The organism is Roseibium sp. MMSF_3412 (genome assembly GCF_030733265.1).
In the GTDB taxonomy this organism is placed as follows: domain Bacteria; phylum Pseudomonadota; class Alphaproteobacteria; order Rhizobiales; family Stappiaceae; genus Roseibium.
Genome location: NZ_JASHJI010000024.1, coordinates 56,099 through 100,480 on the forward strand (window position 1 = coordinate 56,099; position 44,382 = coordinate 100,480).

34 protein-coding genes (1 of these 34 running past the window's edge) are annotated in these 44,382 nt (G+C 58.3%); 14 read left to right on the forward strand and 20 right to left on the reverse strand.

Going from position 1 to position 44,382, the window contains the following annotated elements:
• The 6 genes from tssM to RBB49_RS27190 all read right to left on the reverse strand — a co-directional run.
• Positions 1 to 786, reverse strand: the beginning of a protein-coding gene (gene tssM / locus RBB49_RS27165; RefSeq protein WP_306146105.1) for a type VI secretion system membrane subunit TssM. It extends 2,868 nt beyond the left edge of the window; only the first 786 of its 3,654 coding nucleotides appear in the window; it begins with the start codon at positions 784 to 786; its stop codon lies off the left edge, out of view.
• A 40-nt stretch (positions 787 to 826) separates the two neighbouring features.
• Positions 827 to 2,458, reverse strand: coding sequence for a type IVB secretion system protein IcmH/DotU (gene icmH, locus RBB49_RS27170; RefSeq protein WP_306146106.1), 1,632 nt, complete (start codon positions 2,456 to 2,458; stop codon positions 827 to 829).
• A complete protein-coding gene (gene tssK / locus RBB49_RS27175) occupies positions 2,458 to 3,792 on the reverse strand; it encodes a type VI secretion system baseplate subunit TssK (RefSeq protein WP_306146107.1) in 1,335 nt (444 codons plus the stop codon). The genes icmH and tssK overlap by 1 nt, the downstream gene beginning before the upstream one ends.
• 74 nt (positions 3,793 to 3,866) lie before the next feature.
• Complete coding sequence (tagH, locus tag RBB49_RS27180; RefSeq protein WP_306146108.1) at positions 3,867 to 5,675, reverse strand: type VI secretion system-associated FHA domain protein TagH; 1,809 nt, start codon at positions 5,673 to 5,675, stop codon at positions 3,867 to 3,869.
• 22 nt (positions 5,676 to 5,697) lie between these two features.
• On the reverse strand, positions 5,698 to 6,219 hold the full coding sequence (locus RBB49_RS27185) for a hypothetical protein (protein WP_306146109.1): 522 nt from the start codon (positions 6,217 to 6,219) through the stop codon (positions 5,698 to 5,700).
• Between the two features lie 114 nt (positions 6,220 to 6,333).
• Positions 6,334 to 8,160 (reverse strand): type VI secretion system Vgr family protein, encoded by a 1,827-nt coding sequence (locus tag RBB49_RS27190; RefSeq protein ID WP_306146110.1) that lies wholly within the window; start codon positions 8,158 to 8,160, stop codon positions 6,334 to 6,336.
• A 388-nt stretch (positions 8,161 to 8,548) separates the two neighbouring features.
• Between RBB49_RS27190 and RBB49_RS27195 the strand changes: the two genes are divergently transcribed.
• The 9 genes from RBB49_RS27195 to tssH all read left to right on the forward strand — a co-directional run bounded on the left by RBB49_RS27195 (position 8,549) and on the right by tssH (position 21,103).
• Positions 8,549 to 9,268, forward strand: a complete 720-nt coding sequence (locus tag RBB49_RS27195; protein WP_306146111.1) for an OmpA family protein — start codon at positions 8,549 to 8,551, stop codon at positions 9,266 to 9,268.
• A gap of 68 nt (positions 9,269 to 9,336) precedes the next feature.
• Entirely contained in the window at positions 9,337 to 10,626 is a 1,290-nt protein-coding gene (locus tag RBB49_RS27200; protein ID WP_306146112.1) for an ImpA family type VI secretion system protein, read from the forward strand.
• Between the two features lie 275 nt (positions 10,627 to 10,901).
• Positions 10,902 to 11,456 (forward strand): type VI secretion system contractile sheath small subunit, encoded by a 555-nt coding sequence (gene tssB, locus RBB49_RS27205; protein WP_306146113.1) that lies wholly within the window; start codon positions 10,902 to 10,904, stop codon positions 11,454 to 11,456.
• Complete coding sequence (gene tssC / locus RBB49_RS27210; RefSeq protein WP_306146114.1) at positions 11,457 to 12,980, forward strand: type VI secretion system contractile sheath large subunit; 1,524 nt, start codon at positions 11,457 to 11,459, stop codon at positions 12,978 to 12,980. It abuts the gene before it with no gap.
• 201 nt (positions 12,981 to 13,181) lie between these two features.
• Positions 13,182 to 13,670: a type VI secretion system tube protein Hcp gene (locus tag RBB49_RS27215; protein ID WP_306146115.1), complete on the forward strand. Its 489-nt coding sequence runs from the start codon at positions 13,182 to 13,184 to the stop codon at positions 13,668 to 13,670.
• A 135-nt stretch (positions 13,671 to 13,805) separates the two neighbouring features.
• Positions 13,806 to 14,357 carry a type VI secretion system baseplate subunit TssE gene (gene tssE / locus RBB49_RS27220; RefSeq protein ID WP_306146116.1) on the forward strand — a complete coding sequence of 184 codons (552 nt, stop codon included), beginning with the start codon at positions 13,806 to 13,808 and terminating at the stop codon, positions 14,355 to 14,357.
• Complete coding sequence (tssF, locus tag RBB49_RS27225) at positions 14,354 to 16,351, forward strand: type VI secretion system baseplate subunit TssF (RefSeq protein ID WP_306146117.1); 1,998 nt, start codon at positions 14,354 to 14,356, stop codon at positions 16,349 to 16,351. The genes tssE and tssF overlap by 4 nt, the downstream gene beginning before the upstream one ends.
• Complete coding sequence (gene tssG, locus RBB49_RS27230) at positions 16,348 to 18,267, forward strand: type VI secretion system baseplate subunit TssG (RefSeq protein WP_306146118.1); 1,920 nt, start codon at positions 16,348 to 16,350, stop codon at positions 18,265 to 18,267. Before tssF ends, tssG begins: the two co-directional genes overlap by 4 nt.
• A gap of 25 nt (positions 18,268 to 18,292) precedes the next feature.
• Entirely contained in the window at positions 18,293 to 21,103 is a 2,811-nt protein-coding gene (tssH, locus tag RBB49_RS27235) for a type VI secretion system ATPase TssH (RefSeq protein WP_306146119.1), read from the forward strand.
• Between the two features lie 138 nt (positions 21,104 to 21,241).
• Here tssH and RBB49_RS27240 read toward each other — a convergent pair whose 3' ends face one another.
• The 6 genes from RBB49_RS27240 to RBB49_RS27265 form a co-directional block, all read right to left on the reverse strand.
• Positions 21,242 to 23,191: a M23 family metallopeptidase gene (locus tag RBB49_RS27240; protein WP_306146120.1), complete on the reverse strand. Its 1,950-nt coding sequence runs from the start codon at positions 23,189 to 23,191 to the stop codon at positions 21,242 to 21,244.
• Positions 23,192 to 23,388: 197 nt separating this feature from the next.
• Positions 23,389 to 25,242: an adenylate/guanylate cyclase domain-containing protein gene (locus tag RBB49_RS27245; RefSeq protein ID WP_306146121.1), complete on the reverse strand. Its 1,854-nt coding sequence runs from the start codon at positions 25,240 to 25,242 to the stop codon at positions 23,389 to 23,391.
• 74 nt (positions 25,243 to 25,316) lie between these two features.
• Positions 25,317 to 25,997 carry a hypothetical protein gene (locus tag RBB49_RS27250; RefSeq protein WP_306146122.1) on the reverse strand — a complete coding sequence of 227 codons (681 nt, stop codon included), beginning with the start codon at positions 25,995 to 25,997 and terminating at the stop codon, positions 25,317 to 25,319.
• A gap of 136 nt (positions 25,998 to 26,133) precedes the next feature.
• Positions 26,134 to 27,762, reverse strand: coding sequence for a caspase family protein (locus tag RBB49_RS27255; RefSeq protein WP_306146123.1), 1,629 nt, complete (start codon positions 27,760 to 27,762; stop codon positions 26,134 to 26,136).
• A 26-nt stretch (positions 27,763 to 27,788) separates the two neighbouring features.
• Positions 27,789 to 28,040: a hypothetical protein gene (locus tag RBB49_RS27260; RefSeq protein WP_306146124.1), complete on the reverse strand. Its 252-nt coding sequence runs from the start codon at positions 28,038 to 28,040 to the stop codon at positions 27,789 to 27,791.
• 18 nt (positions 28,041 to 28,058) lie between these two features.
• A complete protein-coding gene (locus RBB49_RS27265; protein WP_306146125.1) occupies positions 28,059 to 30,644 on the reverse strand; it encodes a caspase family protein in 2,586 nt (861 codons plus the stop codon).
• A 421-nt stretch (positions 30,645 to 31,065) separates the two neighbouring features.
• On the opposite strand from RBB49_RS27265, the gene RBB49_RS27270 reads away from it, so the two are divergent.
• Positions 31,066 to 31,917: a GNAT family N-acetyltransferase gene (locus RBB49_RS27270; protein WP_306146126.1), complete on the forward strand. Its 852-nt coding sequence runs from the start codon at positions 31,066 to 31,068 to the stop codon at positions 31,915 to 31,917.
• A gap of 9 nt (positions 31,918 to 31,926) precedes the next feature.
• On the opposite strand, the gene RBB49_RS27275 is transcribed toward RBB49_RS27270, so the two are convergent.
• The 7 genes from RBB49_RS27275 to RBB49_RS27305 all read right to left on the reverse strand — a co-directional run bounded on the left by RBB49_RS27275 (position 31,927) and on the right by RBB49_RS27305 (position 39,459).
• Complete coding sequence (locus RBB49_RS27275; RefSeq protein ID WP_306146127.1) at positions 31,927 to 32,871, reverse strand: ornithine cyclodeaminase family protein; 945 nt, start codon at positions 32,869 to 32,871, stop codon at positions 31,927 to 31,929.
• A 101-nt stretch (positions 32,872 to 32,972) separates the two neighbouring features.
• Entirely contained in the window at positions 32,973 to 34,073 is a 1,101-nt protein-coding gene (locus RBB49_RS27280; protein WP_306146128.1) for a calcium:proton antiporter, read from the reverse strand.
• Between the two features lie 139 nt (positions 34,074 to 34,212).
• On the reverse strand, positions 34,213 to 34,992 hold the full coding sequence (locus RBB49_RS27285; RefSeq protein ID WP_306146129.1) for an ABC transporter ATP-binding protein: 780 nt from the start codon (positions 34,990 to 34,992) through the stop codon (positions 34,213 to 34,215).
• A complete protein-coding gene (locus RBB49_RS27290; protein WP_306146130.1) occupies positions 34,989 to 35,744 on the reverse strand; it encodes an ABC transporter ATP-binding protein in 756 nt (251 codons plus the stop codon). The genes RBB49_RS27285 and RBB49_RS27290 overlap by 4 nt, the downstream gene beginning before the upstream one ends.
• 11 nt (positions 35,745 to 35,755) lie before the next feature.
• Complete coding sequence (locus RBB49_RS27295) at positions 35,756 to 36,961, reverse strand: branched-chain amino acid ABC transporter permease (protein ID WP_306146131.1); 1,206 nt, start codon at positions 36,959 to 36,961, stop codon at positions 35,756 to 35,758.
• A 3-nt stretch (positions 36,962 to 36,964) separates the two neighbouring features.
• Complete coding sequence (locus RBB49_RS27300; RefSeq protein WP_306146132.1) at positions 36,965 to 37,996, reverse strand: branched-chain amino acid ABC transporter permease; 1,032 nt, start codon at positions 37,994 to 37,996, stop codon at positions 36,965 to 36,967.
• A gap of 107 nt (positions 37,997 to 38,103) precedes the next feature.
• Entirely contained in the window at positions 38,104 to 39,459 is a 1,356-nt protein-coding gene (locus RBB49_RS27305; protein ID WP_306146133.1) for a substrate-binding protein, read from the reverse strand.
• Between the two features lie 484 nt (positions 39,460 to 39,943).
• On the opposite strand from RBB49_RS27305, the gene RBB49_RS27310 reads away from it, so the two are divergent.
• From RBB49_RS27310 to RBB49_RS27320, 3 genes are all read left to right on the forward strand, one after another.
• Positions 39,944 to 40,552: a pyridoxamine 5'-phosphate oxidase family protein gene (locus tag RBB49_RS27310; protein ID WP_306146134.1), complete on the forward strand. Its 609-nt coding sequence runs from the start codon at positions 39,944 to 39,946 to the stop codon at positions 40,550 to 40,552.
• Between the two features lie 166 nt (positions 40,553 to 40,718).
• Entirely contained in the window at positions 40,719 to 42,761 is a 2,043-nt protein-coding gene (locus RBB49_RS27315; protein ID WP_306146135.1) for a M3 family metallopeptidase, read from the forward strand.
• A 54-nt stretch (positions 42,762 to 42,815) separates the two neighbouring features.
• The gene (locus tag RBB49_RS27320) at positions 42,816 to 43,220 is read left to right on the forward strand and encodes a DUF423 domain-containing protein (RefSeq protein ID WP_306146136.1); all 405 of its coding nucleotides are present in this window, start codon (positions 42,816 to 42,818) and stop codon (positions 43,218 to 43,220) included.
• Between the two features lie 101 nt (positions 43,221 to 43,321).
• On the opposite strand, the gene fghA is transcribed toward RBB49_RS27320, so the two are convergent.
• Positions 43,322 to 44,149 carry an S-formylglutathione hydrolase gene (fghA, locus tag RBB49_RS27325; protein WP_306146137.1) on the reverse strand — a complete coding sequence of 276 codons (828 nt, stop codon included), beginning with the start codon at positions 44,147 to 44,149 and terminating at the stop codon, positions 43,322 to 43,324.
• Between the two features lie 53 nt (positions 44,150 to 44,202).
• Between fghA and RBB49_RS27330 the strand changes: the two genes are divergently transcribed.
• Positions 44,203 to 44,382: hypothetical protein (locus tag RBB49_RS27330; protein WP_306146138.1), on the forward strand; the 180-nt coding region annotated here is incomplete at its 3' end.

Below are 44,382 nucleotides of genomic sequence, written 5' to 3' on the forward strand. Positions count from 1 at the left end.
GAACCCTGCAACGGTGTCCGCCTTGGTGAATATCACGTAGACCGGAAAATCAATTTTCAGCGTCTTGTAAAGCTCGATCAGGCGCGCGCGGATCGCGTCGGTATGCTCTTTCAACTCCGTGTCGGAGAGGGTCATCAGATCCTCGAGGCTGATCGACACCATGACGCCATTGACGGGCTGACGCGGCCGTGCCTTGCGCAGGATCTTCAGGAACCCGAGCCAGGCTTCGCTGTCATGCTCCTCGTCGGAATCCTGGGTCGTGTAGCGACCCGCCGTATCGATCAGAACGGCATTTTCCGCAAACCACCAGTCGCAGTACCGGGTTCCACCCATACCCTCGATCTTCTGGGCTTCACCCTTGCCCCTTGAATTGGCGAATTTGAGCCCGGAATGCATCAAGGCCGTTGTTTTGCCGGCACCGGGTGGTCCGATCATCAGGTACCAGGGCAGATCGTAGAGGTAGGTGCGTGCGTTGCCGCTGGCCGTTTTCAGGGTCTTGAGCGCATCCTTCATGCGCTCAGACATGATTTGCAGATCTTCTTCGCTTGCCTTCGGCTGAAGAATTTCCTGTTCCAGGGCACGATTTGCCGCAATGCGTTTGTAGATCCGGTAACCGGTCCAGCCGCCAATCGTCAGCAATACGAGAAAGACAAGAAGCAGACGCACCCAAAGGGGTTCGAACGGACGCACGCCCGCAATTGCCAGGAACGGTCCACCGAACCAGATCAGAGCAATCAAGGCCAAAATGCCTATGACTATTGCCGTTATTCCGAGCCAGAATTTCATTGATAAAACCTTGTTTCTAACCTTGCCCCGGATTTGACGTCTAGTTGTCGATAACCAGTCCCTTGGACGGAGGTTTCAAAAACACCTCCACCCGGCGATTGAGCGCCTTCCCGTCCCGGCTGGTGTTGGGTGCGATCGGCTCTTCCGCGCCGCGGCCCTCAACCTCAACCCTTTCGGGTGTCTGCAACAGCGCCTGCATGACAGCCGCGACCGACTTCGCCCGTTCGACCGAAAGATGCCAGTTGGTCGGGAATCGCGGATTGTTGCGGATCGGATCGCTGTCCGTGTGCCCGACCACGAGAATCTCGCCTTCAACCTCGTTGAGGGTCTGCGCGACCTGTTCGACCAGCAACTGGAATTCCGGACGCAATGTCGCCGCCGCCACATCGAATTGCGCGCGCATGCGAAGCATGATTGCGGGGCCGGCCTGCTGGATTTCCAGGCCGTCGATGCCGGCAAGCTGTTCGGAAATCGCGTCGATCGGCGCATCTTCCGGAGGTGCGGGAGCTGGTGGCGGTTTCGGCTGATAGCCCTCGCGTGCAAGTTCGATCGGACCTGTCGGGTACAGCGCGCTTGAGCGGCTGGCGATCACCTCGCTGCCGCTGGCCAGAAGAAGCATCAAGGTGACATAGCCGCCAAGCAAAAGGGCGCCGGCAACGGCGGCAACGGACCAGATGGGCACGGAAAACCGGGTGCGCCTCTGCAGCAGTTCAAGGCCGCGCCAGTGCGGAGACAGATCGTCTCCCGGACGCGGCCGAACGCGCCTCAGGATCTCGTGCAGGTCTCTTCGTTCGCGTTCCAACCCCTGTTGGCCGCCTTGGATTGCCCTGTACTTGCCGTAGAAGCCGAGCGACAGACAGGCATGCATCACTTCCAGAACGCCAAAGTTCCGGCCCGGGTCCTGCTTTGCCTTTTCCAGAACCTGAAAGAATTCAACGCCGCCGGTCGCCTGACCGAAAAACTGGGTCAGCATGGAATACTGCGTCCACTGGTGTCTGCCCGATGATGGCAGGTTCTGGACGATATCGTCCGACGTGGCGCAGAGCGCGTAGGCGGCCGACTGGATCTGGTCATCGGTAATACCGGCGTTGCGCAAATCCTTCTCGAAGGTCTTGATCGCGTTGTAAACGTCGCGCATGAGCGCATCGAACTGCGCATCCGTCATGGTCAGGTGCAGCCGGCCGAGAAGCAGAAGCAATGGAGCGGCTGCACGTGAAATCGGGTTGCGGTTGGCAACGCGGATCTGGTTGATGTCCGGCGTTTGAGCCAGCTGTCCAGTTGCCTGTGCACCGGGTGCTGCCCCCGGCGCAGGCGCTTGTTGCGGCGGCGGAGGTGGCGGAGACTGCGGCTGTGCGGGCGGCGGCGTCCTTATGTCCGGTGCCTGCTGCTGGCCGTATTCGTAACCGGCCGGTGTCGGCGCATAAGGATCAGGTCCGGAGCCGCGCCCGCCTTGCCAGGGATCGGGTGCTCCCGGCTGCGCGCCTGCAGGTGGCGGTGGCGGCGGAGCCGCCTGTCCCGGCGCCGGGGCGCCTGGTGGCGGAGGCGCGGCCGGAGGCTGGCCTTGCGGAGCGCCGGGCTGTGATGTCTCGCTCCAGCGCCCTCCCGGGTTTGGCCGGACGATCGTTTTTCCCTTGCGCTTGGAAACGCCAAAGGGATCGTCGTTGTCCGACATCAGCGTCCCTCCCGAATTGCGTAGAACTCGAGCTGCAGATCAGGCCAGTTCCCTGAAAACTGCAACCCGATTGCCGAATCCTGACTGAACTCGCGCCAGAGCGGGGTCGATTTGTCGAGCCTGAAATAGACCCTGTCTGTCAGCGCGCGTATCTGCGCGGGTGGGACCGGCATGTGGATCAGCGGGATGCCCGGCAGGTTCGAATAGACGATCTGACGCATCTGGCCAAAGGGTCCGACCTTGAACAGGCGCGGGAATTCGTTCTGGATTTCGGTCAGCGGGCGACGGGCCGCAACTTCGATGACGAAGTTTGCCTGCGAGAACAGGTTGCGGTCGACAATCGTCGACTTGAAGGCATTCGGTGCAAGCTGCTCGAGCGGCAAACGGATCGCGCGGCGGTCATAACCGGCAGACAGGAAGGCCTGAATGTCCGCAAGAACCGGTTTGAAGATGTCGTGCAGCTTGTCATGGTCGTAAACGGGATAGTTTCGCGCACGGCGTTCTTCGGTGGCAAATGTCGCAAGCTCACCCGCGAGCTGCAGGAACTCCGAATAAAGACGTTCGGGATGGACATAGGCAGACTTGCGCAAATGCATCAGTTGCGGATGGAGCCGGTTGAGCATTTGCAGTGTCAGGTAGTCGAAATTCTGCAAACCTCCGCCTGCCGACGTGTCCGCTGCATAGCGGGCAAGCTCGCTCAACTTGCGCTCGACCCAGCCGATGACGGAATCGATCCAGCCGGTGATCACCGGGTGCACGTGGCAAGCAAGAACCGGCGGCGCAAAGGTTCCGTCGGTGATGACAATGCGATCCTTGATTTCCGTGATCCTGGCAACCGGCAAGCAGACATGACCGGGATGCGGCGTTGAGCGGATCGAATAGGTCAGCCGCGGGTGTGCAACATCGATTTCCTCTTCCTGGCGAACCGCCGACGTTGAATCGATGATCGTCTCGCGGCCCTGCAGGTAGCGCGTTGCCGCATCCTCGCGTCCGTCAGCAACCTCAACGGCATTGACGGTGGTTTCAGGAATGCCGAGCCATACGATCTGTCCGGCCGCATCTTCCGGAACGTCTATCGCGGGCGGCGGTGTGCCGTCGGCGGGAAAATTGAAAACCGTACCATCCGGGAAAATCCCGCGTCCGAACCGCAGGGCAAACCGGCACTGCTGTCCGACATCCTGATCAATTTCAATATCGGAGAAGCCCCATGGGTAGGGAGAGGCAAGCCTGACGCGTTCATCCAGCAGGTGTTCCGCATATCGGTCGCTCTGCTGTAGATGATGCGGCCTCAGAAACAGACCTTCGGTCCATGCAACCTTGCTATACCACGACATAGAGGCACTGCTCCCTTACCTTACGAACGCCAAAGCGTCCTTGACGCCCGAAGGCCTCAAAATATCTTCTTGTCCTAAAGCTCTGACTCATCGTTCGAAAATTCTTCGTAGCTTTCCGTAAAATACTGGGTGAACACGCCGACGACACCATCGTCATAAGCACCGGACAAGGATGTCCAGCGTTCCTGAAGCCGCTCCCACAACTTTGCCTTCTGGTTGCCGAAGGTGCTTTTGCCGACCTGTCCCTCTTCCTCGATTGCCTTTGGCGACAGTGTTTCATCGAAGCGGGCGGCTGCCTTCTGCATGGCGGCGTAGGTCCAGACGTGGTGTTTCTGAATGTCCTTGAACGCCTCCGACATCGCCTTGGGCAACGGCAGATAACCTGTTTCCTCAACATTCGGCGCAAGCATCGTCTGCAATGCCATTTGCGGGGTCGGCGAGAATTTCAATGCGTTGTTGCCGCTTCGGCTGATGAGCGTCCGATTCGCATTGCGGGTCATTGCCTTGACCTTGCTGCGCGCCTGGAGCAGACCCATGACATCGCTTGTTATGCCGTTGAGAATCGAACCGATTTCGCGCACGAACTCTTCCGGGTCACGGTCTGCAAGGAGGCTTTCCGGAATCCCCGCGCCTTCCGCGAACGCTTTGAGAATGTCCGTTCCATCCCCCGTAGCCTGCGTTGCCCCTTCGGAGACCGGCGCAGTCGCAACCGGTTCCGGAGCAGCCGTCTCGGAAGGGGCTTCAACTGCGGGGGCCTGGGAGGCCTGCTGCGGCTCGCCATTATCTGCGGCAGGTACCGGCGCGGGATCGGGTGCCGGTGGTTCCGGGGCTGTCTCGGCAACCGGCGCAGCCTCGGGAAATGGCGACGCTTCCGCACTGCCTGCTTCGGCCGGTGCCGGTGCTGTTTCGGCCTCGGGAAAGACATTGCCTGACGGTTCCTGGTCAGCGGGCGCGGAAGAACCGCCCGCCTCCGGAGAGGGTTCCAAATCCGGCATCTTGAACATGGGCTCAGATGTCCCCTGTTCAGCCGTGTCCGGACCAGTGGAGGCAAACGGAGATTCGGCGCCGGGCCCTGCAGGTGCCGCCGGTTGCGCCTGCACCGCAGCCTGGGGGGGCGGCGGTGCAGGTTGTACGGGTGCTTCCTGAGGCTGCACATGTGGCTGCGCCGCAAGGTGATCCAGCGGATCCGCCTGCGCCGGCCGCACCGGCTCGGCTTCCGGCTGCCTTGATTGCGGGTCGTAGAGCGCCGGGTCCGCGCTTCCCCAGCCATGGCCCTGCTGGCTCCAGACGTCGTCTGCGGGGGTTCCGATACCCGGCGCGTGCGACGGTGGTGCGTGACGGCCTTCCATGCCCGTCGGCGCGGGCGTGCCCCACGGGCTGCTCGCTTCCTGAACCGGATACGGAGGCGGCGCGGAAGGCTGTGCGGGCGTCCATTGAGGCTCTGAAGGTGGTGCAGGTGCCTGCGCGGGTGCCTGTGCGGGTGACTGCCACGGCGCTGCCTGGGACGGATAAGACGGGTCCGCGCCGACGGGCGACGCACCAGAAAATCCAGCACCTGCACTTTGTTCAGCGTCCAGCGTGACGGCAACGATGTAGTCGCCAATCATCAGCCTGTCACCGGAACGCAGGGCATGGGCCTTGTCCATGCGGTTTGGACTGCCGTTCAAGAACGTTCCATTGGTGGAAACGTCATAGAGGACAAATTGCCCACCTTCAAAACGGACCTCGCAGTGTTTGCCGGAAATAACACGCTGCGGGTCCGGCAGACTCCAGTCAAGATGCTCATGCCGACCGATATCGAAACCGCGGTCGGCACAGGAATACGACACCTGCCCCCCGGTTTCGAGCCGGTCAACGTTCTCGATCTGCAGCGTAATCCGCATGCCCACTGGTCCCCCGGTTCCTTCAAACTGCAGCTTGCTGCTTTGCAAGAACGACAGGCATTGCCCCACCTTCTGCAAAGGAAATACCTGCAGAAATGCAATCTTCCATCGCTTTCTCGCGCACGCCAGGCCCAAGTGCAGCAATTGCGAACTGCACGGCACCGTTGGCACAAACTGCCGTGAGATGTGGAAGCGTGTCTACCCGAAACTCAGGATTCGGGGACAGAGAGCCACCGGACAGGCTGGCCGCGCGGCCGATCCAGAACGACGCACTGTCACCTTTGAACTCATCAACGGCTGCCTGCACCGACAGACGCGCCTCCTCGTCGCCGTCTTGAACCCACGCGGTGACCAACTCAAGCATGTTCAGGTCCTCGGGAGTTTTGCTTTGATCGAGACCGGTGACACAGCGCAGGCCCCACCACACAGCCTCCCGTTTGGGCAGGACATGTGCGAAAAAGAGGAGTGCGGCGTACGGATCCTCCCCTTGCAGAAGGGTCAGCGTGAAATCCTGGGGAGAGACGTCACCTGAGGGCGGCGTCATCTCCTCTTCAAGGTCCGGAAAGGTCTGAAAGACCTGAATTGCGCTTGTAAACCGGATACGAGATCCCATTTCCGTCACTCCGTCTGCGTGCCTGCTCTGTTAACTCGTACTTCGTCAGTTAATGAGCACCATGCCGCCCTTGATGGTGTTGAAGGCTTGTCCCTCGACCGTCGTGAACAGTCCTTTTGCATCCAGTTGCATCTGACCCTGAATCTTAACCTGGAGGGCTTTTATTTCTATGCCCATCGGGGTCATGACGATCTTGCTTGAGCCGCATTTGAACTCGATCTTCATTCCCGCCTTGACTTTCCAGGTCTGCCCAATGTCTTCCGTCACATTCACGCCGACCTTTTCAGTTCGATTGCCGTCGATCTTGGTTGTACGATCGTTCTTCACATGAAGGTCGTCATTGTTTTCAACGACTGTTTCCATGTCTTTCTGGGCGTGAATGCCAATTTTCTCCTGACTTTTCGAATCGTCCATGACGAACTCGTTGTAGCCGCCGCCGCCAACCGTTGAATCGGTCTTGATGCCTGACTTGTTCTTTTCGCCCGGCAGAGGATAAGGCGGCATGTTGTCGGCATTATACACGGTCCCGATCACGATTGGCTGGTCAGGGTCGCCCTCAAGGAACTGGATGATGACTTCCTGGCCGACACGGGGAATGTACATGCCGCCCCAGTTCTTGCCGGAGACGACCTGGGCAACGCGCACGCGGCGCGATTGCGTCTTGTCACGGTCCCAATGGAATTCGACCATGATCTGACCGTACTCGTCGACATCAATCTCGCCATCGCCGACCACCTTGGCCGTTTGCGGTCCCGGGATCCGCGGCTTGGGCGTGTTGGCCGGTGTCTTGAACGGAATGTCGGACGCAAGGACATCATACGTGCCGGTATAGGCCTCACCCTGTGCGCCCGCTTCGCCCGAGCGGTAACTCTCGGTGATGATCTGATGGCTGGCGCGGACGATCAGGTACTCCTTGTTCTGTGGCTGATGCGGGTGCTCCGTCAGATTGAAAAGACCGCCGGCATAAAAGCGCGGTACTTCGCCTGCAGCCTCGACGCGATTGTCGCCGGCCTGTTCGGCCTGAAGACGGATGTTGCTGTATTTGGTGCCTTTGTCCTTCTCGGTATAGCGGCCTGGATAGTCATAGCTTTCCAGCGACCCTGCCCGGTACGAAGAGCCGGCATCCTTGTCTGCTTCCAAAGATGCGCTCGGCTTTTCGAAGTCATAGTCGTTGATGGCAAATTTTCCGGTCCGGAAAGCGCGGCCGCCGGCCCAGTGATACAGATGTTCCACGTCGCGCTGGCTGTCTCCCCCCAGGTCGATGAAGGGAATGTTCGGATCGCCTTCGATCGGGCTGTAGGAAGACTTGGCGTCGGCGAGAATCATCGTGTGCTTGCCGTCCTTGTGCTCGAAGCAGTAGGAAATGCCGAACTCCTCCATCAGGCGGCAGCAGAAATCATAGTCCGATTCCCTGTACTGGACGCAGTAGTGAATCGGGTCGTAACTCTCGGTGAGCTTGTTCTCGAAATCCGCGAAGTCATGCTCGCCGAGAACCTCTGCAATGATGTCCGGGGCCGACTTGTCCTTGAACATTCTGCAGTTTGAATTTTTGGTCAGCAGCCAGAACCAGGGACGCAGGTTCAGTTTGTAGCGGTAGTAACCGTCCTTGTGACCGAGCCAGCGGGCGTTGGTGAGCAGACCGTCGAAATAGCGGGTGTCACCGTTGTTGGTCCTGACCTTTACGGTCACGTGCGTTGCCAGCGCCTGATCGAAATCAAGATCTTCCTTTTGACTGACGACATCCAGGCGAATGTCGAATTCGTCGCTCAATCCCTCATCGCATTCAAGCGTGACCAAGGAGAGCTCATCAACGCCAAACACTGTCTTGAGTTCGGCCATCCGATCGGTTTGTCTGAGTTGTCCAGTGGCCACGGAAGTCTCCTTAAAAAAAACTGCGGTTCAATACGGCTGCCGCTTAAGGGCATCTGTACCTTTATTTATGACGAATCTGCCAAAACCGATGTGCTAGGGAACACAGTTATTGCAAAAATTTAAACACCGAATTCAAAAATTACCAAGAGTTGTTTGGCACTAAGCCGGGCAATCAAGAACACTCGAGAAAAATCACATTAGCTCGTTAACTATCTCACGAATATCTCACGCTGTACTCCTCTTGCTTATTCCCCACAATTCGACATACTGACATCAAAACGTACTTTAGTGACTTGCACCACATTAATATTTTCAGGTTATGGCACGATATATTTCAACATCCACTGCGAGTCCGCTCGCGCAAGCTCCGAAAGGGAGGATTGAGATCGTGACCCATCGCCAAATCGTCTCAGGCGTGTGCAATGTGAATTCACTAACCGCTGTGTCCAAACCACGCCGTTTGCTCGCCGCCACATTGCTTTCGCTGACGATTGCCGGAACGGCAATTGTGCCCGGGACCGCGTTTGCCCAGGACGCAACCTACTCGGCCGACGAAGTCAGCAAGCACTTCAAGCAACTCAAGACCCGGTCTCTCAAACCGACCGGTGCAACCCGCGCTCTTTGCATTGGCACCCGGGATGAATGCAATCCCAACGGTGCCAAGGCAGAAGGCGGTCAGGTGGCCGTCAAGCCTGAAAACGCGGAAGGCCAGACCAGCGAGACCGCGAGCACGGACACGCTTGCCGTCGATCCGGAAACAAAGGCCATCGACGCCGGCTTCAATCTGCTGGTGACCTTCGAGCGCGCATCCGCGCGCCTGAGCCCGTCCGCGAGAGCAAATCTCAAGGAATTCGCCAAAGGCATCGCCGATCCCGAGCTCGCAAGTGCGGTCTTTGTCATCGAAGGCCATACCGACGGCATCGGTTCGCTCAACTACAACCAGCGTCTTTCCGAAGACCGCGCCCAGGCGGTTACCGAATATCTGGTATCGCTCGGCGTTGGCAGAAACAGGCTGAAGACGGTTGGCTACGGCGAAACACGCCCGAAGGTGGCGGACGTCAACAATGAAGCGAACAGACGCGTCGAAAGCAAACTGGTCTTCGAATAACGTCGAATGCGGCGGCTGCCCTGCCGGGCTTTTTCCGGCAGGGTTTTTGTAGTGGGGCAAATTGATCAATGAATTTCGATCCGGAGAAATATGGCGTCGAAATCTCTCCCGGCGCCGGATGCGGACCCGACCTCTATGATACGGAACCGGCCTTTGCGGCGCTGATGGACTCCTGCGAGGAGATGTTGCCGGAACGGTTCTCCGACTTTGATCGTTCCGAAATAGAATTTTCAGACATCTACAAGCAGATGGATGGCTTTCTCAAGCAATCCCGGGATATCCGGCTGCTGGTCATGCTCGGTCAGTTTTCGCTGCTGAGCGGACAACTCCAGCAGTTTGCCGATGTTGTCAGGATATTGCGCAAGTTGCTTGAAACGCTCTGGGACGAAGTGCACCCGATGGATGCCGACTTCGGCTTCATGGAACGCATGGGTGCCCTTGAGGCATTCAACAGCCGGCCGACGGTCATTCTGCCGCTCGAGGCCGCTCCCCTTCTGAAAACACGACGCAGCGGGCCCATCAGTTACCGGGCCATCAAGATCGCGACGGGGGATCTGACGGCGCGCGAGGACGAACACACCATTTCACTGGGTGCAATCGAAGCGGCCCTGACGTCCGGCGAACTTGAACAGGAAGTCATCGAACAGGTTCTGAAGGATCTGTCGGAACTCCCCGACGAACTTCGTGGCATCTCGGAAACCTGCGCGGAAAAACTCAAGGCGGCGGACGCCAAGGCGACAGCACCGAACTACGACGCCCTGGTAACGCTCATCACCGATATCAATACGGAACTGAATGTTCGTCTTGGCCGCATGTCCGCCGAAGATGGCGATGCGTCCGCCCCGGGCGGCGATGAAGCCAGTCAGGCTTCGGAAGCCGGCAAAGGAACAGCGTCCAGCCTTGAAATCAGGAATGCGGCACAGGCGAAACTGATTCTGGACGCTGTCGAGGATTACTTCTCCTCACGCGAACCTTCTCACCCTGCCTTGTTCCTGGTGCGCGAGGCGAGAGGACTGGTCGGCAAATCCTATCTCGATGCGCTCAAGATCCTGATGCCCAAGAGATTCGACGAAGTTTCCCTGCTCCTCGGCGCGAGCGGACTTCAGCTTTCCAATGACCGATTGCTCGAGCTCAACGATGGTGACGAGCGGGAACTTGGCGACATCGACGACTTTTCTGTGATGGTCATAGAAAACCGGGCTGACGCGATATCGGGCATCAGCGCCGTCAAGGGTTACTATTCCGCAAATGAACCCACCAGTCCGATTCCCATGATGCTGGAAGAGGCTCAGAACATGAGTTCAGGATCGTTTACGGGTCTCCTGAATCTGTTTCTTCGTCCAGAAGAAGAAGAGTGAGGTCAAGGTGATTCTGATGCGCAAGACCCTTGTTTCCCTAGAGTTCCCACACTTGTCCTTGACTCAAAGCCGCAACGGGTTCTCAATATTTGGGGGAATTTTTCAAAGCGACAAACATGTGACTGCCGTCACTTCAATTTATCGGCAAGCGCAGTAAATATAAGTTCATCAGACACGATGAACAGCAAGCAACGTCTCTACAGACTCAAAGCTCTACAGGTACTTTACAATATTCGATTTTATTTCTGAGGTCAGAAAAGCGAAAGGCAAGTAAAATGGCATCAAATAGCGGGCAAGGCTTTATCAAGCGTAACAGACCTCCGAGGGTGCACATCTTCTACGAAGATCCGTTTGATGCGGAACAGAAGGTCGAGCTGCCTTTCGTGATGGGGGTCATGGCCGACCTTTCCGGCGACAGCCCGGGCGTTGAAAAAGACGATGTCGATGAGCGCAAGTTCCTGGATATCGACATGGACAACTTTTCCAAGCGTATGGAAGCGATCGAGCCGGGAACGTCCTTTACCGTTGAAGACAAGCTCTCCGGTGAAGAAAACACCAAGATGAGCGTCCAGCTGAAGTTCAAGAACATGGACGATTTCACGCCGGGCAAGGTTGCCGAACAGGTTCCGGCACTGAAAAAGCTTCTTGATGCGCGCAACAGTCTTGCCGCCCTGCGCACGATGATGGACGGCCGCGTTCAGGCGATCAGCCAGTTGGAGGAGCTGACCCGTGATCCGGCCCTGATGCAGGCACTTGCTCAGAAGATGGAAGCCGAAACCGCCGCTTCGAAAAGCGATGGTGCCGACGGTGGGGACAAAGAGGAGGCATAAATGAGCAACACCGACACAAGCGCACAACCGGGTGGTGCGGCTGCTGCGGAAGCTGCAGGTGAAAAAAGCCCTGAGGAATTTGCTTCCATTTTGAAGCAGAACTTCCGCATCAAGAGCGAAAACGAAACCGCCAATGAACTTGTCGATAATGCCATGTCGACGTTCCTTGCGGAGGCTCTGTCCGATCAGGCGCTCATCAAGGACGACGTCTACGACACGATCGACGAGATGATTGCGAAACTCGACGAGAAACTGACGTCGCAGGTCAACGAGATCATTCATGCGCCTTCCTTCCAGAAGCTGGAAAGCGCGTGGCGCGGCATCGACTACCTGGTTCACAACTCGGAAACCGACGCTTCCCTGAAGCTGCAGTTCTTGAACATCTCCAAGAAGGAACTTGCCGGGGTCTTCAAGAGTTACCGTGGTGCCAAGTGGGACCAGAGCCCGCTGTTCAAGCAGATCTACGAAGCTGAATTCGGTCAGCTCGGCGGTCAGCCCTACGGATGCCTGGTCGGTGACTATGAATTCGGCTACGACCCGCAGGACATCACGGTTTTGCGCGGCATGTCGAAGATCGCCTCGGCAGCGCATGCACCGTTCCTGGCAGCAGCCGACCCGCAGCTGATGCAGATGGAAAGCTGGACGGAACTTCCGACGAAACGCGACCTTTCCAAGGTGTTCGACACGGAAATTCACGCCCAGTGGCGCACGCTCCGCGAATCCGAAGACGCGCGTTACCTCGGACTGTCCCTGCCTCGCGTGCTGGCTCGCCAGCCCTACGGTGCAAAGTCCGATCCGGTAGAGGAATTCGCCTTCGAGGAAGAATTCGGCGAAGACAGCCACGACAACTACGCGTGGATGAACTCTGCCTACGCGATGGCAACCAACATCAACCGTGCCTACAAGGAGTACGGCTGGACGGTTCGCATTCGCGGCGTGGAAAGCGGCGGCCTGGTTGAAGACCTGCCGACCCATGTATTTGAAACCGACGACGGTGGCGTGGACCAGAAATGTCCGGCTGAAATCGCGATCTCCGATCGCCGCGAACATGAAATTTCGCGTCTTGGCCTGATCCCGCTGATCCACCGCAAGAATACCGACCAGGCGGCCTTCCTTGGTGCCCAGTCGGTCTTCAAGCCCCGTCAGTTCTCCGGTCCGGACGGCAAGGACGCAACGGCTTCGGACAACCTGTCCGCCCGCCTGCCCTACATGTTCGCGACGACACGTTTCGCTCATTACCTCAAGGTCATGGTGCGCAACAAGATCGGTTCGACCAAGGAAGCGCCGCAGCTGCAGCGCTGGCTGAACGACTGGATCATGGACTACGTGGATGGTGACCCGGACAACTCGACCGAGGAAACCAAGGCGCGCAAGCCGTTGCGCGAGGCAAAGGTCACGATCATCCCGGACGAAGAAAACCCCGGCTACTACAGAGCCCAGTTCTTCCTTCGTCCGCACTACCAGCTTGAAGGCATGGACATCGGCATGAGCCTTGCCTCACGCATTCCGCAAGACGGAAACTGATCGACAAGACAGCCATTCGGGCGATTGCCCGTCCGGATGGCCTGCACCCTCAAAGGGTGCAATCCGGGACAACCGGGTGGAGGTCTAAAAGAGACGCGAAAGCTCTCAGGGGTTCGGGCCAGAAGGTCTGAGTTAGATGCAAGTATTGGAAACCCAGTGCCGGGCGAATTACCGGCCTGAACACAAAGAGGATTTATCAAAATGGCTAAGGTTGATTGTTTTCTGAAACTTGATGGTATCAAAGGCGAATCTCAGGACAAGACGCACAAGGACGAGATCGACATCCTGTCCTGGTCCTGGGGCGCATCGCAGTCCGGTACGACCCACATGGGTTCCGGTTCCGGCGGCGGCAAGGCACACTTTCAGGACCTGAACCTGGTGATGTTTGTCGGTAAGGAAATGACTGCCCTTCTGCAGCACCTGTCGACAGGCAAGCACATTTCCAAGGGTACACTGGTTTGCCGCAAGGCGGCGGGCGACAATCCGCTCGAGTACCTGAAGATCGAGATGAAAGACCTTATCGTCTCCAGCTTCTCCACCGGTGGCAGCGGAGCCGAAGACCGGGTCACCTACAACTGCTCGCTCAACTTCGGTGAATACAAGGTGATGTACACCGAACAGAAGCCGGACGGCTCCAAAGGTGCAACACCGGAGTTCGCCTGGGACATCGCAGCGAACGAAAAGAAGTAAGGCATTTGCCGAAGCGGCTGCCACCCAAGCAGGTGGCAGCCGTTCTTTTTTGGGGCGAAATTCTGAAAATGAAGACGCACTGCGTTTTCCGCCTCCCGGAATTCCTTGACCGCAGCTACCTCCCGGGCATTGCCGATGGCAAAATCAACTGTGAAGATTCACGCGCCTTTGATGTGGGCCTTCCGCGCTATGGACGACCCGGACTACAAGGCTGCGCAAGAACGCCAGAAAGAAAACACCAAGAGCAAGAACCTCAAGTCCGGCCGGCGGCTTTCCAGAAGTTACGGTGTCACAGAACAAACGCTTTTGTCGGAGGTCCGGCGCGATCTTCAGGCCCTTTTGAACACCGTCAACCTGAATTCCACACAGGATCTTTCAGACTTCCCTGAAGTCGAAACCTCAATTTTGAACTATGGCCTTCCCGACCTTTCCGTCCATGTCGTCGACACCATCAAGATTGAAAGACTGGCGGATGATATCCGGGACGCACTCATTCGTTTCGAACCTCGGATGGATCCGCGGACGCTCCAGGTCATCCGGGACGACTCGATCGACAGCGACACTTTCAAGGTCAGATTTCTGATCAAGGCCGAGATACGATGCGACCCGGTTCGCATCGGAAGCGAATTCATTGCGGATGTCGACCCGGCATTCGGGCGTATCAAAATCATCGGGGCGACTGCATGAACCGCGAATTTCTGGACCTCTACAATCAGGAACTCACGTATCTGCGTGAACAGGGCACCGCATTCGCCGAATCCTACCCGGCGGTCGCCGAGAGACTGGGCGGGCTCCTGGAAGACCGGTCCGACCCGATGTTGTCCGGATTGCTTGAAGGGACCGCGTTCCTCGCCGCCCGTGTTCAGCTGAAGATGAAGCACGAGTTTTCCGAGTTCACATCCAATCTGTTCGAACAGCTTTATCCATCGGCCCTCGCCCCGATACCTTCCATGGTGCTGGCGCGCGTTACGCCCAAGTATGGCGACGCCAACCTCCGGTCCGGGATCAAGGTCGACCGGCATGCCCCCATGGAGGCGGTTTTCCGGGAACGTCAGGGCGAGGTCAGGTGCCGGTTCACGCTTTGCGCACCCATAACGCTCACCCCCTTGCAGCTGACAGGTGCTCGATATCTGAGTTCTGCCGCCCAGGTGTCCGGGCTCGGCGCGGCAATGGCCGAGGACCGCCGTGTACGGGCAGGCCTTGCGATCAAGCTGACCCACCGGATGGCGGAAGATCCGGAACTTGAGGTTTCGGAAGAAGAAGCGCTCAAGAAACCGGAGTATCAGGTTGCCGGATGCCGCATTGATGAACTCCCTATCCAGCTTGTCGGGCCCCTCGACCTTGCCGCGAAGGTTTACGAGCAGATTTTCGGACATACGATCGCGGTCTATTTGAGAACGGAAGACTCGTTCGGCCAGGCAACGCTTCAGCGCTTTCCCGTGGATGCGGTCACCCAATCCGGTTTTGATGAAGACGACGCGCTGCTGCGCAACGACAGAAGACTGTTCGTGGGTTTTGACCACCTGCGGGACTATTTCAATTTTCCGCGCAGTTTTCTGGGGTTCCGGCTGACAGGATTGCGGAAGTATCTCGACCGGGTGAAAGCCAAGTCCTTCGAGGTCGTGTTCGTCTTCGACGAGGCAGATTCGCGCCTGCCGGCTCATGTCGAGGACAAAATTTTTGCGCTCCATACAGCACCGGCAGTCAATCTGTTCGAACGCGCCACCGATCGGGTACCGATCAAGAAGGGGCAGCACGAATTTGCCGTCATCACAGACCGCACCCGGCCCCTTGACTACGAGGTCCATTCCGTCACCGAGGTGAATGCCCATTTTTCCGGTGGTGAAAAACGATCCGTCGAACCGCTGTACAGCGTCGCACCCGACACGGAAAAAGCAGGACATGAATGGTTCTACACGATCCGGCGGCTGCCGCGCCGGCAATCTTCCAGCGAACTGAGAAGAATGCAGCCGAGTTCCTATATCGGCACGGAAACGTTCATCATGATATCGAGCGGCGCACAGGCGACGGCGCTCCTTGAAAGCGGCAACAAGCGGCTTGCGGAACTGTCACTGAAGGTCCTGGCCTCCAACCGGGCGCTGGCGGCGGAGCTGCCTGTCGGCACAAACCCGGAGAAGTCGTCGATTGGCGATTTTCGCATTCTTGAAGATGTCAGCCTGAAGGTCGACTGCGTCGCAGGCCCGACACAGCCGCGCCCGCCGCTGATTTCCTACAATGAACGGCTCGGCGAAGAAGGCCATGCCGGCGCGATCGCATGGCGGCTCATCAACGTGCTCGCACTGAACCATACAGGCCTCGTCCACGACGCGGCCGGACAGGACGGCAGATCCTTCAGGGACATCCTCAGCCTGTTCGCTCCACTCGCCGACAACGCGTCGGATCGCCAGGCCCAGTCGGTACGTTCGGTCTCGACACGACCGGTAGTCCGGCGTCTTCAACAAAAGTCGGGAACCGGTGTGGCGCGCGGGCTGGAGGTCACGATCACACTTGATGACAAGGCTTTCGAAGGGGCCAGCGCGTTTCTCATGGGTGCCGTGCTGGATCGTTTCATTGCGGAATACGCGTCTATCAATCATTTCACCCAATGCGTGATCGCGACCACGGAACGCGGCGTGATCATGAAGTGGCCGCCCAGGATCGGAGCACGAGGGATCCTATGAGCGACGCCGACGAAAGCGACCAGAAAACAAAGGTCGTCCCAGAAGGCAAGAAGACGCCTGCCGACAAGACGATCGTGCAGGTCGCTGCAGCGCCTTCCGTCTGGCCGGACATGCCACCCAAACCTCAAGAAACAGTCCCCGATCCGACTTCAGAAGCAGCGGACCTGCCCGATGTCGCGCTCGAAGCCGAGGGCAGCGACGATGCATTGATCGAGGGCGAGACATCAGGCAGCGCGACTTCATCGCACGCGACAGAAGTTGCGCCACCGTCCGAAGCGGAATCGGGTACGGAAACCGTGCCGGCCGATGCGGAGGAGCCGCCTGAAGTCGAGGCGATCGTGCAGGTCGCCGCAGCGCCTTCCGTCTGGCCGGACATGCCACCCGAACCTCAGGAAACAGTCCCCGATCCGACTTCAGAAGCAGCGGACCTGCCCGATGTCGCGCTCGAGGCCGAGGGCAAAGACGATGCATTGACCGAGGGCGAGATATCAGGCAGCGCGACTTCATCGCACGCGACAGAAGTTGCGCCGCCGTCCGAAGCGGAATCGGGTACGGAAACCGTGCCGGCCGATGCTGAGGAGCCGCCTGAAGTCGAGGCGACCGGGGAACCGCTTGAAGCAGAAGGCAAAGAGGGACCGCTTGACGTAGAGCCGATCGAGGAGCCCGAAGACCGGGTTCTGCCGGCAGACCTGGACGAGCAGGAACAGGAACAGGAACAGGAACAGGAACAGGAACAGGAACAGGAACAGGTTGCCGAAACCAGAATTGAAGTTCCAGTTCAACAGCAATTTGCCTCTTTGCTGGCCGCACTGAGCGACCGTGTGCAAAAACACCCGGGCGGGCATGATTTGCTGGCCGTTCTGCGCATGTTGGAGGGTCAGACGGGACCGGGCGGAGCGCAGTCGGGAATGGGGCCGAAAAACCTCGATGAGCCTGCCCCTCCCCGCATCGGCAAGAGCCGCCGGACAATGGAGGACATCGTTCGGTTTGGCCAGGATCCGACCAGCGAATTCGCCACATCCACGATTGAGCGTGCAACGCGCGATGCCGATGACGGCCTCGTTCTGCTCGAAAGGTTTCTGGGCCTGCTGGGACCACAAGGCGCCCTTCCGTCGGCCTATACCGACGAGGCAATCGTTCGCGGCCTGCAGGGCGACGACAGTTTCCCGCGATTTCTGGATGTCTTCAACAACCGCTTCATTCAGTTTTTCTTCCGGGCCTGGGCCGACGCTCGGCCGATCGTGCAGCACGACCGGCCCGACGATGACCGATTCCTGTCCTACCTCGGATCAGGCATTGGCATTGGCAGCCCGGTCTATCAGAACCTCGACCGGATCGATGACCGGCTGAAATTGCTGTTTGCCGGCCTGACCTCCACAAAGGTGAAGAGTGCGGCGCGCCTCAAGGCACTGATCACCGGTGTCTTCGACGTCGAGGTCGAAATCGACCAATGCGTCGGCACCTGGCTGCACCTTGATCCGGATGATCAGCTCAGCATTGGCGGTCTGGGCCCAGGCGGCGCAGGCCAGCTTGGCATGGACACGATCGTCGGCTCCAAGGTCTATAGCGTCAGCGACAAGATCCGGATCCGGATCTTCACCAGTTCACTGGAAGAATACCGCAAGTTTCTGCCGCCGACGCGAACAAGGCCCAATCCCTGGACTGAACAGCTTTTCGATCTCATCGATTTTTATCTCGGACTTGAGATCGAATACGAAATCGAACTTGCACTTCCCAAACGATGCGCCTCTGCCGTCCGGATGGACAGCATCAGCTCCGCGACCCTCGGACATATCGGCTGGCTGAAGCCGAAGGACGCAACTCCGCAGGACGAAGACGCATTCGAAGACGAAGAAGAAATGTTGACCGATACCCGGTTCCGCCCGGTTCGTCGGCATACCACCGTTTATCAATAGGTCTCCAATTTGAAAGGCCGGTGCCATGAGTGACATTCTTGTTGAAACAGTTGCCAACAAACTCACCACAGTCAGCTATGACTGTCTCGAAAAAGCCATGCGGCTGACCAAGAGTTCGGGTCACCGGCATCTGGAAATCCTGCATTGGCTCTATTATCTCGCGCGCGATGAGAATACGGACTTTGTCCACATCCTGCGCCATTTCGGAATTGATGTCGGCGATGTGCACGGCGACCTGCAAAAGGCAATCGCCGATCTGAAGATCAATCAGACCGAACTTCCCTCGATGGCAGCCCCCTTCCAGGAAGCGCTCGAAAGGGCCTGGTTCGAAGGAACGCTTCGCTACGGCGACTACAAGATCCGGTCCGCCTATGTCCTTCTCGCGGCCATGGGCGACAAGACCACCTGGCGCCAGTTCCGCAGCTATTCGCCGGCCCTTGAGGGATTGAACCGCGACGTGCTTGCGCGCGATCTCGACAAGATTGCCGGGACATCAAGTGAAGTCGGCGCACGTCCGATCGACGGTTCCGGACCGAAAGCCGCGGCGGCACCGGGCGGCGAAGCGGTGGAAGCCGCACCTGGAAGCGGCGTTGGCGAAGATGCCCTTTCCCAGTTCACGGTCGACTTCACCGCACGTGCACGCGCCGAAGAGTTCGACCCAATCGTCGGGCGTGACGAAGAAATCCGCCAGGTCATCGATGTTCTGATGCGCCGCCGGCAGAACAATCCGATCCTGACCGGTGAGGCCGGCGTCGGCAAAACCGCAATTGTCGAAGGGTTTGCACAAAAGATCGTCGCGGGCGACGTTCCGCCCGCATTGCTGGGAACGCGCCTGTGTGCACTTGACCTTGGCTTGCTGCAGGCCGGGGCGTCCATGAAAGGCGAGTTCGAAAAGCGGCTTCGTGCCGTCATTGACGCCGTTCATGCCTCGATCGTGCCGACGATCCTGTTCATCGATGAAGCGCATACGCTGATCGGTGCCGGGGGTGCAGCGGGAACCGGTGATGCCGCCAACCTGCTCAAGCCGGCGCTCGCGCGCGGCACGCTGCGCACGGTCGCGGCAACGACATGGTCGGAATACCGTCAGCATTTCGAAAAGGACCCTGCCCTCACACGCCGGTTCCAGCCGGTCCAGGTCGACGAGCCGGATGAGGAAAAATGTTTCGCCATGGTGCGCGGACTGCTCGGCCCCATGGAAGAACACCACCAGGTGCGCATTCTGGACAGCGCCGTCAAATCCGCAGTCTCGCTCTCCCACCGATACATTCCGGCACGGCAACTGCCCGACAAGGCCGTCAGCGTTCTGGATACCGCGTCTGCCCGCGTGAATATCTCGCAAGCGGCTCAACCTGCCAAATTGTCGGACCTTGTTGCACGCAAGGGATTTCTCGAGACAGAGAAAAGCGCTCTTACCAATGACACCGAACTTGGCATGGAGCATCAGGAACAGCTTGATGCCCTCAACGAGGCCATTGAAGCGACGGAACGCGACATTGAAAAAGTCAGGGAAGAGTGGGAGCGTGAGCGCGGCCTCGTGGCAGCGATACGCCGACTGAACGCTGCGCTTTCGCAGCTCAGGGGCGGTGAGCCCGCTCCTCACCCTGAAAGCGCGGAGATCGAGGATCCCGAGCACGAAGGTCCGGCACTGGTCTCAATCGACGACGTTGAACTTGATCTTGACGTCGACCTTGAAGATGAAGACGCCATTCGCGCAGCACTTCATGAAAAACGCGCCGAACTCTCCGAGATCCCGGAAGACGAGCGCATGGTCTATGCCTATGTCGACGATGAAGCCGTTGCCAGCATCATTTCGGACTGGACCGGAATACCGGTCGGACGGATGGTGCAGGATGAAATGGCAACCATTCTCAACCTGACGGACAGCCTGAACAAGCGTGTCATCGGCCAGGCACATGGCCTGGCAATGATTGCCAAACGCATCGAGACCAGCCGCGCTCAACTGGGCAACCCGGACAAGCCGATCGGCGTGTTCATGCTGTGCGGCCCTTCCGGTGTCGGCAAGACCGAAACCGCACTCGCGCTTGCCGAAACCCTTTATGGCGGCGAAGACAGCCTGATCACCATCAACATGTCGGAGTTCCAGGAAGCGCATTCCGTCTCGGGTCTGAAAGGGGCGCCTCCGGGGTATGTCGGCTATGGCGAAGGCGGGCGCTTGACGGAAGCCGTCCGCCGCAAACCCTATTCGGTCGTGCTTCTGGACGAAGTGGAAAAGGCGCACCCGGACGTTCATGAAATCTTCTTCCAGGTCTTCGACAAGGGCTGGATGGAAGACGGCATGGGCCGCAAGATCGACTTCCGCAACACGCTTATCCTGCTGACATCGAATGTCGGTACGGAAACGATCATGAATGCGGCAAGCCACATGCTGGACGCCCCTGTTTCAAGCGACCCGGATCTCGCCGCCACCGACCCGAATGCACCGGATGCCGAGGAGTTGGCGGAAGCCTTGCGCCCGGCGCTTCTGGACGTGTTTCCACCGGCATTGCTCGGCCGTATCGTGACGATCCCCTACTATCCGCTGTCGCCCTCCATGCTCGGTTTCATCATTCGCCTGCAGCTCAACCGCATCGTAAAGCGCGTGAAACAGAACCGGGACGCGGAGCTGACATTCGGAGACGATGTCATTGCCCATATCGTTTCGCTGTGCCGCGACCCGGACAGCGGAGGACGCATGATCGACAATATCCTGACCAACGATCTCCTGCCCAAGCTCTCCAGGGCGTTCCTGACCGCGCAGATGAACGGAGAGGAACTGACCTCCGTATCAATTGCCGCCGGTGAAGAGGGCCTGGAAATCGCCACCGGCGACGCCTGACGCGCATAAGAGACGATTTTGGCGGTGCCCCGGCACCGCCATTTTCCTTGGTTGTCACCTATTTGAGGTGAGCTGCATCGGGCGGCTGCAGTCCAACGCGGTTTACAATGCGCCCAACGATCCGGTTTCGAACCGGCCTTATTGACTGCCCGTCAGAACCTCACCGATAACGCCCTGATAGGCCTTGAGGTCCTTGCTTGCGACGGATTGAGGGGCATCCGCTCCGGTCTCCATTTCGAAGGACAACGGGTCGGCAGGCTCGCCTCGCTGGCGGATTTCAAAATGAAGGTGCGGCCCCGTCGACAACCCTGTCGTTCCGACATAGCCGATCAGATCCCCTGCCTGAACAACGGAACCCAGTTCGATGCCGTCGGCATATTCGTGCATGTGCGCATAGCGGCTGGTGATGCCGTCCTTGTGGCTCAATTCTATGAAGTTTCCGTAGCCGCCGCGCACATCCTTGTAGGTGACCTTGCCGGAGAAGGCGGCGCGAATGGGCGTGCCGGTCGGCGCGGCCCAGTCCACACCGGCATGGAGCCGGGACACTTTCTTGATCGGGTGAAACCGCATGCCGAATTTCGATGTCAGAACGCCCTTCACTGGAACAAGCATGGCACCGGAAAGACTGATCTTGCCGCCCTCACTCACACACGCGAACCCCCTGTTTCCGGGCGCCTTGAGAACATAGCAGCGCACCGACCAGTTATCTCCCGTGCGCACACCGGCAAACAGGACCCGGCCGCCGCCTCGCTTTTCGTCGCGCGCCATGTCGCTGAAAACAAGCGTGAAGCGCTCGTCCGGCTTTATCGCTCTCTTCAGATCGGTGGTAGGCGCAAGATAGGCGATGGCCTCTCCAACGATCGACGCCGGAACGGCATTGCGGACCGCGGTCGCGTAGAGACCGTCAATCAGCCTGTGCGTCTTGCCGGCATCACCGCCCTCGTCGTCCACGATCTTCTCCTGCACGATCTCTTTTCCGAACCATGGGTCAGCGCCGTGATTGTACCCCTCTCCCTCACGTGTTGCGGAATAGGCGGCAGTTCCGACATATCCTTCTGCCGAATAAAGTGATAGCTGGACCGGCCGATAGTAGTCGCCAATGCGTCCCAGCCGGTTGGGCATACGAACGCCGCGTATGGCGATCTTGTCGCCCGCGATCAAATCGGACCTGTCAAACTCCTGCTTGAGGAATTCACCGAGGTCTTTCGAAGCGTCTTCGTCGAAACCGTTTTCCTTCAGAAGGGTTCCAATCGGGACAGTCTTGGTGATCGCCTTGCGCAGCTCGATCCGGCTGGGACCCTGCCCGATCGGTCGTTCCGTCAGGTAGAGATCGAGCGTATCGGTTGACGGTTTCAGGAACACCGGCAGATCGGCGGTCCCGGCGTCGCTGTCCACGTCCGGCTCATCGACCACCAGTCCATCGGATTCCTCGCCGCCGCCGAAATTGCCGAACTGAAAGTCGGCTTCACTGCCGGGCGCGCGGATTACCAGGTCGCCATCGTCGTTCAACATCCGGCTGTCCAGCACAAATGCACTCAGCGATGGCAAAGCAGTCACGCCGCTGGATTTCGAACTTTCCGGAATTGCGCGTTCCGAAAGCTGTATGCGATCCGCCGAAGCGCCGTCATTCAGCAGAACCGGATCGCCGGCGAGCGGAATGACCGCAGACACTGCCATATCGAAGAAAGGATCGGCGGGAACATCGAGATCTTCAACCGTGCCGTCATCCGCCGCCAGTGCCGGGCCGGCATCAACCGTTTCAATCTGCTGTTCCTGGGAGGCGACCCCGGTACCCTTCTCGGCATCCCCCTTCTCGGCATCCCCCTTCGCGGCATCCCCCGGGTTCTCGTCGTCCTCGATGTCCGTTGCAGGTGGCGCATCGGTGCTTCTGGCGACTGTTTCCTCGGGCGCTGAAAGCGAGATCGCGCCTGAGGACACCAGATGTGCAATTCCACCGATGCCGCCGCCGATGATCAAAAAGGAAAGCGCAAGTATCCCGTAGATCACGAAGGGTGAACTCGCGCGTTTCTCTTCTTTTGCTTTGGGAGGCTGCGGTTGCGCCGCGGGTTCCGGCGCGGACGGAGCCACGACGGGTTTTCCCGCAGGTCGTATCACCGTGCGGTCAAATTCGGGCCTGTGTGCACCGTGGCTGTTGTTATCCGACCACTGAACCATCGTTCACCCTTGGCTACAGCAGTTTCTCTTTGTGTTCAGCTGCAAGCCCGATCATGCCGGATGCGGCCATCAGATGCAAAAGCACGGACCAGGCGCAAGGTGCGGCGCATTCAGCGCGGAAACTCGACAAGGTTGGATTTTTGCCCCGTGCTTTCGGCGTTGTCTTCGCCTGTTTCTTTTTCCATATATATTTCAGGCACATCCAGAGTGTACACCGATATATCCGTGCTCAGTCCACGCAGCTGACCAGTCCAGATTTCCAGGAGCGGATAACGTTTGGGCAACCCGTCCGCCACCGACTGGCTAAGCGCAAGGCGAACTTTTTTGTCCTTGGCGACGGATTCGACCCTGCTGGCCGTGTTCACGGTTGTTCCCATCACGGTAAAAGAACGGCGGTGCTCGCCGCCGATATCACCGACCAGGACCGGACCAGCGTTCAGGGCGATCCTGAGATCCAGCCCCGCCTCGCCGGTGATCTGCCTGATCTCAACAAGGCTGCCGATAATCTCGTGAGCGGCGTCAACCGCCGCCTTTTCCGGGTTGTCGACCGTGTTTGGTGCGTTCCAGACCGCCATGATCGCGTCGCCGATATATTTGTCGATATAGCCCTGATGTTTCGTGATCGTCTGTCCGATCCTGTCGAAACAGGCATTGACGACGCGCACAACGTCCCGGTCGGGAAGCTTCTCGGACATCTTCGTAAAGCCGACGATGTCAATGAAGGCGACCACCACATGCCGTGTGTCTCCGCCGAGTTCCGGCAACTGCTCGGATGTCGCCATGTGTCTGATCACGTCGGGTGCCAGATAGTGGCCGAACAGCCTGACAAGCGATCTCTGCCGCCGTTGCAGAATGCTTACCTTGCCGACGGCTGCCGCCACCATCGCCATTACGCAACTGACCGGAGCCACACCCGGGGCGATTAGAATGCCGGCTTCCAGGCCGGCCAGACTCAAGCCGAGACCGGCCAAAACGCCGAGGACAGCGATCACCGGCAAGACCATGAGCGGAAAAAACAGCCCGGCAACCGCACCGGCAATCGCAAAGCCAATGGCCAGTGCGGTGAGCAGTCCGCGCGGCGGCGCAACAGCATAGCGATCCGACAGCGCTGCGCCGATCACATCGGCCAGTATGAAGACGCCGGCGGTCTGCGGCTGGACCCTTGGCCTGCCTCCCGGTCCGGTGTCGGCGGCTTCGGGGGAAACGTGGGGCAGGAAGCGGTCCGAATAAAGATGTTCGTCCTCGAAGGGCAACAGGCCGCCAAACAGAACGATCCGGCCCTTCGAAAACTCCTTCAGCCTGGCGCGCCCTTCCTCGTTTTGGCTAAGCGTCAGAACATCGATCAGGGACATGTAAGGCAACGATGTCGCCAGTCTCGAATCAGGTATCGAAACAAATGCTTCCGACACATCTGCACCCGCCGCCCCGAGAAGCGCATCGATCAGGTGCGGAGATTCGTTGAGCGGCAATTGCGGCACATGTTTGCGTACGATGCCGTCATTGTCGGTCGACACGATCACCGAACGAACGCCACCAGCCCCGATCGCAGCGGTGAAGCTGCGATGTGGAACACCGATTTCGGTATGCGCGATAAAGACTTTGCCCCTGTTCCGGTAGGCAAAGCTCTGGAATGGTCTGTCAAACCCGCTGAGGCGCGCTTCGCCGGTACTGGGATCAACAAAGGAATCGGCACTGTAGGCAAATACAAAATCAAAGCCGAGAGCGGTCGCGCCCGCGTCGAGAACAGCCTGTCCCGCCTCGGCCATGACCGGCGTCATCAGGACCCGGGGGATGCGGGACAGACGTTCTGAATCGAGCGACGCCTGATCAAGACCAACGACGGCAACGGGAGAAGAGGTCAGCGCTGGTTGGTTGAAATTGGCGCGGAGCTGAAAAAGACGGTCCGTCACCCAGCCTTCCCAGATGGCCTTGTTCGCAGACAGACCGACAACAAGTCCTGCCATCGATGCGACAACCGCAATCAGCAGGACAAGTTGTTTTCGGCCGATGGCCGAATCCGCGATTCGGCCGTTTGACTTCATTTCACGAGAACGACCGCGGTTTTGCGCCCGACCTGGGCCGGGTCAATCGTGATTTTCCGCATCTCAACACCGAAATCCGGCGCCTTTCCTTGCAGAAAAAGCTCGACTTCAACGGCGTCGTCTTCACTTTCGCGCTCCGGCATCTCGGTAACAATGTTGTCCAGAACGTCAAACCGGATCGGTTCACCGCCGCCAAAGGAGACAAAGACCGAGCCGTACTGATCCTTCGCTGTGTCATCGAAACGAAGCATGAGGGACGCGGCTTTCTTATTCTCCAGCGTCAATCCGCGCAGCGTGACCGTCAATCCCTTGTCGGCGGTGCTTGAGTTGGAGCCGCTATCGGCCTGCAGGCAGTTGCCAGCGCGCAAAACCTTTTCTTCGCCGCCATCAAGCACGAAACCGCCCGACGACACCGTCAGCGTTCCGGCCTTGATCCGCACTTCCTGACAGGCCGAATAATCCAGCAGGTCCACATGTCCGGAAGCGCCCAGATCAATCACGTCTCCAGGCATCAACTCCGAAAACGCGGACACGGAGACCCCTTCGGACCTGTCAAGGACAAGTGCAACGGGATCCGCAAGCGCAGCGCCGGACACAATCGTGCCCAGTCCGAATGCGGCGACCAAACCGGTCGTTTTCAGACTTCGTTTTGCAAATCGACTAAACAAATCTTTCATGACGGTCTCCAGGGTCAATGGTTTGTTGCGCATGAACTCGGCCGGAGTCCGAGCGCCAATCAGTGTTTCAATAATACCAGAAAATCGCGAATTGAATGTGGCTTTGGTCACATAAACGCGAATTGGATGGCACGACCTAGCCCGCAGGTTCGGTGTAGACCCCAGTTATGCCGACAGCCTCTGCAGAATTTCCGATCAAACTCAGCAGTTTTGGTGCAAGAGCGGGGTCAAGCGGCCTGCCCTCCATCGCGGACAGGACACCGACAAGCTGAGGCATGGTTTCCCGGGATCGAATCAGCACGATATGGTCGGCTCCAAATGGAAGCGCTGCGCGGAGATTGAGCACATAGGGCGCGTCTGCCTCTAGCTTGGTATCCAATCCCAACGGATCGGCTTTCCTGTTTGGTGCAAGAAGGCGCACAGTGCCGTCCGCCTCCAGCGCGAACACAGCCATGAAACCGCTTTCTTCGGACCGAAGTCCAACCCGGAGCGGCGATCCTTCCGGTATGTGCCCGACGGCCGGTCTCAATGTGCCTTCGACCGGTTTGCGTTCACGCGAAAGCGCGTAGAGCTCGGACAGGAACAGCCACTTGGAAACGACCTGCGAAAAACGGTCGGCATTTCCGGCGCTGTTTCTCAGAACGATATCCCCGAACTTGGTCAGGACATCGCCTTCCTCGACATCCCAAAAGAGATCGGCGTTGCCATCGTTGACGATCTCCACGGCACCGCCATGCTTTTCGCGCAGGTTTTTCAGAACCGGAAGAGCAATATCGGTGCTTGCCGAAATCGTCAGTCCGGCGGTGCCGCGTTCCAGAATGTTGTCCTTAACCCTTGGCAGAACCGCGGCGCGTGTACCGCCGCCGACCGTCAGGCTCGGTGTCTGCCTGCCCTCGGTCGCAACGCGCACGGTTTCCTTGAGAAACAGGGTCAGTTCCTCCATCGAAATGCCGCCATCCCGGTCAAGATCCGCCCGGCCCTCAACGCCGCGCGCAAACGACCAGCTCAATGCGCCCCTGGGCTCACCCGCGATCATGAGTTCGGGGATCACCTGCCCGTCCACGGTCGCGCCGACGTAAATAACGTTGGGAAGCTCCTGCAGGTCCGACGCGTCATCGCCGTGCCGCTTCAAAAGCGGATGGCTCGGCTGCGATCTCAGCACATCGTTTTCAAATGGAGGCAAGCCGACCAGACGTGTCCCCAGGCGCACGATTCTCGGATCGATCGACCGCGTCATTGTGCCGGAGTGGCAGCTGTCGGCGAGTACCAGGACACTCCGGTCACCGGCCGCCCGGAGCATGGCCGCAAGATCATCATCCCGCAGACGCTCAGCATTGCCGGGTGCAGAGATGTCAAAACCGGCGAGCAGGAAGACTTCGTCCAGCCCGTCCGCCTCGGATCCCTTGACCCATTCGTCCTCTTGTGCGCCGTGCCCTGCATAGGAAAGCACAAGCACATCGTCAGGGGCAGAACGCTCGATCAGGCCTTGCCAGGCCGTCAGTATGGCTTCTCTGGTGGCCGCACCGTCGTAAAGGGTTTCAAGATCTTCGACGCCTGCAGCCTGCAGGGTTCCGGCAATATCCCTTGCATCGTTCACTGCTCCGCGGAGCGGCGAAACATGCTCATAGGCATCGATCCCGATCACCAGTGCCCGCCATTCTCCCGCCGCGACCGCCTGAGGGGCAAGAAGCAACGGAAGAGCAATGGCAAAGGCAAGGCGGCGCAACGATGCAACACCAAGGGCCGCCTTCAAATACATAGTCATGAGTAGCCTCACGCGCCGGTGCGATATCAGCCCCAGCCGCCGCTGCCGCCGCCGCCAGGTCCACCGCCGCCGCCGCCGCCACCGCCGCCGCCGTTGTCATTGTCGCGGATGAGCGGATCGTTGATCGGGTCCGATACCGGGGTCGCGGTGCGGGGTGCGGAAGAGGTCGTTGTTGCGATCGGTTGCGCACCCGTAGAGACGGTCGGCTGTGTTGCACATCCTGCAAGGAATAGCGCCGTCAAGCCTGCTGAGGACAATGCCAGTCTAATGTGTTTCATCTATTCCTCCTTAACAAATCAGAACAAATCATATCTGGGACGGCTCTGTTCCCACTGATATTTGACGAGAGCGATCAGGGCTTCGTCGCCCTGAACAGGTGTGAGATCAGAGCTACTGAAAAACTTTTTCAATGCATCTCTCGTCTTTCGGCCGGGTTGGCCGTCAACCGGGCCGGGTTCGAACCCTACGTCGGTCAATGCCTGCTGCAAGACCATTGCCTTCAGGCGTTTGTTGGCGCCCTTCAGATCCTCGCGGCCCTTGCCGGCCGCCGAAGAGGACGGATCGACGATGGCAGCCATTGCCAGCATTCTGATCCGGTCGCGCCCTGCAGCGTCGCCTGATTGCTGTCCAAGCATCCAGGCGGTGTTGTAAGCGCCCCAGGCATCGCCGCGTTCCGCGCTTTCGCGGAACCATCTGGTTGCCTCTTCTGCACTCTTCTCAACACCCTGGCCGTTAAAGTAAAGCAGGCCGATCGCCGTACCGGCAGCCGGATGACCGCCTTCATGTGCCTTTTTGAACCAGGCAAGCGCAGCATCATAGTCCTGCGGGGTTCCTTTACCGTCCCGATACAGCGTACCCATGTTCAGGTAGCCGTAAATGTCCTCGCGGGACGCGGACCTGTTGAAGTAGTAAACGGCGCGGTCGACATTCCCCTCGACATGTTTACCGTCAAGGTAAAAGCCACCAATCGCATTGAATGAAAAAGTGTGGCCGGCTTCCACGGATTGCAGAAGTTTCTCAAGGCCGGCCTTCTCGTTCTGCTTGGTTCCCTCGCCCTTGATTTGTGCCATACCGAGCGAATGGAGCGCATATGCGTCACCGCGTTCGGCCGCTTTGCTGTAGAGTTCGACCGCCTTTTTGCGGTCGCGGTCCCGACCGGCACCAAGGAAGTACATCCGGCCAAGCACCTGTCCCGCACGCACATGGCCCATCTGGTATGCCTGCTGGAAATAGTTGGCGGCTTGCGCCAGATCGCCGGCCGCAAACGCACCGCGTCCGCGCTGGAATACAAAACGCCCGATCTCCGGGTGAGCTTCCATTGCCTCCGCACAGGCCTTGTCCACCGCGGCTGAATCGATATCGTTGGCCAGCCGACCCTCGGTCACGGCCTGGAGATCGAACGGTTGTGTCGCCAGTTGATCGCATTGGGTCACACGCGGCTGCACAATCTGCGTCAGCGTCTCACCAGTGCTGCCATTCTCGGCGGGTAATTCGAGGGTGAAGCGCCGTGCTTCCGTCTCCGAACCGATTTGAGGCCGCACGGTCAAGCTGGAAAGACCTGACATCGGGAACCGGTCCCCAGGGCGCAGAAGCCGACCGTCGGAAGAAAGTTGAAGATCGCTGTCGACTGACACCACTTTCAACCAATCATCCGTCGCCGGCAAACCCTCGTCCGGTGCATCGGCATAGACCTGGACCGGACCGACGCCGATATCGGCCTCGACTGCAGAGCCCTTCGAAGTTTGCGAAAGCCAGGCGATCAGTTGTTCCAGGCGTTCCCTGCGTTCTTTTTCCTTTGCGCCATCGTCTGGAACCGGTGCCGATTGAACAACCGTGATCGATGCAATCGCGGACGCCGAGCCACCCCAATCATCCTTGACCTGGTAGCCAATGAGTTCAACATCACCAGCGCCTGAACCGTCCGGCAGAAACTCGAGGCTCGCCAACTCCACGGCATCAAGCGTATCGCCCTCGCCGATGGTCCTTCCATCTGGCAGCCGAAGCACACCCTTTTCCGGTGACAGCGTCAGCGTTGCGACGATCGCACCTCCTTCAGGCTGAACGGGCTCGGGTATGGAGAGCGGGCTTGCGTCACTGCCAAGCGGAACACTCACCCGGTGATGTGCAGTGACAATAGGCTCGGGTTTCGGCGGCACGAAGTAGAAATTCGTCACCAGGGTTGAATCTTCATACGGGATCTGTTGACCGCCGGTCTTACGCACCACTTCATCACGGACCTTGGTCATCAGGTCTTTGATTTCAAGCGAAGGATCCAGTGCATTTGTCACGACGGATGACGTGAACGGGCTCAACGGCCCCTCGCCGTCATAGGCGACCTGACCGGGCCGGGTCGCGTAGGAAATGAAACTTCCAAGCTTGTTGGGAATTCTGCGCAGCCCACGGGTCTTGCCGAGTGCGTATTCCTGCTCGCCCCAGAACAGACTGCCGATTTCGAACGGATTGTCACGGCACGCATCGAGCATCACAATCTGCAGGCTGGATGCAGCCTTCATGTAATCAAGCAGGTGGGAGACCTTGAGACTTTCGAACTCCAGATCGTATTGAGACGCCAGTTTGGCATCTACTGGCAGCAGAAAATTCGAATCGCCAACCTGCAGGGCATGGCCGGAGTAGTAAAAGAGCGCCGTATCGCCGTCGTTGAGTTCGCGCAGGAACCTGCGGACAACTTTTTCCAGCTCTTTCTTGCTGAGGTTCGTGCCCACGGTAACGTCGAAATCCGCTTCGCGCAGAACGCGTGTGATTTCATTCGTATCGTTGATCGGGTTCACGAGGGGTTCGACGAATTCGTAATCCTGGTTTCCGATCACGAGCGCGACCCTGCGGCCGGGATCTTCCGCCGTTGAAGCCAGAGCCGGGGTCATGATAGCCAGCACGCCGAAAGCTGCGCCGATTGCCCCGTCTCTTGCGGCGCGCCGCAAGCTTGTTACCGGACCTGTCACACTTTCTTTTGCAGACCGCATCAAAGCTGGAAGGTTTTTCCGTTTTTGCATATCGTCCTCAGCGCCATGTCTTGAACGGGAAAGTCTCATAAATTCTGAAATCTGGCTGTGACGTACCTCACAGCTTCGTCGATCCGCCCCTGGATCGGATTATTCGCCCAAATAACCTTAAGTAAAGTGATGCACACTTGCACAAACTAGGCAAGCGTGCGACCGGTTTAAACACCCGACTTTTTTCGACTTTTCGTCTCTTCGCACGGAAAGTTTATTGAAAATCGGAAGGGCAATTGCTGTATTTGCTGGAAGCGATCCTTCCTGTTCACGAGCCGACGAGCACAGTTTCATGACAAAAGAGCTCAAAATCCGCCGTTTGAGTGAGGTTGAAATTGACATTCCCCTGGACATGGCCATGCAGGAAGGCTGGAACCCGGGACTGGAAGATGGTCCGGCATTCTTTGCAGCTGATCCCCAGGGATTCCTGGGCGGCGAGATTGACGGCAAGCTGATTACAGTTATCTCCGCCGTCCGTTACGGCGATTCTTTCGGCTTCATCGGGTTCTACATCTGCAAGCGGGAGTACAGAACCCGGGGCTTTGGACATCAGATCTGGGCTCAGGCGATGTCACATCTCGGGCCGAGGCTCATCGGCCTGGATGCCGTGAACGAACAGACAGCCAGCTATGCCGAACATGGCTTCAAATCCATCTACCGGAACATCCGGCAAACAGGCGTTTCACTTTGTGATGCCCCCATGGACCCGCGCATCGCCCCTCTGGGGCATGGCGTCTTTTCAGCGGTCAACAGCTATGACGGGCGTTTCTTTCCGGCACAGCGTGAAGATTTCCTGAAAATCTGGACGGCACCGATGCTCGAAACACGCAGGGGATTTGCGTTTATCGAAGACGGCGAGGTCAAGGGATACGGCGTTTTGCGGGCGTGCCACGAAGGCTTCAAGATCGGCCCCCTCTTCGCCGATACACCGGACATCGCCGATACGCTCTTCCGGACACTCGCGGGCCAGGTCAAAGGGCAGTTCATTATCCTCGACACGCCGGAACCGAACGCGGCGGCCCTGCTTCTGGCAGAAAGATATGAGTTGTCGCCGGAGTTCGAGACCTTCCGCATGTATCGGGGCGCAGTCCCGGATCTTCCGCTCGACCAGATTTACGGGATTACCACGTTTGAACTTGGCTGATGCGCCTGATCAGTGCTCGACGCTCTGATACGCCAGCATTGCGCCCGCAAGGTCTTCGAGCGCAGCGCCAACGGACTTGAACATGGTGATCTCGTCATCTGTCCCGCGTCCTGCATGATCACCGCGGCACAGATCATAAAGATCTGCACGGATATCGCCTTTCGAAATCAATCCCGACTGCAGCGGCTGGACGATATCCCCGCCCTCAACAAGACACCCGGCGCGCGTGTCGACGAAGATTTCGGCACGCTTGATGAGTTCGTCGTCGCTCTCGCGCATGGTCGGTTTGAAGGCGCCGACAAGGTCGACATGCGCGCCCGGTTTCAGGAGATCCCCTTTGATCAGAGGCTCGCTGGACAGTGTTGCCGCGCTAACAATGTCGGCCTTGCCGAGGGCTTCGCGCAGACTGGACGCCGCCTCGATTTCTATCGGGAATTGCGTCTTTATTTCCGCCGCGAAATCTTCCGCCTTTTCCTTCGAGCGTCCCCAGATCGTGACATGCTCAATTGATCGGATGGCCATGTGCGCCGCGATCAGGTTCGGAGCAAGACGGCCGGTTCCAAGGACAAGCAGATGACGCGCGTCGGAGCGCGCCAGGTAGCGCGCCGCGAGCGCGGAGGCCGCTGCGGTTCTGCGGGCGGTCAATTCGCCGCCATCGATCATGGCAAGCATTTCGCCTGTTCTGGCGTCCGACAGGAGGTACTGGCCATGCACTGCCGGCAAGTTACGCTCCGCATTTCCCGGAACGACGTTCACCACCTTCACCCCTGCATAACCGCCAGGCACCCAGGCCGGCATAAGCAGCATCGTTCCTGCCGGCTCTCCGGGAATTTCAAAGTCGTGGTGGTGCCGTGTCGGCATCACGCAGCCCGAACGGAACATTTCCGCCAGGGCATCGATCAGGTCGGGAAACGGCAGGGCATCGCGCGTCTGGTCTTCAGAAAGCAGTAGCATGCAAGGTCATTCAAATTACGGTAATCACCGGTAGACCAAATCACAGAAGACGGCCCGGACCAAGCTATCTCTCGAAAAGAATTACGATTTTACCTGCAAATTCATGACAGGTCGAAAATCATCATGACATAGGCAGCAAACAGCGTCAGATGAACGGCTCCCTGCAGGTAATTCGTTGTCCGCGTTCCGAATGTGATCAGGCTGACGACAAGGGTCAGGGCGAGCAGCACGATCTCCGGATAATCCAGTCCCAGTTCGATCCTGTGTCCGGTCACCCAGCTGACGACCAGAACGGCGGGAACCGTCAGTCCGATTGTCGATACCGCAGCGCCAAGACAGATGTTGACGGCGCGCTGAAGCTTGTTTTCCAGTGCGGCCCGCAGTCCGCTCATCCCCTCCGGCATCAGCACGAGGGCCGCAACGATGAAGCCGCTCAGGGCCAGAGGGGCTCCGATTCCTGAAGTGCCGGATTCGACGTAAAGCGCGAGTTTCTTGGACAGAAGGATGATCGGAACAAGCGCTCCGAACAGACCGGCAACGTGAAACGGGATCGACCGGACGACCGCCCCATGATGCTCACCGCCATCGTCGCCGGCATCCGGTTGACGGAAAATATCGCTGTGCGTCACCGTCTGCATGGCCAGGAAGACACCGTAAAGCAGAACGGACATCACGACTTCGAAGCTCGCCTGCAAGGGTGACAGTTCGCCGCCCGGTGCGGAATGGGTCATGCGCGGCAAAACGAGGGCGAACACGGCCAGAGGCACAAGCACGGCCAGGAACGCATTCGCACCCTGAAGATTGTAGGTCTGGTTCTTATGCCGCAGCCCACCTGCAAGCAGGCACAGGCCGATCAGTCCGTTCAGAACGATCATGATCACGGAAAACATCGTATCGCGCGCCATGGTGGGCGCTGCCTCGCCAGAGACCATGATCGCCACGATCAGCGCGACTTCAATCCCGACCACGGCAAGTGTGAGGATCAGGGTGCCGAACGGCTCCCCCAGGATCGTTGCCAGACACTCTGCATGCCTGACCACGGAAAAGGCACACCACATGACAGTGAGGAAGATAACCGCGAGCAGAGCGAGCGACGGCCCGACGCCAATGACCTCCGGCTTCAGAATGTCACCTGAGGCGATAAACGCTGCGAATACGATGAAGCCTGCAAGGCTGGGCAATTCGGATCTGAAAATGGACACTGAAACCACCGTTCCGTTACAGGAAACTGCGTGGAACATATTTAGCCGTTCTGTGCCCCGGATGACCACACCGAAAAGCGCTAAAGACAAAAAAGGCCGGCGCGATGCGCCGGCCAATGAAAATCCGATTGTTATTACGTCAGATCGCAAGATACTCCTGACGCAGTTCTTCATTGTCGAGAACTTCCTGTGCCGTGCCGTCAAAAACGACCTCGCCCATGTCCAGAATCACAGCGCGGTCGGCAAGATGAAGCGCGGCAATCGCGTTCTGCTCCACGATGATCGTGGTAATGCCGAGTTCCTTGACACCTTCGAGAATGCGCTCGATTTCCTGAACGATCACGGGAGCCAGACCCTCATATGGTTCGTCCAGAAGAAGCAGCTTGATATCGCGGGCGAGGATCCGGGCGACCGCCAGCATCTGCTGTTCTCCGCCCGACATGGTAACAGCTTCCTGCGCGCGGCGCTCGGCAAGCCGCGGGAAATGGTCGTAGATCCGCTCGATCGACCAGCCTTTCGGTTCGGCGATCTGTGAAAGTTCCAGGTTTTCCTGAACCGTCAGACCCTGAATGATGCGCCGGTCTTCGGGTACGAGCCCGACGCCGACACGCGCAGCCTGATAGCTCTGCATGTCGTGAAGCGGCTGATGATCGAGCCAGATTTCGCCATGGGTCAGGTTGGGATCATCCATCCGGGCAATGGTGCGGAGCGTTGAAGTCTTGCCAGCGCCGTTCCGCCCGAGCAAGGCCAGAATTTCACCCTCGCGGACATCGAAACTGATCCCCTGAACGATATAGCTTTCGCCATAGTAGGAGTGTAGGTCCCAGGCCGAGAAGTATGCCGGAGCCGTGCCGCGCGCCTTCTGGGGCTTGACCGCAGGTGCTGTTTTGCCTGCGAACTGATCTTCGAGAATGCTCACAGGTGTGCTCCTCCGAGATAGGCTTCCTGAACGCGCGGATCGCCTTTGATGTCTTCCGGCTTGCCCTCGGCAATGATCGCGCCCTGGGCAAGGACGGTTACCTTGTCGGCAAGCGAGAACACGACATGCATGTCGTGCTCAATGACAACCTTGGTGATGCCGCGATCGCCAATCCGCTTCAAAAGGTCAATCGTGTTGTTGGTATCGGCCCTGGACATGCCGGCTGTCGGCTCGTCCAGCAGAAGAAGCTTCGGGTCCTGCGACAGGCACATGGCCAGTTCCAGGCGGCGCTTGTCGCCGCGCGAAAGGCTGTCGGCGACCATGTCCTTCTTTTCGACCAGGCCGACGTCTTCCAGCATGTGAAGCGCCTTGTCGCGGACTTCCGTATCCTTGCCGACATCCGCGAATGCATGCAATTTGAATTCGCCGTCGCGTTTTGCCAGCGCCGGGATCATGATGTTTTCCATCAGCGTAAGATCCCCGAAGATCTCCGGTGTCTGGAACACCCGCGAAATACCGATCTGATTGATCTCGTAGGGTTTCATCCCGGTCAGCGAGATATCGCCGAACATGACGCTTCCGGTATCCGGCACGAGCCTGCCGATCAGGCAATTGAGGAAGGTCGACTTCCCGGCTCCGTTCGGGCCGATAATCGCCTGAACAGTGCCTTCCTCGACGGAGAAGTTCACATCATTCAGGGCTCTCAGCCCGCCGAACGATTTGTTCACGCCCTCGACACGCAAGATTTCCATGTCATTTCACCTTATTCAGCTGGAGCGGCCTTGGGACGCGCAGTGGAATTCTCGTCCTTGGACGATTTGCGTTTGAAGAGCCTTCCGATCCTTTCCACGCCTTCCATGATGCCACCCGGCAGGAAGATCACGATCAGCATGAACATGATACCGAGCGTCAGGTGCCAGCCTTTCCCGATGAAGGGATGAATGACAAAGACGAGGAAATCGGCAAGACCCTGCGGAAGCGCGGCGAACCAGTCGTACAGAATGTTGTCGTTGATCTTGGAGAAGATGTTCTCGCAATACTTGATGAAGCCCGCTCCGAGCACCGGACCGATCAGGGTCCCAGCCCCGCCGAGGATCGTCATCAGGACGACTTCACCGGACGCGGTCCACTGCATGCGTTCAGCACCTGCCAAGGGATCCATCGCAACCATCAGCCCACCGGCCAGTCCGGCGTACATTCCGGAGATGACGAACGCTGCCAGCGTGTAGGGTCTGCTGTTCAGTCCGGTAAAATTCATGCGCTGCTGGTTGGATTTGACCGCACGGAGCATCATGCCGAAGGGCGAACGGAAGATCCGGATTGCCACATAGAACGCAATCATCATGACCACGGCGCACAGGTAGTACCCGGCATTGAAGGTGAACAGCCAGCCCCCCATGCTCAATTCGAAACTCTCGCGCATCGGAATGCCGAAGAAGTTCGCTGCCGGTATAGCGCCGTTTTCCGAGCTGACACCCAGAATGCGCGGATCATCAAGCGCCAGCTGCAGGCCTGTTTCGCCGTTGGTGATCGGTGTCAGCACCGAATAAGCAAGCGAAAACGACATCTGCGCGAAAGCCAGCGTCAGGATCGAGAAATAGATCCCGGACCGGCGCAGCGAGATATAGCCGACCAGCAGGGAAAACAAACCGGCGAAGACGACCGACATGAAGATCGCCGGAATGACGTTCATGGTCAAAAGCTTCATCATCCAGACACCGGCATAAGAACCGACACCCAGGAAGGCGGCATGCCCGAAACTCAGGTAGCCCGTCAGGCCGAACAGGATGTTGAAGCCAATCGCGAAGATCCCGAAAATCAGGAACCGCTGCATCAGGTCAGGATAACCGGCGTTGAACTGTGCCAGCTCGGATCCTTCCGGAAACGGGTTGAGCAGGAACGGCGCCAGCACAACGAGGAGCAAGACCAGGAAGAAGAGCGATGTATCTTTTTTGTTCAGTCCAAACATGACTCAGCTCTCCATAACGCCCTTGCGGCCCATCAGACCCCGCGGACGGGTCAGGAGGATCACGATTGCAACGAGATAAATGATGATCTGGTTGATGCCGGGCAGCAACGCGACGACTTGCGCCATGGAGGCGAAACTTTCAAGAATTCCAAGCAGGAAGCCGGCCAGAACCGCGCCCGGAAGCGAGCCCATTCCGCCGACAACAACGACGACGAAGCTCAGGACGAGGAAGTCCATTCCCATATGGTAATTCGGTGAATTGATCGGCGCATACATGACACCGGCAAGCCCGGCGACCACGGCGGCAAGCGCGAACATGACCGTAAAGCGCTTGTCGATATTGATGCCGAGCAATCCGACGGTCGACCGGTCAGCCATCCCCGCTCGAACGACCATTCCGAAGGTCGTGAACTGCAGGAAGGCGAACACGGCACCGATGATGACCGCGGCGAACAGGAAGTAAACAATGCGCCAGTACGGATAGATGATGATATTCGGATCCATGCCGAGCATCGCACCGAAATCAAGGCTGCCGGCGAACACGTCGGGCGCCGGGGTCGGGATCGGATTGGCACCGAAGAAGTACTTGATGATCTCCTGCAGCACGATGGCGAGGCCGAAAGTCACCAGGATCTGGTCCGCGTGCGGACGCTTGTAGAAATACTTGATCAGGCCGCGTTCCATGAGGAGCCCGACCAGCGCCATGATCGGTATGGAAAACAGGATCGCCAGCGGGACCGACCAGTCTATTATCGCCGCCCCCGTCTCCGGCCCGAACCAGGCTTCGACATAGGGTGTTTCGACCTTCAGGGGATTGCCGAGAAAATCCTTCTGGGTCTCATCGATCGTCACGAACGACAATGAGAGCAGACGGCTCAGCGTGACCGCGCAGAACGCCCCGATCATGAACAGCGCGCCGTGGGCGAAGTTCACCACGCCGAGCGTTCCGAAAATGAGGGTAAGGCCCAACGCGATCAGCGCGTAGGCTGACCCCTTGTCGAGACCGTTCAGAATTTGAAGAAGTATCGCGTCCATCGCTATCAACTCGGATCATCAGCGCGAGTCAAAATCCCCAACCACGCACTATTTCTAATATAAAGGGACAGGGCGAAGACCGCCCCGTCCCTCCGTTTTCATGGATATTAAGCGCCCGGGTTACAGGTTCCCAGCGCACCGCCCGCGAACTGCGGATGATCCGGCGGATAGGTGACCTGAGCAGCCGGTGTCACTTCGACGATTTCCAGAAGGTCGAATGCGGAGCTCGGGTTTTCCTTACCCTTCACGACCAGGACGTCCTTGAAGCACTGGTGGTCTTCAGCCCTGTAGAGCGTCTTGCCGTTGCCCAGACCGTCGAACTCGAAACCTTCGAGGGCTTCGACAACACCGCACGGGTTGAACGTACCGGCACGCTCACATGCATCTGCATAGAGGAGAGCCTGAACGTAGGTCGTGTGGGCTGCCTGGCTCGGCGGGAAGCCGTATTTCTGACCGAACGACTGAACGAATGCCTTGGAGCCTTCGTCCTGAAGCGACCAGTGCCAGTTGGTGGAACCGAAGATGCCCTTAACGTTTTCACCGGCACCCTTTGCCATCAGGCGGGAATACAGCGGAACGATGATCTCGAAGTTCTTGCCGTTCACCTGCTTGTCGCGCAGACCGAACTGAACGGCGTTGGTGAGCGAGTTCACCATGTTGCCGCCGTAGTGGTTCAGCACGAGCACGTCAGCATCGGACTGCAGAACCGGCGTGATGTATGCCGAGAAATCCGTTGCCGCCAGAGGCGTCTTGACGGTTTCGACCGTTTCCCAACCCAGAGATTCCGTGGATTCACGAACAGCCTGCTCGGTGGTGTAACCCCAGTTGTAGTCCGCGGTCAGGTGATAAGCCTTACGGTCATCGCCATATGCGTTCTTGAGAACCGGAGCCAGTGCGGCACCGGACATGTAGGAGTTGAAGAAGTGACGGAAGCCGTTGGCTTTCTTGTCTTTACCGGTGGTGTCGTTGGAGTGGGTCAGACCGGCCATGAAGATGACGCCCGCTTCCTGGCAGAGCGCCTGCACGGCAACCGCCACGCCGGAGGACGAACCACCGGTGATCATGATAGCGCCGTCTTTTTCGATCATGGACTTCGCCGATGCGCGCGCCGCATCAGACTTGGTCTGTGTGTCACCCGTGACATACTCGACCTTCTTGCCAAGGATACCATTGCCCTTGAGCGCCTTGGACGAGAACGTGTTGAGCATGCCGCCGTCGCCTTCACCGTTCAGGTGCTCGACTGCGAGCTGGTATGCGCGCAGTTCGTCGGCACCCTCATCCGCGTAAGGGCCTGTTTGGGGCACGTTGAAACCCAGTGTCACCGTCGCGCCGGTCGGCTCATTCAGGTAGCCGGCAGACCATGCACGGCTCGTGAAGATCGTTGGCATCGCAAGGGCGCTGCCGCCAAGGGCACCAGCACGCAAGATCGAACGACGATTTAGGGGTTTACGTATTAAACTCATACTTTCCTCCCAGAAAGGATCGGTGCGCCCCCTTCGGACGCACCTGCAGTAGCTGTACAGCCGCTAGCAGTTCTGGAGTGTTCCCCGACCGGATAACCGGATCCTCAACGTCAAAACCGCAAGCTGGAAGGACTGTAGAAAAAGTCATTACAAATCAGCAATACGACTATCGGATCGTGCCGGCTCAACACTTTATTAGACTTTCGAAGTATTCATGCGTCAAAATTTGTAAAAAGACTTTTTGATTTTGCAGCGCAAAATCCTTTTTCATTATTATTTTTAGCGCTTTAATCTATTTTATGTTGCGTCGCAAAATTACTACTGACTGGTGCCTAATTTTTAGAACCTGATCAACTGCTTAGACCAAAGTTGCACGCACGCACGTCCAATAGGTTGTGCCAAACAAAATTGACGCGCAACAAGGCCTCGCAGTAATGTCCAGAAACCAAACTCGCCGCCTAAATTTTCATCAGGAATCTGCTTCATGTCCTTCATCGAGTCGCTCGAGGAACTACACTCCCACTATGGCGTTGCCGGTGAGGCCTCGACCATAAAGGAGATCGATTTTCTCAGCGGTCATTACCGCAGTATCGTCGAATCATCGTCCTTTTGCGCCCTGTCGACCTGCGGCCCGGAGGGTCTTGACTGTTCTCCGCGTGGAGACGAGGGAAGCGTCGTGCGGATCGAGGACGAGAAAACGCTGCTGATGCCGGATCGGCGCGGAAACAATCGCGTCGATTCGCTCCGCAATATTGTCCGCGACCCGCGCGTGTCGCTGATGTTCATGATCCCCGGCTGGAACAACGTGCTCAGGATCAACGGCAAGGCCGGGATTTCGGTCGATCCGGATCTTCTGGCGTCCTTCGACATGGAGGGGCATCTGCCTCGCTCGGTGATCGTGATCACCATCGAGGCTGTCTATTTCCAGTGCGCCCGCGCCATCATGCGCGCCGGGCTCTGGAAGAAAGAAAATCTCAGCGAGAACGGCTCCCTGCCCTCGCCGGGCATGATCATGCAGGAGATCAAGCAAGGCTTCGACGGTGAAACCTATGATGCGGAATGGCCGGGCCGCGCTGCAAAAAGCATGTGGTAGCACATGAAAAAGCGGCCTCACCAGCCATGATCCGACAACCGCCATCGCCATCCTCCGGGCCGTACGTTGCGACCCGTCCGCTCTCATTTTCCGATGACCCTTGGCTGACAGCCCTTTTCACTCCATATCTGCACAAACGACAGACCGTTTCTATTTGAGGATCACCATGACCACCAATCCGGTGCTTGCCGACTGGGACACCCCGTTCGAACTCCCCCCGTTTGACCGGATTGAACCTGGTCACTTCGAGGAAGCCTTTGAAAAAGCCATGGCGGAAGCCCGCCGGGAAAGCGATGCGATTGCCGGGCAGAGCAGCGAACCGGATTTTCAAAACACGATTGCCGCCCTGGAAAAATCAGGCGAGCAACTGACAAGGGTTGCACGCACGTTTTACAATCTCTCCAGTGCGCATACCAACCAGATGCTGCAGAAGGTCGAGCGTGACGTCGCGCCTAAGCTTGCCAAACACTCTTCGGACCTGCTGCTCAACGAGAAACTCTACAATCGCGTTGCCGCGCTTTGGGGGCAGCGCGATTCGCTCGGACTGTCGGCCGAAGACGCAAAGGTGCTGGAGCGGTATCACAAGATGTTCCAGCGCGCCGGCGCCGGACTGGACGACACCGGCAAGAACCGAATGGCCGAGATATCACAGCGGCTGGCAACGCTCGGAACGCGTTTTTCCCAGAATATCCTGAAAGACGAGTCGGACTATCAGCTCGTGCTGGAAACGGAAGAAGACCGTGCCGGGCTGCCGGACTTCCTTTTGACCGCCGCTGCCGAAGCAGCGCGCGAGCGCGGTCTTGAAGGCAAGCATGTGATCACGCTGTCAAGGTCAAGCATCGAACCGTTCCTCCAGTTTTCGACCAACCGCCGGCTGCGTGAAGAAGCGTTTAGCGGATGGAGTTCCCGCGGCGAATTGGAGGGAGAAACCAACAACGAAGACATCATTGCCGAAACGCTCGCCCTGCGCGCGGAGAAAGCCCGGCTGCTCGGTTTTGACAACTTCGCCCAATACAAGCTCGATGACACGATGGCGAAGACGCCAGCGAATGTGCGTGAGCTTTTGACCAAGGTCTGGGAACCGGCTGTTTCGCAGGCGCGTGAGGAACAGGAAAAGCTTGCCGAAATGGCGGCGAGCGTCGGTGAAAACCACGCGATTGCAGCGTGGGACTGGCGCTTTTATGCCGAAAAGGTCCGCAAGGCGGAACATGATCTCGACGAAGCCGAGTTGAAACCGTACCTGCAGCTGGAAAACATGATCGAAGCGGCCTTCGACACCGCGACCCGCCTGTTCGGCGTGACCTTCAGGGAGCTGGACGGCATGCCCGTCTATCACCCGGATGTCCGCGTTTATGAGGTTCTCGGACCCGGCGGCAATCATGTCGGGCTCTTCCTTGGCGACTATTTCGCGCGGCCTTCGAAACGGTCCGGTGCGTGGATGACCGCTTTCCGCTCGCAGCACAAGCTGGACGGAGACGTCACACCGATCATCGTCAATGTGATGAACTTCTCGAAGGGGGCTCCGGGCGAGGCAACACTGCTCACGTTTGACGATGCGCGGACCCTTTTTCACGAATTCGGCCACGGTCTGCACGGACTGCTTTCCAACGTGACCTATCCGATGATTTCCGGGACAAGCGTTGCGCGCGATTTCGTCGAACTGCCGTCGCAGCTCTATGAACACTGGCTCTCCGAGCCGGACGTGCTGTCGAGATTTGCGACCCATTACAAGACCGGCGAGACGATGCCGGCAGAACTGCTGGAGAAGCTTCTGGCCGCCGCCAATTTCAATCAGGGTTTCGCGACCGTGGAATACACGGCCTCTGCACTGATGGATCTGGAACTGCACTTGCTGGACGAACCCGCCAACCTCGACATCAGGTCATTTGAAAAGGCGGAACTCGGCAAGATCGGGATGCCTGACGCCATCACGATGCGTCACCGCATTCCACACTTCCAGCATGTGTTTTCCGGAGACGGCTATTCCGCCGGGTACTACAGCTACATGTGGTCCGAGGTCATGGACGCGGATGCGTTCGGCGCGTTCGAGGAAGCGGATGACATTTTTCACCCCGAAACTGCGGCGCGGCTGCACAAACACATCTATTCTGCCGGCGGCCTGCCCGACCCGGAAGAGACCTACCAGGCATTCCGGGGTCGTCCGCCGAAAATCGACGCCCTCTTGAAAAAGCGCGGATTTGCGGCCTGAATAGCGGCCGGTCGGTGCGTAACCGGCCGGTTTTGACTGTTCAGGGACCTATCAATGATAAAACCGATGGCGCCGCCACCCGAACCGACCACAGGCCTGTTGAAGTTCTGTCTCGCGATCAGCGGCCTGACCGGCGCGCTCGGTGTTGTTTCACTGGCATTGGCCGCCCACGCGGACGGGTCCGCTTCGCTTGGAACGGCAGCGCGCATGCTGATGTTTCACGCCCCTGTCTTCCTCGCGATCGGTATTCTTGCCCAAATCCGCAAGGTGCTGCTTCTTCCCGTGACTGCCCTGTTTCTCTTTTTGGGTCTGACCCTTTTCTGCGGTGACCTTTTCAGCCGCGCATTCCTGGGCAGCCGCCTGTTTCCGATGGCTGCACCTGTTGGCGGCATGTTCCTGATCGTGGGATGGATCTCACTTGCACTTGGTGCGTTCAAGATCGTTCCGCGTCAATCCTGAAACGGGTTTGTTCATTCCATCGATCCTGAAGCTGATCAGGTTTGGTCACCAACCAGTCTCGGATCTTCAATGCGAGTGAACAACCTTTTGGGATTCCACTCCTAGCCTTTCAGGCGCTCCGCGTGCCAGGCCACGTGATCGCGGGCAAAGCTTGCAACGAAGTAATAGGAATGATCGTAGCCCTCCTGAAGCCGGTAGCAATGGGCCGTGCCCGTCTCGATGAGCGACGTAGCCAGTGCGGCCGGTCTCAAAAGCTCCAGAAACTGATCGTCGGCCCCCTGGTCGACGAGGACGTCTCCAACCCAGCCCTTGTCCTTCAACAGCAATGACGCGTCATGGGAGCGCCAGAGACTTTCGTCGGTTCCAAGATACGCGCCAAGCTGTTTCTTCCCCCAGTCCGAGGACGACGGATTGGAGATCGGCGCGAAGGCGGACAGAGACTGATACTGGCCCGGATACTTCATCGCGAGGGTAAGCGCCCCATGCCCACCCATCGAGTGGCCGGTGATGCCCTGATGCACGGTGACCGGAAAGTTCTCGGTTACAAGATCCCGCAACTCACCGGCAATGTAAGTCTCCATCTGGAAATGGGGAGACCAGGGCTCCTGTGTGGCGTTGACATAGAATCCGGCTCCCTGACCGAGATCGTAGGCCTCGTCGTTTGCGATCCCCTCGCCGCGCGGGCTGGTGTCGGGGAAGACAATAGCGATGCCGAACTCGGCCGCGTGTGCCTGAAGTCCCGCCTTGGTCATTGCGTTTTCATGGGTGCAGGTCAGCCCTGACAGATACCAGAGGCAGGGAATCGGTCCTTCCTGGGCCTGAGGCGGCAGATAAACCGCGAATGTCATTTCGCATCCGCAGGCCTCCGAATCGTGAGAATAGACACCCTGTACGCCGCCGAAAGCCTTGTTTTCCGAAATGGTTTTCATGATTTCCTGCCTGTTGGAAGACAGAGAGCCGCTTCGAAACCGAAACAGCTCTCATGCCGGAACATAGTCTGACCGGGTCGCTCCCTCGTTCCCTGCTTTCAATCCGGCGCCGGAGGACCCGGGACCGGGAATGCCCCGGTCCCCAGGGATCAATAGAGAACGACGGATCGGATGGATTCGCCCGCATGCATGAGGTCGAAGCCCTTGTTGATGTCTTCGAGCGGCATGGTGTG

Bases quoted from the DNA above. Each gene is read 5' to 3' on its own strand.
- icmH (WP_306146106.1), bottom strand. From the start codon at position 2,458: ATGTCGGACAACGACGATCCCTTTGGCGTTTCCAAGCGCAAGGGAAAA.
- tssK (WP_306146107.1), bottom strand. From the start codon at position 3,792: ATGTCGTGGTATAGCAAGGTTGCATGGACCGAAGGTCTGTTTCTGAGG.
- tagH (WP_306146108.1), bottom strand. From the start codon at position 5,675: ATGCGGATTACGCTGCAGATCGAGAACGTTGACCGGCTCGAAACCGGG.
- RBB49_RS27185 (WP_306146109.1), bottom strand. From the start codon at position 6,219: ATGACGCCGCCCTCAGGTGACGTCTCTCCCCAGGATTTCACGCTGACC.
- RBB49_RS27200 (WP_306146112.1), top strand. From the start codon at position 9,337: ATGAATTTCGATCCGGAGAAATATGGCGTCGAAATCTCTCCCGGCGCC.
- tssB (WP_306146113.1), top strand. From the start codon at position 10,902: ATGGCATCAAATAGCGGGCAAGGCTTTATCAAGCGTAACAGACCTCCG.
- tssC (WP_306146114.1), top strand. From the start codon at position 11,457: ATGAGCAACACCGACACAAGCGCACAACCGGGTGGTGCGGCTGCTGCG.
- RBB49_RS27215 (WP_306146115.1), top strand. From the start codon at position 13,182: ATGGCTAAGGTTGATTGTTTTCTGAAACTTGATGGTATCAAAGGCGAA.
- tssE (WP_306146116.1), top strand. From the start codon at position 13,806: ATGGCAAAATCAACTGTGAAGATTCACGCGCCTTTGATGTGGGCCTTC.
- tssF (WP_306146117.1), top strand. From the start codon at position 14,354: ATGAACCGCGAATTTCTGGACCTCTACAATCAGGAACTCACGTATCTG.
- tssG (WP_306146118.1), top strand. From the start codon at position 16,348: ATGAGCGACGCCGACGAAAGCGACCAGAAAACAAAGGTCGTCCCAGAA.
- tssH (WP_306146119.1), top strand. From the start codon at position 18,293: ATGAGTGACATTCTTGTTGAAACAGTTGCCAACAAACTCACCACAGTC.
- RBB49_RS27245 (WP_306146121.1), bottom strand. From the start codon at position 25,242: ATGGCAGGACTTGTTGTCGGTCTGTCTGCGAACAAGGCCATCTGGGAA.
- RBB49_RS27250 (WP_306146122.1), bottom strand. From the start codon at position 25,997: ATGAAAGATTTGTTTAGTCGATTTGCAAAACGAAGTCTGAAAACGACC.
- RBB49_RS27255 (WP_306146123.1), bottom strand. From the start codon at position 27,762: ATGACTATGTATTTGAAGGCGGCCCTTGGTGTTGCATCGTTGCGCCGC.
- RBB49_RS27260 (WP_306146124.1), bottom strand. From the start codon at position 28,040: ATGAAACACATTAGACTGGCATTGTCCTCAGCAGGCTTGACGGCGCTA.
- RBB49_RS27265 (WP_306146125.1), bottom strand. From the start codon at position 30,644: ATGACCCCGGCTCTGGCTTCAACGGCGGAAGATCCCGGCCGCAGGGTC.
- RBB49_RS27270 (WP_306146126.1), top strand. From the start codon at position 31,066: ATGACAAAAGAGCTCAAAATCCGCCGTTTGAGTGAGGTTGAAATTGAC.
- RBB49_RS27275 (WP_306146127.1), bottom strand. From the start codon at position 32,871: ATGCTACTGCTTTCTGAAGACCAGACGCGCGATGCCCTGCCGTTTCCC.
- RBB49_RS27290 (WP_306146130.1), bottom strand. From the start codon at position 35,744: ATGGAAATCTTGCGTGTCGAGGGCGTGAACAAATCGTTCGGCGGGCTG.
- RBB49_RS27295 (WP_306146131.1), bottom strand. From the start codon at position 36,961: ATGTTTGGACTGAACAAAAAAGATACATCGCTCTTCTTCCTGGTCTTG.
- RBB49_RS27300 (WP_306146132.1), bottom strand. From the start codon at position 37,996: ATGGACGCGATACTTCTTCAAATTCTGAACGGTCTCGACAAGGGGTCA.
- RBB49_RS27305 (WP_306146133.1), bottom strand. From the start codon at position 39,459: ATGAGTTTAATACGTAAACCCCTAAATCGTCGTTCGATCTTGCGTGCT.
- RBB49_RS27310 (WP_306146134.1), top strand. From the start codon at position 39,944: ATGTCCTTCATCGAGTCGCTCGAGGAACTACACTCCCACTATGGCGTT.
- RBB49_RS27315 (WP_306146135.1), top strand. From the start codon at position 40,719: ATGACCACCAATCCGGTGCTTGCCGACTGGGACACCCCGTTCGAACTC.
- RBB49_RS27320 (WP_306146136.1), top strand. From the start codon at position 42,816: ATGATAAAACCGATGGCGCCGCCACCCGAACCGACCACAGGCCTGTTG.
- fghA (WP_306146137.1), bottom strand. From the start codon at position 44,149: ATGAAAACCATTTCGGAAAACAAGGCTTTCGGCGGCGTACAGGGTGTC.